At 41.1% G+C, this 56371-nt stretch carries 59 protein-coding genes and 1 tRNA gene (1 of these 60 cut by a window edge); 47 read left to right on the top strand and 13 right to left on the bottom strand.

Features of this window, described 5'->3' with window-relative positions; genetic code table 11:
- Positions 1–1308, bottom strand: partial view of a helix-turn-helix domain-containing protein gene (locus DWZ33_RS14035; RefSeq protein ID WP_118455356.1) — the 5' portion only. The gene continues 96 nt to the left of window position 1, outside the view; only the first 1308 of its 1404 coding nucleotides appear in the window; its start codon is at positions 1306–1308; its stop codon lies off the left edge, out of view.
- Between the two features lie 250 nt (positions 1309–1558).
- On the opposite strand from DWZ33_RS14035, the gene DWZ33_RS14030 reads away from it, so the two are divergent.
- The 4 genes from DWZ33_RS14030 to DWZ33_RS14015 are packed head-to-tail and all read left to right on the top strand — an operon-like array spanning position 1559 to position 5668.
- On the top strand, positions 1559–3001 hold the full coding sequence (locus tag DWZ33_RS14030) for a PTS ascorbate transporter subunit IIC (protein WP_244925882.1): 1443 nt from the start codon (positions 1559–1561) through the stop codon (positions 2999–3001).
- 4 nt (positions 3002–3005) lie between these two features.
- On the top strand, positions 3006–3287 hold the full coding sequence (locus DWZ33_RS14025) for a PTS sugar transporter subunit IIB (protein WP_022937807.1): 282 nt from the start codon (positions 3006–3008) through the stop codon (positions 3285–3287).
- An 8-nt stretch (positions 3288–3295) separates the two neighbouring features.
- A complete protein-coding gene (locus DWZ33_RS14020; protein ID WP_022937806.1) occupies positions 3296–4639 on the top strand; it encodes a sulfatase family protein in 1344 nt (447 codons plus the stop codon).
- 48 nt (positions 4640–4687) lie between these two features.
- Complete coding sequence (locus tag DWZ33_RS14015) at positions 4688–5668, top strand: sugar-binding transcriptional regulator (protein ID WP_022937805.1); 981 nt, start codon at positions 4688–4690, stop codon at positions 5666–5668.
- Between the two features lie 49 nt (positions 5669–5717).
- Here DWZ33_RS14015 and mnmL read toward each other — a convergent pair whose 3' ends face one another.
- Entirely contained in the window at positions 5718–6680 is a 963-nt protein-coding gene (mnmL, locus tag DWZ33_RS14010; protein ID WP_118455354.1) for a tRNA modification radical SAM protein MnmL/YtqA, read from the bottom strand.
- A 158-nt stretch (positions 6681–6838) separates the two neighbouring features.
- Here mnmL and DWZ33_RS14005 point away from each other — a divergent pair, with 158 nt between their 5' ends.
- From DWZ33_RS14005 to gltA, 3 genes are all read left to right on the top strand, one after another.
- Positions 6839–7480, top strand: coding sequence for a M48 family metallopeptidase (locus tag DWZ33_RS14005; protein ID WP_182425734.1), 642 nt, complete (start codon positions 6839–6841; stop codon positions 7478–7480).
- A gap of 129 nt (positions 7481–7609) precedes the next feature.
- Positions 7610–8458 (top strand): sulfide/dihydroorotate dehydrogenase-like FAD/NAD-binding protein, encoded by an 849-nt coding sequence (locus DWZ33_RS14000; RefSeq protein WP_118455350.1) that lies wholly within the window; start codon positions 7610–7612, stop codon positions 8456–8458.
- Complete coding sequence (gene gltA, locus DWZ33_RS13995; RefSeq protein WP_118455348.1) at positions 8451–9839, top strand: NADPH-dependent glutamate synthase; 1389 nt, start codon at positions 8451–8453, stop codon at positions 9837–9839. Before DWZ33_RS14000 ends, gltA begins: the two co-directional genes overlap by 8 nt.
- Before the next feature lie 89 nt (positions 9840–9928).
- Here gltA and DWZ33_RS13990 read toward each other — a convergent pair whose 3' ends face one another.
- Positions 9929–10261: a helix-turn-helix domain-containing protein gene (locus tag DWZ33_RS13990; RefSeq protein ID WP_118455346.1), complete on the bottom strand. Its 333-nt coding sequence runs from the start codon at positions 10259–10261 to the stop codon at positions 9929–9931.
- A 167-nt stretch (positions 10262–10428) separates the two neighbouring features.
- On the opposite strand from DWZ33_RS13990, the gene DWZ33_RS13985 reads away from it, so the two are divergent.
- Complete coding sequence (locus DWZ33_RS13985; RefSeq protein WP_022937799.1) at positions 10429–10638, top strand: hypothetical protein; 210 nt, start codon at positions 10429–10431, stop codon at positions 10636–10638.
- Positions 10639–10667: 29 nt separating this feature from the next.
- Here the strand turns inward: DWZ33_RS13985 and DWZ33_RS13980 are convergent, their stop codons facing one another.
- The gene (locus DWZ33_RS13980; protein ID WP_118455344.1) at positions 10668–11669 is read right to left on the bottom strand and encodes a transglutaminase-like domain-containing protein; all 1002 of its coding nucleotides are present in this window, start codon (positions 11667–11669) and stop codon (positions 10668–10670) included.
- A gap of 153 nt (positions 11670–11822) precedes the next feature.
- On the opposite strand from DWZ33_RS13980, the gene DWZ33_RS13975 reads away from it, so the two are divergent.
- The 9 genes from DWZ33_RS13975 to DWZ33_RS13935 all read left to right on the top strand — a co-directional run bounded on the left by DWZ33_RS13975 (position 11823) and on the right by DWZ33_RS13935 (position 18285).
- A tRNA-Leu gene (locus DWZ33_RS13975) sits at positions 11823–11905 on the top strand.
- A gap of 416 nt (positions 11906–12321) precedes the next feature.
- Positions 12322–12540: a hypothetical protein gene (locus DWZ33_RS13970; protein ID WP_022938580.1), complete on the top strand. Its 219-nt coding sequence runs from the start codon at positions 12322–12324 to the stop codon at positions 12538–12540.
- A 25-nt stretch (positions 12541–12565) separates the two neighbouring features.
- Complete coding sequence (locus tag DWZ33_RS13965; RefSeq protein WP_118455342.1) at positions 12566–12787, top strand: hypothetical protein; 222 nt, start codon at positions 12566–12568, stop codon at positions 12785–12787.
- A 159-nt stretch (positions 12788–12946) separates the two neighbouring features.
- Entirely contained in the window at positions 12947–13258 is a 312-nt protein-coding gene (locus DWZ33_RS13960; protein WP_118455340.1) for an ArsR/SmtB family transcription factor, read from the top strand.
- A gap of 70 nt (positions 13259–13328) precedes the next feature.
- The gene (locus tag DWZ33_RS13955) at positions 13329–14291 is read left to right on the top strand and encodes an alpha/beta hydrolase (RefSeq protein WP_220452443.1); all 963 of its coding nucleotides are present in this window, start codon (positions 13329–13331) and stop codon (positions 14289–14291) included.
- 12 nt (positions 14292–14303) lie between these two features.
- On the top strand, positions 14304–15116 hold the full coding sequence (locus DWZ33_RS13950; RefSeq protein ID WP_118455339.1) for an oxidoreductase: 813 nt from the start codon (positions 14304–14306) through the stop codon (positions 15114–15116).
- A gap of 168 nt (positions 15117–15284) precedes the next feature.
- Positions 15285–16091 (top strand): non-homologous end joining protein Ku, encoded by an 807-nt coding sequence (gene ku, locus DWZ33_RS13945; protein WP_118455337.1) that lies wholly within the window; start codon positions 15285–15287, stop codon positions 16089–16091.
- Positions 16091–17026: an ATP-dependent DNA ligase gene (locus DWZ33_RS13940; RefSeq protein ID WP_118455335.1), complete on the top strand. Its 936-nt coding sequence runs from the start codon at positions 16091–16093 to the stop codon at positions 17024–17026. The genes ku and DWZ33_RS13940 overlap by 1 nt, the downstream gene beginning before the upstream one ends.
- Positions 17027–17157: 131 nt before the next feature.
- The gene (locus DWZ33_RS13935) at positions 17158–18285 is read left to right on the top strand and encodes a D-alanyl-D-alanine carboxypeptidase family protein (RefSeq protein WP_182425732.1); all 1128 of its coding nucleotides are present in this window, start codon (positions 17158–17160) and stop codon (positions 18283–18285) included.
- On the opposite strand, the gene DWZ33_RS13930 is transcribed toward DWZ33_RS13935, so the two are convergent.
- The gene (locus tag DWZ33_RS13930; RefSeq protein WP_118455331.1) at positions 18279–19163 is read right to left on the bottom strand and encodes a LysR family transcriptional regulator; all 885 of its coding nucleotides are present in this window, start codon (positions 19161–19163) and stop codon (positions 18279–18281) included. The genes DWZ33_RS13935 and DWZ33_RS13930 overlap by 7 nt on opposite strands.
- Before the next feature lie 128 nt (positions 19164–19291).
- Between DWZ33_RS13930 and DWZ33_RS13925 the strand changes: the two genes are divergently transcribed.
- Together DWZ33_RS13925 and DWZ33_RS13920 are read left to right on the top strand one after the other, a co-directional pair.
- Positions 19292–21136 (top strand): FAD-dependent oxidoreductase, encoded by a 1845-nt coding sequence (locus DWZ33_RS13925; protein WP_244925881.1) that lies wholly within the window; start codon positions 19292–19294, stop codon positions 21134–21136.
- Positions 21137–21302: 166 nt separating this feature from the next.
- Entirely contained in the window at positions 21303–23063 is a 1761-nt protein-coding gene (locus DWZ33_RS13920) for an FAD-dependent oxidoreductase (protein ID WP_022938569.1), read from the top strand.
- 52 nt (positions 23064–23115) lie between these two features.
- Here DWZ33_RS13920 and DWZ33_RS13915 read toward each other — a convergent pair whose 3' ends face one another.
- Complete coding sequence (locus DWZ33_RS13915) at positions 23116–23994, bottom strand: helix-turn-helix transcriptional regulator (protein ID WP_022938568.1); 879 nt, start codon at positions 23992–23994, stop codon at positions 23116–23118.
- A 147-nt stretch (positions 23995–24141) separates the two neighbouring features.
- Here DWZ33_RS13915 and DWZ33_RS13910 point away from each other — a divergent pair, with 147 nt between their 5' ends.
- Together DWZ33_RS13910 and DWZ33_RS13905 are read left to right on the top strand one after the other, a co-directional pair.
- A complete protein-coding gene (locus DWZ33_RS13910) occupies positions 24142–25680 on the top strand; it encodes a YjjI family glycine radical enzyme (RefSeq protein WP_022938567.1) in 1539 nt (512 codons plus the stop codon).
- A gap of 118 nt (positions 25681–25798) precedes the next feature.
- On the top strand, positions 25799–26041 hold the full coding sequence (locus tag DWZ33_RS13905; protein ID WP_022938565.1) for a hypothetical protein: 243 nt from the start codon (positions 25799–25801) through the stop codon (positions 26039–26041).
- Positions 26042–26096: 55 nt separating this feature from the next.
- Here DWZ33_RS13905 and DWZ33_RS13900 read toward each other — a convergent pair whose 3' ends face one another.
- Positions 26097–26891, bottom strand: coding sequence for a MurR/RpiR family transcriptional regulator (locus DWZ33_RS13900; RefSeq protein WP_118455327.1), 795 nt, complete (start codon positions 26889–26891; stop codon positions 26097–26099).
- Positions 26892–27100: 209 nt separating this feature from the next.
- Between DWZ33_RS13900 and DWZ33_RS13895 the strand changes: the two genes are divergently transcribed.
- From DWZ33_RS13895 to DWZ33_RS13845, 11 genes are all read left to right on the top strand, one after another.
- Positions 27101–28402 carry a PTS sugar transporter subunit IIC gene (locus tag DWZ33_RS13895; protein ID WP_022938563.1) on the top strand — a complete coding sequence of 434 codons (1302 nt, stop codon included), beginning with the start codon at positions 27101–27103 and terminating at the stop codon, positions 28400–28402.
- A 67-nt stretch (positions 28403–28469) separates the two neighbouring features.
- Positions 28470–29960 carry a sulfatase family protein gene (locus DWZ33_RS13890; RefSeq protein ID WP_118455325.1) on the top strand — a complete coding sequence of 497 codons (1491 nt, stop codon included), beginning with the start codon at positions 28470–28472 and terminating at the stop codon, positions 29958–29960.
- Between the two features lie 10 nt (positions 29961–29970).
- Entirely contained in the window at positions 29971–31401 is a 1431-nt protein-coding gene (locus tag DWZ33_RS13885; protein ID WP_118455324.1) for a 6-phospho-beta-glucosidase, read from the top strand.
- A 15-nt stretch (positions 31402–31416) separates the two neighbouring features.
- Positions 31417–31719 (top strand): PTS sugar transporter subunit IIB, encoded by a 303-nt coding sequence (locus DWZ33_RS13880; RefSeq protein ID WP_118455322.1) that lies wholly within the window; start codon positions 31417–31419, stop codon positions 31717–31719.
- Between the two features lies 1 nt (position 31720).
- Entirely contained in the window at positions 31721–32029 is a 309-nt protein-coding gene (locus DWZ33_RS13875; RefSeq protein ID WP_022938559.1) for a PTS sugar transporter subunit IIA, read from the top strand.
- 157 nt (positions 32030–32186) lie between these two features.
- Positions 32187–34646, top strand: coding sequence for a diguanylate cyclase domain-containing protein (locus DWZ33_RS13870; RefSeq protein WP_182425730.1), 2460 nt, complete (start codon positions 32187–32189; stop codon positions 34644–34646).
- Between the two features lie 11 nt (positions 34647–34657).
- The gene (locus DWZ33_RS13865; RefSeq protein ID WP_118455318.1) at positions 34658–35122 is read left to right on the top strand and encodes a metallophosphoesterase family protein; all 465 of its coding nucleotides are present in this window, start codon (positions 34658–34660) and stop codon (positions 35120–35122) included.
- A 159-nt stretch (positions 35123–35281) separates the two neighbouring features.
- Positions 35282–36262, top strand: a complete 981-nt coding sequence (locus DWZ33_RS13860) for a glycosyltransferase family 2 protein (protein ID WP_022938556.1) — start codon at positions 35282–35284, stop codon at positions 36260–36262.
- Positions 36263–36274: 12 nt separating this feature from the next.
- Positions 36275–37033, top strand: coding sequence for a GNAT family N-acetyltransferase (locus tag DWZ33_RS13855; RefSeq protein WP_118455316.1), 759 nt, complete (start codon positions 36275–36277; stop codon positions 37031–37033).
- Positions 37034–37127: 94 nt separating this feature from the next.
- Positions 37128–37610 carry an MGMT family protein gene (locus DWZ33_RS13850; protein WP_022938554.1) on the top strand — a complete coding sequence of 161 codons (483 nt, stop codon included), beginning with the start codon at positions 37128–37130 and terminating at the stop codon, positions 37608–37610.
- The gene (locus DWZ33_RS13845; RefSeq protein WP_022938553.1) at positions 37607–37849 is read left to right on the top strand and encodes a hypothetical protein; all 243 of its coding nucleotides are present in this window, start codon (positions 37607–37609) and stop codon (positions 37847–37849) included. The genes DWZ33_RS13850 and DWZ33_RS13845 overlap by 4 nt, the downstream gene beginning before the upstream one ends.
- A gap of 45 nt (positions 37850–37894) precedes the next feature.
- Here the strand turns inward: DWZ33_RS13845 and DWZ33_RS13840 are convergent, their stop codons facing one another.
- Positions 37895–38272, bottom strand: coding sequence for a desulfoferrodoxin family protein (locus tag DWZ33_RS13840; protein ID WP_022938552.1), 378 nt, complete (start codon positions 38270–38272; stop codon positions 37895–37897).
- 213 nt (positions 38273–38485) lie between these two features.
- Here DWZ33_RS13840 and DWZ33_RS13835 point away from each other — a divergent pair, with 213 nt between their 5' ends.
- The 4 genes from DWZ33_RS13835 to DWZ33_RS13820 all read left to right on the top strand — a co-directional run bounded on the left by DWZ33_RS13835 (position 38486) and on the right by DWZ33_RS13820 (position 41640).
- Complete coding sequence (locus DWZ33_RS13835; RefSeq protein WP_022938551.1) at positions 38486–38899, top strand: DUF3887 domain-containing protein; 414 nt, start codon at positions 38486–38488, stop codon at positions 38897–38899.
- 93 nt (positions 38900–38992) lie between these two features.
- A complete protein-coding gene (locus DWZ33_RS13830) occupies positions 38993–39910 on the top strand; it encodes an ABC transporter substrate-binding protein (RefSeq protein WP_022938550.1) in 918 nt (305 codons plus the stop codon).
- Positions 39867–40886 carry a FecCD family ABC transporter permease gene (locus DWZ33_RS13825; protein ID WP_118455314.1) on the top strand — a complete coding sequence of 340 codons (1020 nt, stop codon included), beginning with the start codon at positions 39867–39869 and terminating at the stop codon, positions 40884–40886. The genes DWZ33_RS13830 and DWZ33_RS13825 overlap by 44 nt, the downstream gene beginning before the upstream one ends.
- Positions 40879–41640, top strand: a complete 762-nt coding sequence (locus tag DWZ33_RS13820) for an ABC transporter ATP-binding protein (protein WP_118455312.1) — start codon at positions 40879–40881, stop codon at positions 41638–41640. Before DWZ33_RS13825 ends, DWZ33_RS13820 begins: the two co-directional genes overlap by 8 nt.
- A 14-nt stretch (positions 41641–41654) precedes the next feature.
- Here the strand turns inward: DWZ33_RS13820 and DWZ33_RS13815 are convergent, their stop codons facing one another.
- Positions 41655–42245, bottom strand: coding sequence for a GNAT family N-acetyltransferase (locus DWZ33_RS13815; protein WP_118455310.1), 591 nt, complete (start codon positions 42243–42245; stop codon positions 41655–41657).
- Between the two features lie 62 nt (positions 42246–42307).
- Positions 42308–43093 (bottom strand): HAD-IIB family hydrolase, encoded by a 786-nt coding sequence (locus tag DWZ33_RS13810; RefSeq protein ID WP_022938546.1) that lies wholly within the window; start codon positions 43091–43093, stop codon positions 42308–42310.
- A 158-nt stretch (positions 43094–43251) separates the two neighbouring features.
- Here DWZ33_RS13810 and DWZ33_RS13805 point away from each other — a divergent pair, with 158 nt between their 5' ends.
- The 5 genes from DWZ33_RS13805 to DWZ33_RS13785 are packed head-to-tail and all read left to right on the top strand — an operon-like array spanning position 43252 to position 48383.
- A complete protein-coding gene (locus DWZ33_RS13805) occupies positions 43252–44991 on the top strand; it encodes an ABC transporter ATP-binding protein/permease (RefSeq protein ID WP_420841418.1) in 1740 nt (579 codons plus the stop codon).
- Positions 44984–46624 (top strand): amino acid ABC transporter ATP-binding/permease protein, encoded by a 1641-nt coding sequence (locus tag DWZ33_RS13800; protein ID WP_118455308.1) that lies wholly within the window; start codon positions 44984–44986, stop codon positions 46622–46624. The genes DWZ33_RS13805 and DWZ33_RS13800 overlap by 8 nt, the downstream gene beginning before the upstream one ends.
- Positions 46624–46941 (top strand): nitrous oxide-stimulated promoter family protein, encoded by a 318-nt coding sequence (locus DWZ33_RS13795; protein ID WP_118455306.1) that lies wholly within the window; start codon positions 46624–46626, stop codon positions 46939–46941. The genes DWZ33_RS13800 and DWZ33_RS13795 overlap by 1 nt, the downstream gene beginning before the upstream one ends.
- The gene (locus DWZ33_RS13790) at positions 46938–47312 is read left to right on the top strand and encodes a YbaN family protein (protein WP_022938542.1); all 375 of its coding nucleotides are present in this window, start codon (positions 46938–46940) and stop codon (positions 47310–47312) included. The genes DWZ33_RS13795 and DWZ33_RS13790 overlap by 4 nt, the downstream gene beginning before the upstream one ends.
- Before the next feature lie 51 nt (positions 47313–47363).
- The gene (locus DWZ33_RS13785; protein ID WP_118455304.1) at positions 47364–48383 is read left to right on the top strand and encodes an acyltransferase family protein; all 1020 of its coding nucleotides are present in this window, start codon (positions 47364–47366) and stop codon (positions 48381–48383) included.
- A 26-nt stretch (positions 48384–48409) separates the two neighbouring features.
- Here the strand turns inward: DWZ33_RS13785 and DWZ33_RS13780 are convergent, their stop codons facing one another.
- Entirely contained in the window at positions 48410–48835 is a 426-nt protein-coding gene (locus tag DWZ33_RS13780) for a hypothetical protein (protein ID WP_118455303.1), read from the bottom strand.
- A gap of 199 nt (positions 48836–49034) precedes the next feature.
- Here DWZ33_RS13780 and DWZ33_RS13775 point away from each other — a divergent pair, with 199 nt between their 5' ends.
- A complete protein-coding gene (locus tag DWZ33_RS13775) occupies positions 49035–49970 on the top strand; it encodes a 1-phosphofructokinase family hexose kinase (RefSeq protein ID WP_182425728.1) in 936 nt (311 codons plus the stop codon).
- An 86-nt stretch (positions 49971–50056) separates the two neighbouring features.
- On the opposite strand, the gene DWZ33_RS13770 is transcribed toward DWZ33_RS13775, so the two are convergent.
- The gene (locus tag DWZ33_RS13770; protein ID WP_022938538.1) at positions 50057–51232 is read right to left on the bottom strand and encodes a CAP domain-containing protein; all 1176 of its coding nucleotides are present in this window, start codon (positions 51230–51232) and stop codon (positions 50057–50059) included.
- A gap of 93 nt (positions 51233–51325) precedes the next feature.
- Positions 51326–51718: a (deoxy)nucleoside triphosphate pyrophosphohydrolase gene (locus tag DWZ33_RS13765; RefSeq protein WP_118455299.1), complete on the bottom strand. Its 393-nt coding sequence runs from the start codon at positions 51716–51718 to the stop codon at positions 51326–51328.
- A gap of 251 nt (positions 51719–51969) precedes the next feature.
- On the opposite strand from DWZ33_RS13765, the gene DWZ33_RS13760 reads away from it, so the two are divergent.
- The 5 genes from DWZ33_RS13760 to DWZ33_RS18335 all read left to right on the top strand — a co-directional run.
- Positions 51970–53601: an ABC transporter ATP-binding protein gene (locus DWZ33_RS13760; RefSeq protein ID WP_118455297.1), complete on the top strand. Its 1632-nt coding sequence runs from the start codon at positions 51970–51972 to the stop codon at positions 53599–53601.
- Positions 53598–54098 carry a cytochrome B gene (locus DWZ33_RS13755; RefSeq protein ID WP_118455295.1) on the top strand — a complete coding sequence of 167 codons (501 nt, stop codon included), beginning with the start codon at positions 53598–53600 and terminating at the stop codon, positions 54096–54098. Before DWZ33_RS13760 ends, DWZ33_RS13755 begins: the two co-directional genes overlap by 4 nt.
- Complete coding sequence (locus DWZ33_RS13750) at positions 54095–54514, top strand: DUF4430 domain-containing protein (protein WP_118455293.1); 420 nt, start codon at positions 54095–54097, stop codon at positions 54512–54514. Before DWZ33_RS13755 ends, DWZ33_RS13750 begins: the two co-directional genes overlap by 4 nt.
- A gap of 274 nt (positions 54515–54788) precedes the next feature.
- The gene (locus tag DWZ33_RS13745) at positions 54789–55619 is read left to right on the top strand and encodes an HAD family hydrolase (protein ID WP_182425726.1); all 831 of its coding nucleotides are present in this window, start codon (positions 54789–54791) and stop codon (positions 55617–55619) included.
- Between the two features lie 271 nt (positions 55620–55890).
- A partial coding sequence (locus DWZ33_RS18335) for an MBL fold metallo-hydrolase (RefSeq protein ID WP_476728657.1) occupies positions 55891–56371 on the top strand: 481 nt, incomplete at its 3' end.

Genomic DNA, 56371 nt, shown 5'->3' with positions numbered 1-56371 from the left:
ACGATCCTTTTCAAAGAAATAACCGCCCTGATATTCAATCAGCTGATCAAATGCCGCTTTTTCTTGCGCAAACAGATCAATAAGGGTTTTCAGCTGTGCTTCAATTTCCGGACAGAGCGTTAACGCGTTTTTCAGATAATCATCAAGGTAGAATAAGTTAGTACCAGTTTGTACCACACAGCTTTGATAAGTATCCAAAGGCCCTTCCAGCATCGTTTCATCCTGGAAATATTCATCGCATAATAATGAATCCGCCCAAGCGTCAAAGGCATCCTTGCCCATCCGCAGCTCATCAGTGGACGGTAAAGCCGCTAATGCCGGGATATTTAAAATAGACTGCTTGATATTTTCCGCGATTGATACCCGCGGTTTCTGTTTACCAAAGAAAATTAAAGCTTCAATATGTGTTAAATCATTCCCTACCTGGAAATAATTTTCCGCGCAGACCTGATCAATTAATTCATCTTCATTAGTTTCACCGGTAAATTGTGACCAGCCAATCAGCTGTTTGCCATCTTGCGCATAGCCGCAGATAATTGAACAATTCGGCGGTCCAACGATGCCAAAGGCAAGAACTGGCAGTCCCTTATCAATTGACGCGATAATTTTTTGAAGCATTTCCGCTTCATTTTCCTTTATCTGTGTATTATCAACATATGTATATTCATAACCACAGGCATCAAAGGCAGCTTTAATCGGTTTTTGACTCGCTTTGCAGACATTTGAATAGGAATCATTATAACGCCATTTAGGCACCAGCCACAGCTGTGTAAAGAAGTCGCCGCTGACCCCCGCAAAGAAGGAAAAATCATAAGCCTGATCTTCATTAAAGGCAGCCATCACTGAACGCATACAGCTGGGAAACATATAATTCTCTGATTTTACCTGATACAGCTTTTCCACATTAGGAATCAGCTTTCTCGACATGATAAAACCGCCGCTGACATCAATCTTAATATTTAACGGTAAAAAGTAATTCAGCTGACAGATCCCTTTGCGCAGTGATGAAGGGGTAAAGCCATGAAAACGCGTAAATGCTTTGGTAAAACTCTCCGGTGATTCATAACCATATTTAAGCGCGGCATCTATAATTTTAATCTTGTTGCCTGCCAATTCCTCACCAGCTAGTGAAAGCCGCCGGTTTTTAATGTAATCATTAATTGTAAAGCCGGTAATAATACTGAATATCTTTTGAAAATAAATGCTTGAAATAAAGAATTGACTGGCAATCTTATCAGCATTGATATCTTCAAGCAGATGATCCTCAATGTAATTTAAAGTATTCTGTACGATATTGATCCATTCCATGATATCTCTCCTTTTATCCTATTGTATCAGCCGCCAACTATTTTGTCCTGTTTTATTATAAGCACATTTGTCTGGTATTAATTGGCATTGCTGAATTTGCTGTATATGAACATATTTTCAATAATTTTAAAATTGGAAAACATTCATAGTGAAATTAATTTCATAGTATTAGCTATCTATTGCATAAATTTCATATTTTGCTATACTGAAAATGCGTAAAGCGTTTACATTAATTAAAGGAGTGAAAAATATGGATGCGTTTATGGGTATAGTTAATTCAGCTTGGGTCTTTTTATTTAATAACGTTCTTTCCAGACCAGCTATTTTTATTGGATTGATCGTTTTGGTGGGGTATATTTTATTAAAACGTAAATGGTATGAAGTGCTTGCTGGTTTTATCAAAGCAATGGTTGGTTATATGATTCTGCAGGTTGGGGCTAAACAGCTTGTCGCTTCAGTAACACCGATCTTAAATGGTATTCAGCAGCGTTTCGCGTTGAATGCCGTAGTTATCGATCCTAACTTTGGCTTTGTAGCCGCGAATTCAGCTTTGGAGTCAATTGGGGTAACGACTTCCTTTGCGATGATTACATTACTGATTGCCTTTATCTGGAATATTATTTTGATTTTATTTAGAAAATATACAAAGGTAAGAACATTGTTTACGACCGGTCATATCATGGTTAAACAAGCGGCCGTAGCTACATGGATCATTTACTTTTTGATTCCTGGTTTCCGCAATATGACAGGCATCATCGTTACCGGTTTACTGATTGGTACTTATTGGTCAGTCTTCTCAAATCTTACTGTTGAAGCTACACAGGATTTAACGGAAGGGGCAGGCTTTGCGATTGGTCATCAGCAGATGCTGGGCGTTTGGTTCGCAGATCGTTTCTCTGGTAAAATCGGTGATCCTGAAAAGGGTGTTGACAATATTAAATTAAATGGTGCTTTGCAGCTGTTTGATGATTATGTAGTATCAACAACAATCCTAATGCTTGTATTCTTTGGCATCGTGCTGATTGTAATCGGCCCGTCAATTCTGATGGAACTTGATGCCGGCAATTTCCCTGCCGGACTTGCATTCCCTGTCTATATCCTTGAAAAGTGCGCGTCTTTCGCGGTAAATCTGGTAATCTTAAAAACAGGTGTCAGAATGTTCGTTTCAGAGATGGTTGAATCATTCAACGGTATTTCTAATTCAATTCTTAAGGGCTGTCTGCCGGCGGTTGACTGTGCGGCTACCTATGCGTTTGGTTCAAGCAATGCGGTTACTTTAGGCTTCCTGTTTGGTGCTATCGGACAAATCATCGCTATCGCGGGCTTATTGATTACTAAGTCACCATTGATGATTATTCCCGGCTTTGTTCCTTTATTCTATGACAATGCGACAATTGGTTTATATGCGAATAAAAAGGGCGGTTTTAAGGCATTGATCGTTATGTGTATCGGCAGCGGTTTAATTCAAGTATTAGGCAGTGCGCTGGCAATCACCTTATTTGGAATGTCTGGCTTCGGCGGTTATGTCGGCAACTTTGACTGGGCGACTTTATGGCCGGCTATGGGCTTTATTATTAAATATTTATCAATTCCAGGCGTCTTGTTATGTATCGTTGGCATGCTGGTAATTCCACAGCTGCAATATCGTCATAACAAAGAAAGATATTTTGATCTGGCAGAAAGTGAGGACTAAGAAAATGTTGAAAGTAGTAGTAGCATGCGGATGTGGTATGGGCAGCAGTCAAATGATGAAAATGCGTGCTCAGGAAGTATTTAAAAAATTAAATGTGCAGGTTTCTTTGCATCATACAAGTATCGATGAAGCAAGCTCAAGTGCAAATGAGTATGACTTGATTATTGTTTCAGAAGCATTGGTGCGCAATTTTAAGAATACGAAGGCGAAGGTTATTGGTTTAAAAAATATTATGTCAAAGGCTGAAATGGAACAGAAAATCCTTGAATCAGGCATTATTGAATAAGGGCAGCTATGACAAATGTAGTTTATATTCACACCCATGACAGCGGCCGTTTCTTTTCGCCTTATGGCGCTGAGGTTTTTACCCCAAATCTTGAACAATTTGCGGCTGATGCCTGTGTGTTTACCAATGCCTATTGTACATCGCCGACATGTTCGCCAAGCCGCTCAGCATTAGTCAGCGGCCGGTATCCGCACAACAATGGCATGCTTGGCCTAGCCAACCGCGGTTTTAAATTAAATGATTATCGTGAGCATCTTGTGCATCTGTTTAACAGCAATGGCTATCAGACACTGCTTTGCGGTGTTCAGCATGAAGCCGGCCGTTATGTGGAGCATGAACAGGGAGCTGCGATTATCGGTTATCAGCGTGATTTGTCAGCCGATAATCAGGGGTTGTCAGAAAAGCAGCTGGTCGAATGGGATAGAGCCAATGTGCGTAACTGTACAAAATGGCTGAGCAGCGAGGAAGCTAAAAAGCCATTCTTTCTCTCAATGGGTTTCTTTGCGACACACCGCGAATATCCGGATACCGATGACAGCTTTACCGGTAAAATACCACCCTATCTTCAAGACTGTGAGGCAGTCCGCAGGGATCTTCAAGGCCATGCCGCTTCTCTGAAGCATTTTGATACATGCTTTGGCCAGCTAATACAGGCGCTGAAAGAAAACCACCTGTATGAGAATACGATTCTGTTGTTTACCACCGATCATGGCATTCCCTATCCAATGGCTAAATGCACGCTGTATGATGCCGGTATCGGGGTTGCCTTAATGATGCGGGTGCCAGGTAAAAAACAGGGTATTGTCTGTGATGAATTAGTATCCCAGGTTGATCTTTATCCGACATTATGTTCATTGCTTAAGCTTGATTTGGAACATGAAGTTGACGGTGTTGATTTTTCCGCTCTGTTTGATCATCCCAATCAGGCAGTCCGTGAAGCGGTTTTCGCAGAGGTTAACTTTCATACTTCTTATGAGCCAATCCGCTGCATCAGAACGAAGACGGCCAAGCTGATCCGTTATTATGATGAGGAATGGCGGCAGCTGAATCTGTCCAATATTGATAACTCCATCAGCAAAGAGGCATATCTGAAACAGCTTGAGGATTCAAAAAAGGATATGGTTCAGTTATACGATCTTCGCAAGGATCCTTATGAACAGCATAATCTTGCGGATGATGAAGCTTATCAATCGCTGCTTGAGGAAATGGATGCCAAGCTATTAAAATGGCAGCAGGATTTCCATGATCCGCTGTTGAAAGGGCCGATTGCGCTGCAGGCGGGCTGGATCGTTAATAAGGGTTCCTGTATCGATCCAAAAAGTAAAAACAGCTGTGACTTTATACAAAAATAAATTATAATAAGGGTAAGCGAAAGCTTGCCTTTCTTTGGAGATGGAAGCATGAAAGAAAAAGAGTCAGATGAACTGGCAGTTATTGCGGAAGTTGCCAGTATGTATTATGAACATGATATTCCGCAGAATGTTATTGCTGAGAAGATGTTTTTCTCGCGGGCAAAAGTCAGCCGCTTATTGAAAAAAGCAAGGGAACAGGGAATTGTGGAAATCATTATCCGTTTTCCATTAGAACGTGTGGTAACCTTAGAGCGGACATTGTGTGAAGTATTTGGTCTAAAGGATGCTGTCGTAATCAAAAATTATCCGGAAAATAATAATGCGAATACGCGGCTGAGCCGTTTAGGCAAGATTGCCGGTGAATATCTGGATGAAAAGCTGAAGGACGGCGATACGATTGGCCTTGCATGGGGCAGAACACTTTATCAGATGGTATCGCAGATCAAGCCGAAAAGCAGCCGGGATATTCATGTTGTTCAGCTGACCGGGGCGGCGGCCGACGGTTACAATGCCCAAATGGACTCACCGTTTTTAGTACGCAAGCTGGCGGAGAAATATCGGGGAACGTACTCACAGATCTATGCGCCGCTGTTTGTGGAAAACAACATTGTCAAGCAGTCATTAGTCCGTGAGGTCATCATTGCCAAGGCTTTGCAGGAGGCGCGCAGTGTCGATTATTTAGTGACAGGGATCGCTGACTTTCATTCCGGTGATAATGTCAACAGCTGGGCGGGTTATCTCGATCAGGCACGCAAGCAGCGTTTGATTCAAAAAGGAGCGGTAGGTTTTATCTGCGGGCATTTTTTGGATCAGAATGGGAATAAGATCTTTGATGACGTGGAAAATAATTTGATTGGTGTCAGCCTTGATGATCTAAAAAAAGCTAAAAATGTAATTGCTGTATCCGGCGGTGTCGATAAGGCGCATGCTACTTATGCAGCCTTAAAGGGTAATTATATTCATTGCTTGATTACCGATGAATTTATTGCTGAGAAGATTCTCAGACTTCATGAACAGGATAAAAAATAAAAGGCAGAACCCTGCAGGGGATCTGCCTTATTCTGTGTAATGAGAAAATTCAGCGGGTGATTTCGCTTTCTAACGCACAGCCCTGCCAGACATTGCGGCGGGCCATTTCCTTATCAATATCATTGAGAATGGTAACCTTGCGGACGGTCCACATCGGTGCTATTAAATCACTCAGTACGCCATCACCGGTTAAACGCTGAATAACGATTTCCTTTGGCAGCACCATCAATTGTTCAACGACCGTATGAATATATTCTTCACGGCTCATCATGGTAAAGGGCTGTTTTAGATAATCGTTACCCATACGGGTATTTTTCAGCAGATGCAGCATATGAATTTTTACCGCATGAATCGGCAGCTGGCCAATTGCTTTAGCACTTTCAATCATCATTTCACTTGTTTCATGAGGCAGGGAATTCATCAGATGCACACAGATTTTTAAATCAGTTCTGGCAAGCCGCTGAATCGTATCTAAAAAGCATTCATAAGTATGACCGCGGTTGACTGCCATAGCAGTTTCGTTGTGAATCGTCTGCAGGCCAAGCTCAATCCAGATTTCTTTATGCGCGGTACAGCTTTGCAGATAATCAATGACATCATTCTCAAGACAATCAGCCCTTGTCGCAATGGCAATAGCTTTAATATCCTCACGCTGTACAAATGGTTCAAAGGTTTGTTTCAGTACACTTAATGGGGCATAAGTATTTGTATATGCCTGAAAATATGCCATCGCTTCACCATTAGGCCATTTTCTGCGCATCACTTCAATGCCTTTTTCAAATTGCTGCATACAATCTTCCTTTGCATTGCCGGCCATATCACCGCTGCCCAGCGAGCTGCAGAAGGTACAGCCGCCGACACCGCATTTGCCATCGCGGTTAGGACAGGAAAAATCGGCATTTAAGGCTACCTTAAATACTTTTGTCTGAAAGCGGTGCTTTAAATAATAATTCCATGTATGATAGCGTTTATTGTCATCACTGTATGGAAATGGATTTGTTTTCTGTTTCATAATTTCACCGGTTCTATTTTATCATAGATTTGCATTTTGATCGTAAAAATGAAATAATGTTAGCGGTGATTCGTTTGACAAGTGAAATACGAAAAGTGGCGGTAGGCAGCCATATTATACAATACACATTAATTATTAAAAACGTGAAGAATATTAATATGCACGTAAGTGAAAAGGGAGAGATTTTAGTTTCTGCCAATGCTTATTGTCCTTTAAATAAAATTGACGCCTTTGTGGCAGATAAGGTAGATTGGATCTTAAAATGCCAGCAGGCAGCCCGTGAGAAGGCTGACGTATTCTATCATGCTGATGATCAGGTATTGAATTATCTGGGTGCGGCGTATCCGATTCGGCTTATTTTAGGTCAGCGCAAGGGGGTTAAGCTTGAGCATCATGAATGTATTGTTTATCTTCATGAGGCAAAAGAAGCACCTTTACTGATCCGCAGTTTTTTAATCCGCCAATGTGAAAAAATCTTTATGGCTGAGGTAGAAGCGGTTTATGAATTAATGAGCCGTGATTATGTATTGCCGGTGCCAAGATTAAAAATCAGAGAGATGAACAGCCGCTGGGGAAGCTGTATGCCCTCCAAACGGCAGATTACCTTAAATGTTCGCTGTATCTACTACCAAAGAGAATTTCTGCGGTATGTAGTAATCCATGAATTTGCTCATTTTATTCAGCCTAATCATTCTAAACAGTTTTATCATATTATTGAAAAATATATGCCGGATTATAAACGCTGCAGTAAATTATTTGAAGCGCCGATGGTCAAGGCATCACTTAGCGGTAATCAATAAAGATTACCTTTTTTTGTAAAATATTTCAAAAATGATATATTTTACATTTTTTTGTGATTTATTTTCAATGGAAGCTGTGCATTAAATCGAAAGAATGCTATAATGTTAACTTGTAAAGGAGCTGAAGGGATGTTTAAAATTTTAGAAAAAAAGGCGTTGAATCCAACCGTAGTGAAAATGGTGATTGAAGCGCCGTTGATTGCGAAAAAAGCGAAAGCGGGACAATTTATTATTCTTAGAAGTGATGATCATTCAGAACGGATTCCGCTGACCATTGCGGATATTGATCAAAGCAGGGGCAGTATAACAATCATTTTCCAGATTGTCGGTGCAGCAACCTATAAATTGAATATGCTTGAAGCGGGAGATGAGCTACATGATTTTGTAGGGCCTTTGGGACGGGCCAGTGAGATAGAAGGCTTAAAAAAGGTTTGTGTGATCGGCGGCGGTGTAGGCTGCGCGATTGCTTATCCGGTTGCTAAGGCACTGCATGAACAGGGGAGTGAGGTAATTGCTGTGGCTGGCTTCAGAAATCGTGATCTAGTCATTCTTGAAGATGAATTCAATGCTGTCAGTCAGTTTTATCTTGTCAGTGATGATGGCAGTACCGGTCAGCAGGGCTTAGTTACCGATGTCTTGCGGAAGCTGCTTGATCAGGGGGAACAGTTTGATGAAGTCATTGCGATTGGCCCATTGGTAATGATGAAATTTGTCTGCCAGCTGACTAAGGAATATAATGTTAAGACGGTTGTTTCGATGAATCCGATCATGATCGACGGTACAGGAATGTGCGGCGGCTGCCGTTTAACCGTTGGCAATGAAGTGAAATTTGCCTGTGTTGACGGACCGGATTTTGACGGTGCGCTGGTTGACTTTGATGAAGCGATTGCCCGCAGTAAAATGTATCAGCAGCAGGAGCGCCATATGTATGATGAAGCTTGTAATCTGTTGAATAAGGGGGTAAGTCAGGATGCCTAATATGAGTTTAAAGAAGGTGGCAATGCCGCTGCAGGATGGAGAGGTGCGCCGGAATAATTTTGATGAGGTCGCGCTTGGCTATACGAAGGAAATGGCGATGGAGGAAGCTGAGCGCTGTCTGAATTGCAAGCATTCGCCGTGTATCAGCGGCTGTCCGGTTGCCGTAAATATCCCGGCGTTCATTAATGAGGTCAAGCAGGGAAATTTTGAAGCCGCTTATAAAATCATTCGGGAAACCAGTTCGCTGCCGGCGGTGTGCGGCCGTGTCTGCCCGCAGGAGAGTCAGTGTGAAAAACACTGTGTGCGCGGTGTTAAAGGGGAAGCTGTGGGCATTGGCCGGCTGGAACGTTTTGTGGCTGACTGGGCCAGAGAGAATCTGAATGAATACAATCAGTGTACGGTTTCCAATCATCATAAGGTTGCTGTTATCGGCGGCGGTCCGGCAGGACTTACCTGTGCCGGTGATCTTGCGAAAAAGGGATATGAGGTTACCGTTTATGAAGCGCTGCATGTTGCCGGCGGTGTATTAGTTTATGGTATTCCTGAGTTCCGTCTGCCTAAGTCAATCGTGAATTATGAAATAGAAGGCTTAAAACAAGTAGGTGTTAAAATTGAAACAAATATGGTCATCGGTAAGATATTAACGATTGATGAATTATTTGAAGCTGGTTATGAGGCTATATTTATCGGTTCTGGTGCCGGTTTGCCTAACTTTATGAATATTCCCGGTGAAAATTTAAAGGGTGTTTATTCTGCCAATGAATTTTTAACCCGGGTCAATCTGATGAAGGCTTATCAGCCTGACAGTGAGACACCGATTCAGCACGCGCGAAGATGTGTGGTAGTCGGCGGCGGCAATGTGGCTATGGATGCGGCCCGCTGTGCAAAACGATTAGGGGTAGAAAACGTAACCATCGTTTATCGGCGTTCAATGGAAGAGCTCCCGGCACGCCGTGAAGAGGTTGAACATGCGCAGGAGGAAGGCATTGAGTTCCAACTGCTGTGTAATCCTGTCCGCGTGCAAAGCGATGAATACGGCAATGTGAGCGGCGTAGAATGTATCCGAATGGAATTAGGTGATGCGGACAGCTCAGGAAGACGGCGTCCGGTAGAAATCAAGGACAGCAATTTCATCATTGAAGCGGATTGTATGATTATGGCTATCGGCACAAGTCCGAATCCATTGCTGAGAAGCACGACTGAGCATCTTGAGGCAAATAAAAGGGGATGTTTGATCGTTGATGAAGACAGCATGACAACCCGTGAAAATGTTTATGCCGGCGGTGATGCGGTCACTGGCGCGGCAACGGTTATTCTGGCTATGGGGGCCGGTAAAAAGGCTGCGGAAGCCATTGATAATAAGATAAAGGGAAACGCTTAGCATTTCCCTTTTTACTTTATGTGAACTTGTATTATTTATATAAAATGTGTTATACTTATTGTGGAATTAATGTAATTATTCCCAATTTGTTATTTATATGACCCATTTTGTTCCTGCATAACAATTTTGTGAATCGAGGTTTCGATATCTTTTCTCGCGTTAGCGCTTACAGATTTGGGTAAAAGAACAATAGAGTTTTTATCATGAATATACATATCTTCAGTAAGACCCATCATATAATCGATACTGACATTAAAGAATTTAGCCAGCATGATTTTAATATCATCTGAGGGCATATTTTTACCTCTTTCATAGTTACAGACAGCGTAATAGGTAACATTCAATATTAGGGCTAACTCTGATTGAGTGATGCCTTTGCTTTTTCTAAGTTCCCTGAGTCTTTTTCCAAAAATTTCCTTCATGCAATCACCCGACCCTTTATGTATAATTATATTGATTAAGCAATTCAATCAGTTTTAACTACAAGTAATGCTCATATTAATATAGGCATATTAAATGTTCTGCTCATATATGCTTGCGTTAACCTGCCAAGAATTGTAAAATTATCAATAAAAGGAGTAAGGTAAACATGGGCAAGGGAATCAGTGAGCTGGAATATTGGGGTGTCCATTATTTCCATGAGCTTTACGTTGAGTTGTATAATGCCGAAATGAATAGTGATGCGATGAAACAGCATCTCATTGATCGCTGGGGTGCGCAGATCGTTGAGGAATACTGGCAGTTATATCAGCAACAAATTCATACAGCTGTCAACAGAATGAATGAAATAGGGGTTTAAGAGTAAAAACAAAGCAGAGGCTTTGTTTTTTAGTTTGTGAGACAAAATGTCTGTTGGTTTTTCATCAGCCATTGATCTAACAGCTGATTTTTATAGGTAAGCCGCAGCTGAATCCTCTGACCTTTAAGCATTATCGCTGCATCTGAGGCTTTGGGAACAGCTGAAAGATAACTGATATTTTCCGCGTTAACCAACATTGCGGACATGTCCATACAAAAAGGTTCACCGGCATAAAAAACATCAATGATATCAATATTACTTTGTCTTTCAAGCATGTCAATCAATTCTTCTTTATTGCGGATTACCGGCGTTTCTTTTTCAAGATCGGTATAGCTTTGCCATTCATGCAGCCGCAGGGAGTATGCAAAGTCATCCACTTGATAATCGTCAGGCAGAGTATTCATCATAAAATAAGTATTTGAGTCATTAAATGTATCGGCCATCGTAACATCAAAGAACAGCCACTGATTTAGATAAATTGCATTCCATGAGTGCGGCTGGCCGCGCCAAGTTCCGGTGATAATCATACTGTCATAGCCAAGTGAGCGGGTCAGCCAGTAAAAGCAGGCTGCATAATTGAAACAGATTCCATAATGATCAAGAAGAATTGGCGCAGCTTCCCAAAGCCGGCGCTGAATGCCGATCGTTTCATTGTCAGTTTCATAATCGCCCCAGCGTGTCTGATCAGTCATATGCGGTTTATAAAAAGCATGTTCCATGAGCCATGTCTGAATGGCCATTAACTGATCCCGCTCAGAGCGGGTTGAATCATAAATTGAATCAAGAATATCAGCTGCAAGATGATCCAATGTTTTATAGCCGCTCAGCAGTAATGGATACTGCAGGGTGCGCTGCCAGCGGCCTTGCTGATCAAACCATTCATAGTGGTCGTCCAATTTAACGATTCCTTTGCTTATACTGCCGTTATCATTCAGTAAATACCAATCATCATCTAAGGCTTTCCATTCCGCTGCCTTAATCGGCTGCATATTTATAAAAAGGATACTGAGACATAAAATTAGTTTTTTCATATTCCTCCTTCTGGTCTGCTCTCTTCATACAAGCATAATATCACTTAAACATACACTATTAATGGAAGGATATAATTTTGATAAAAGAATCTTAATCAAAATAATGCTTGCATTTTATCATAAATATGCTATAATCAGATAGCAATTAAATCTGCGCGTGTGGCGAAATTGGCAGACGCACTAGACTTAGGATCTAGCGGGCAACCATGGGGGTTCGAGTCCCTTCACGCGCACCAATAGTTAAAAAAAGCCCTGTTCATGGGCTTTTGTTTTTTATGGACAACATTTAGGCCTAGAGCTTCTAATCGGACTTTATCGGTTGGGAGCTCTTTTTACATTATCGATGATTAACGATATATAAATAATGATGATGTTTTTATTGTATGTAAATGGATTGATTTTGCTTAACAATATTGTAAGTGTAAAGCAGCTTGAAATTTAGTGAAAATAATAGAAGGCATGCATTTACTTTTGTACATAAACGCTATAATCTATATGTATGAAAGTAATGGTATGATTTTAAATTGAAAAATTTAGCCTAGCATAAGAATATTTCGTTTTAAAGGGTCTTGCATGGCCTATGATTATGCTGATTAATTACAGAATTATAACCATACAGTTATTGATAGTAAAAAAGATAAGGTGAAAATATATGCAAGATAAAATATTGTTAGATAAGCTCGAAGCAATGCTTAAAAAAGTTCCTGACATATATGATGAACATGAATTTATAACTGGTGTGCTAAGTTATGTAGAGGGTGATAAAGGAGTAAGTGAAATGATTTTATATTTAGAACAGCACCCAGATGCAGGTACGGATGAAGTGATATTAAAGTCTTTGGATATTAGTGATAAACGAAGCGTTAAATAGACATTAAAGATGAGGAGTGAGCGCGATGCCTTTAAGCGAAAAGCGAAAAAAAATGAAATTAATGTTAGAAGCAATTGAGGATGTTTATGATAGATATGAGTTTGTTCTTGCAGTTGGATCAATTGTGAAAACTGACGAAGGTGCAGAGGAAATGATTAAGTTTTTGGAAGATCATCCTGTGACTGATTCTGACGAGGTTTTATTGAAGGCTTTAGACATTGATGATAAATATAAAGAAAAACAGTGACAGTTTCCTAGGAGAACTACTGCGTGAGAGCGTATGTGTCTGTTGGAGCGAGGATGGAAAACGCAAAGAATAGTCTTTGAAAACCGTATTCCTTCTTGACTTTTGAAAAGTAAGGTTATACAATATGTTTAAACTTATGAACATATTATGGAGGTGCCAATGAGCAAACGAACAATGAGTATTTTGTCGGAATGTATTCCGATATTTACCATGCTTCAGGATGAAAGCAGACAACAAATCCTCATGCTTTTGTTTGATAAAAGGGAAATGACGGTTAGTGAATTGACTGAAAATTTAGAGCTTTCCCGCCCAGCTGTTTCACATCACATGAAATTGCTTTTGGATGCAGGGTTGGTTTCCGTTAAGAAGAACGGAAAAGAGCGAATTTATAGCTTAAATCTTCAAAAAACGATTAAACAATTGAAAGATTTGTTGTCATCAATTGAAATGGATAATCAAAATAACGTCTGATTAAAGGCGTTATTTTTTGACATAATATGTTTATGAGTTCAAACCTATAAACTAAAAGGAGACTACTATTATGAGCAATCAACAAGCTTTAAGCATCAGTTATCAAAATCAGAACAATTGGAAAGAAATTCAAAGTTTTCTTCCTTTACGCTATCAGTTAACGGATGGCAAGATGCCCAAAGAAGAGAGCTGGGAATGGAGAGATAACCTGATTCATTTAGATACTTACCGTAATCCTAGTGCAAAAGCGAAGGTTATTCTATTTCATGGTGTAGGAACCAATGGCAGACAGATGACGACGATTATCGGAAAACCGCTTGCCGATGATGGCTTTGAAGTGATTGCACTTGATATGCCTCTCTATGGGGAAACGGCAGTAAACAGAAATCAGACCATAACCTTTTCTGATTGGGTTGAGTGCGGTAACGATTATTTGAATTATGAATTTACAAGAGATGATCGGCCGATTTTTTTGTATGGTTTATCGGCGGGCGGCATGGAAACTTATTTTGTTGCCGCAAAGAATCGAAAGGTGAAAGGGATTATCGGAATGACATTTCTCGATCAAAGAGAAAAAACAGTGAGAATGACTACGACCAAGAATTGGTTTTGGGGTACTTTTGGAAGTGCACTCGCTGCCCTGTCTTGTCATATTGGATTTTCAAAATTTCAAATGAGAATGAGCATCTGTTCAAAAATGAACGCATTGTGCAATGATGAAAAAGCGTTACAGGCAATGCTGAAAGACAAAACCTCAGCAGGCAATAAAGTCAATATGAAATTCCTGGCAGATTATATGACTTATAAACCAGACGTTGAACCTGAGGATTTTGATTGCTGTCCATTGCTTTTGACACAACCGGAAAATGATCGTTGGACACCTGAATTTTTAAGTGATATCGTGCTTGATAAAATCAAAAAAGTATCCGTTAAAAAAGTAAAATTAAGAAACGGCAGCCATTATCCTGTTGAAGAGGAAGCACTCACAGATCTCCATCAATCTATTTTAGAATTTATAAATGAAAATATTTAATGGTTGAACGCTATGAACATTATTTTAATTACCGGAGCAGGATCCGGTATCGGTTATGAAACAGCAGTTTCTTTAAAAGCACAGGGACATAAAATATACGGCGGCATCCGCAGTCAGCAAGCAGCTGATAAATTGAGGCAAAACGGTATTATTCCAATAAAGCTTGATGTTACGAATGAAATAGAATGTAAGCAGGCGGTTGAATTCATAATTGAAAATGAAAAAAGATTGGATGTATTAATCAATAATGCGGGTTATGGTCTGTTTGGCGCTGTGGAGGATATAGAAATCAGTGAAGCAATGTATCAGCTTGATGTAAATTTATTTGGTATGGCACGATTAATTCAAATGGTACTGCCTTTTATGCGAGGCCAACAAGGTGGGAGAATTATAAATATATCTTCTGTCGGCGGCCGTGTAGTATCTTATATGGGGGCATGGTATCATGCGAGTAAATACGCTGTTGAAGCGTTAAGTGATGCATTGCGGATGGAGGTATCAGATTTCGGCATTGATGTTATCTTGATTGAACCGGGTGGAACAAAAACAAATTGGTGGGAAACGGCAGTCAAAAATATGAAACTCAGATCAACCGGCGGTGTTTATGAAAAAGCGGCTGAAAAAGCTGCTGATGGGATGATGAAATTATACAGCAGCACGCTAATGTCAAAACCAGCTGTAATTTCAAAAGCTATTGTGAAAGCTGTTCATGCAAAGAATCCCAAGGCACGATATATTGTTGGCTTTGGCAGCAGCTCACTTTTGTTCCTGCATTTCATATTGCCTGTAAGGTGGTATGATTGGCTGGCTAAACATGTAATATAGATAAAAATGGAACGGAATTCAGCGTATTCTTAAAAGAATAGAATAACGTAAACAGCCATAAAGATATTTCAAGTGATTGCCGCTAAGATAGGTACATACCTAACCACTTTAATCATGGCCATGGCATTGAACACCCATATCGGCACATACTATGGCTGAGGTGATTTAATGGCAGCAGCACATAAAGGGGCAATATCTTTCGGTTTGGTACATATTCCGATTCAGATGTATCGCACCACTCAGGATCATGACATTTCTTTTAATCAATTATGCAAGGATACGCATGAGCGGGTGCGTTATAAAAAATATTGCCCGAATTGTGAAAAAGAATTAAAATCAGCAGATATTGTAAAGGGATATCAGTATGAAAAGGATAAGTATGTTATCATGACTGATGATGAAATCGATGAATTGAAGGTAGAAAAGGACCGCACAATCAATATTCTTCACTTTACCAATCTGGAAAATGTCGATGATATTTATTATGAAAAAAACTATTACGCGATTCCTGAAAAGCATGCTGAAAAGGCATACGAGCTTTTATATGAAGCGATGCGCAAGCAGGGCGTGGTAGCAATTGCCAAAACAGTAATCGGTACCAAGGAAACATTGCTGGCGCTGTGTCCGCAAAATGACGGTTTGTTGGTTAAGACTTTGTTTTATCAGGAAGAAATTGCTCCGCTGCCTAAGGATATTCTGCATCCTAAAATCAGCAAGGCAGAGCTGAATATGGCAGAGAAGCTGATTCAATCGATGACCGCGCCCTATGAGCCGCAGCAGTATCATGATGAATTTCAGGAAAAGCTGAGAGCCGCGATAGAAGCGAAAATCAACGGCAGTCAGATCGTACAGGCAAGCAACGCTAAAACAGATAATGAAACACCGATTGATCTGATGGAAGCTCTCCAGCAGTCAATTGCCTCTATGGCGCCTAAGCGTAAGGTCGCTGCTAAAAGAAGGAGCGCGCATCATTAATGAATCCGTATACTGATCACGGCATCAAGCCGATGCTGATAGGTAAGGAACAGCCTATTTTTGATGATCCTGATTTTATCTATGAATTAAAGTTTGATGGTGTACGCTGTATTGCCTATATTGAAAAAAATGGCGTAGAGCTTCGCAATAAACGGAATCTGCGCTTAAATGATAAATTTCCTGAGCTTAAGGATATTTATAAACAAGTCAAGCGTCCCTGCATATTAGATGGTGAGCTTTATATATATAAAGATGAGCGGACAGATTTCTTTGCGATACAGAAAAGAACTCTAACTTCCGACCGTTTTAAGATTCAGCTGGCGGCTTCCCGTCTGCCGGCTGCCTTTACAGCCTTTGATGTGCTTTATGATCGGGAGCTCTGTTTAATGAAGAAACCATTGATGGAACGCAAAAAAATATTAGCTAGGCTGATTGATGAAACAGAACGCATCAATGTGTCACGCTATATTGAGGAACAAGGTACAGCCTTGTATGAGCTGACGGCTGACCGCCAGCTGGAAGGTGTTGTGGCAAAGCGCAAAAACAGTCTGTATTTTGAAGATAAGCGCACTCATGACTGGATCAAATGCAAGCATCTGCTGGATGATGATTATGTAATCTGCGGTTATATTCCAAAAGAAAAGGGCATCGTATCCTTAGTTCTGGCGCAGTATGATGCTGGTCAGTTAGTCTATTGCGGGCATGTGACGATGGGAGTCTCTTTAAATTATTTGATTGATCATACCAGTGCATCTAAACAGTGTCCCTTCAAAGAGATGCCTAAGGGAAATGAGGAGGCAATATGGATCAGCCCCTATCTGGTAGGGACTGTGAAGTTCATGGAATATACCGAAACCGGAGGCTTACGGCAGCCGGTATTCAAGGGATTTCGTGAAGATAAAAAGCCTGAACAATGTCAGGCTAAAGCTAAATAATAATATTTAATATCTAAGCCGCCAGCCAGCGGCTTTTCCTTATGTTTTTCTGGATGTAAGCTTACAAAACTTTTTCATAATTAAATCGGTTCCTAATGTGTTACTATATAGTTAAAACAGAGGTGAATGGAATGAAAAAATCATTTGTACTTATACCTGCGGCAGCCATAGTCCTGTTTGCGGGTTATCGATATTGGCAGTCTGCAAACCGCATCATTTTTAAAATTAATGGTGAAGCGGTAACCGCAGCGGCAGGTGAAATGGAGTATCAGCCTGTGATGGATATTTCTGCGCAGGCGATCGGACTCAAGGCAGAGCAGCATGGAAAAGACATCAGCGATCAGATTCAATCCACTGATTATGTGATTGATGAATTAAAAACCTATACATTGATTTATACTGCCGGGGATGCGCAGTTTCAGTATGAATTAAGTGTTTGTGACACTACCCCGCCGCTCATTGAGGGTTTGTCAGCCTATACATTAATGCAGGGGGAAGCGTTTGACATCAGTATGCTGCAGCTTCAGGCTACCGATAATTTTGATGGAGATATTACTGATCAAATCAGTGTTGAGGGTGATGTAGATCCAACCGTGCCTAATGATTATGAGCTGATTTTTAAAGTCAGCGACAGCTCCGGCAATACCGCAGAATATCGATCTATGGTAAGCGTCGAAGCCTTGCCAATGGATGAGGAACCCGCGGATCAGAATCAGTCCGCATTAAATATCGTGAATGACCCTGATTCCATCACGGTGATGATTAATAAACAATATGCCCTGCCGGATGGCTGGGAACCAAGTGATCTTGTTTCAATCGGCGGCAGTCATTATTTGCGTGCTGAGGCAGCTAATGCCTATCAGCAGCTGTATCAGGCAGCCCTTGACAGCGGCATCAGCTTTAATGTAGTCAGCTCATACCGCACTCAGGATTACCAGCGCAATCTTTATGACAGATATATGGCCAGTGATCCATATAATGCACCGTATTACAGTGCTTATCCGCGTACCAGTGAACATGAGCTGGGATTAGCTATCGACATCAGCTATGACTATGCCCTGCACAGTGATCTGGAATCGAGCGCACTGGGACAGTGGATGGCTGAGCATGCGCATGAGTATGGCTGGATCATGCGCTATCCTGCAGATAAAACAGCAAGCACCGGTTATTATTATGAGGCATGGCACTGGCGTTATGTAGGCATTGAGCTGGCTGATGCAATTCATAGCAGCGGACTAAGCATGGAGGAGTATCAATAATTATTGATATGTTTTGTTACATAGTGAATAAAGCGTTTGACGATCTCACTTTTCTCTTGATTTTTCATTACCGCCATACAAACCTTTCGTTCATAGGGGTGTTCAATCGGTATAAACACAATGTTTTTAAACTTGCGGATATTTAAGGAATCAGTCATGATTGCACAGCCGACACCTGCCTTAACTAAGCTTAAGATAGCCTGATCTTCATTGGCTTCACTGACAATGGATGGTACGATATTTAATTCCGTAAAGATCGTAAGCAGAATGTGATGAATGGCTGATTCAGGTGAATGGGCCACATAGCGTTCATGACCTGCCTCAGCCATGGTGATTGATGACTTATTAGCTAAAGGATGGTTTGGCAGACAGGCGAATACAAAACTCTGCTTGACGATCGGGGTAAAAGATATATCTTTTTCAAGGTCATCAGGCGTACAAAATACAACATCATATTCTTCATTTTTTAAGCCGCGGATCAGCTCCTGAGAGACATTTTCTTTCAGTGAGAAGAACACCGGCTTTTTTTCTTGGTGGATAAAGCCTTCAATTAATTCAGGGATAAAGTCCATAGACAAGGAAGTAATAAAACCAAGATCAAGCTGAGCGCCGTCTCCGGATAATTCCTTGCGCAGATATTCATTTCCTTTGCTGATCTCCTGCAGGGCAACCTTGACATATTCGTTATACTGTCTGCCCTGTTTGGTCAGTACAACATTGCGTCCCTGTTTCTTAAAAAGAAAAACATTCAGCTCACTCTCCAAGGCACTGATTGCTTTAGACAGGGTTGGCTGTGAAATATGCAGTTCCTCACTGGCGCGTGTATAATGCTGATGTTTCGCGAGTACAGTAAAATAATACAGCTGATTCAAATTCATAGTTAAATCCTCACTTATACCTTTATTGTAGTATAATCTATAACTTTTGGCTATGAATAATTGCGCATTAGTTTATTTATTATCATATTGAAACCGATAAAATATAGATTGACCAGGGAGGGTTCATGATGAAAAATAAGTTTATAACTAAAATGATGAAGCTGCTGAGTGCATGTGCCCTGGTATTTGCATTAGGTGCATGTTCCACTCAGCCGGCAAACAATGGCGATGCCTTGTATAAAGCAGGGACTTATACAGCTGTAGCCAACGGTAATAATGGCGAAGTCGAAGTCGCTGTTACGTTCAGTGATGATAAGATTGAAACCATTGAAGTAACAAAGCAAAAAGAAACGGAAGGCTTAGGTACAACCGCAATGGATACCTTATCCAAAGCAATTGTAGAGGCTCAATCATTAGGTGTTGATACGATTGCCGGTGCTACCAATTCAAGCAATGCGTTGCTGAATGCCGTAAAGGATTGTGTGCAGCAGGCAGGCGGTGATGTTGAAGCGTTAATGAATACGGTTATTAATAAGGGTGCCGGCGAAGAGGTAACCTTAAGCAGTGATTTAGTTGTTGTCGGCGGCGGTGCGGCTGGTATGAGTGCAGCGTTAAGAGCGAGAGAATTAGGTTTAAATGTTATTCTGCTTGAAAAGATGTCATTTATGGGCGGCGCGATTTCAATCAGCGGCGGCAATCAGGTTGTATTTGGTTCAAAGCTGCAGAATGAAGCCGGTGTCAGTGATGACAGCGTTGAGAGTATGGTTGCGGATTTCATGGCAAATGGTGCGAATCTGAATGTGCCGGAATTGCTTCAGCTTTATGCGGAAAATGTCGGTGCTACAACTGATTGGCTGCATGAAAATCAAAATGTGGAATTTGATATGGAAGGCGGTCTGCATGTGCTTGCGGAATATTCACATGACCGTGAATTAGCCTATGCCGGCGGCGGCTCAGGTTTTGCGAAAACATATCGTGAACAAGTAGAAAACAGCGGTGCTGAGGTTTATCTGAATACACGCGCCACTGAGCTTATCGTTGATGAGTCTGGCAATGTTATCGGTGTAAAAGCGGAAGGCAGTGACGGTACTCACTATACCATTAATGCCCAGTCAGTAATTTTGGCTACCGGCGGTTATGGCAATAACAAGGATTTATTATCTGAAGAAATGCAGAGCGCTTTATATTATGGCCCGCAGTCATCAACAGGTGATGGTATCATCATGGCTACGGCAGAGAATGTCGGCGCGGCAACCCGTTTAATGGAATATGGCAAGCGTTATCCAAATGGTATTGAAGTAAGCGAAGGTATTGCGAAATCAACAATTGCCGGCAATATTGCGGCATTCAGCGAAGGTGCAATCCTGATTAACAGTGAAGGCAAGCGTGTGGTGAATGAAAAAGCCAGCAACCGTGAAATCTTAACAGTTGAATTAGCTCAGCCTGAACAGATGCTTTATTTATTAATGGATGCTTCTACTTTTGAAACATTCAAGAGCAAGCTGGCAACTGGTGGTATTGCCGGTACTGACATTGAGACATGGCTGGCGGCTAATGGTTCATCAGCACCTGTTTTTGTGAAGGGTGACAGCTTGAGTGAACTGGCAAAAGTCATTGGTATGGACGCAGCAGTGCTTGAGAATACCGTATCCACATATAATGGTTATGTGGCTGCCGGCAATGATGAAGAATTTAATCGCCCAGCTCAGTACATGACACAGCCTTTGGCAGACGGCCCTTATTATCTTGTGGAACAGAAGCCTCGTTTCGCAACAACCATGGGCGGCTTAGTAGTCAATCCTTCACTTGAGGTATTAAATGCAGAAGGCAATGCTATCAGCGGTTTATATGCGGCTGGTGAGGTTGCCGGCGGTGTTATGGGTGATGACTCACCTTCTGGTGCTAATAATGGCTGGGCATTAACATCAGGCAAATTGGCAGCTGAAGCGGTTGCTGAGCAATTAGGTAAATAAAAGCAGATAGATAGACGCATTCAATGTGAGTGCGTCTTTTTTTTATCTTGAGTCATGGTTTAGACAAAATAGTATCGAAAATGTTAAATAATGAATTGAATAAGTGAAGAAAATCACGAGTACCTTTGTTAGATTATAACTATAAGATATTGTTAGGAGGTACAATATGAAGAAGTTAACGGGTTTATGTTTAGCATTCATGCTTGTGTTAAGTGCTTGTACTCCATCGAGTCAAGAGGCGCCTGCCAAGTTCAAAGCCGGCAGCTATTCTGGTTCCGCGAAAGGGATGAACGGCGATGTTGTATTGGAAGTAACTTTAAGTGAAGAAAAGATTGAAAGCATCACTGTAACTGAACAGCAGGAGACAGCGGGTCTTGGTGACGCGGCCATTGATCGGATGATTGAAAATATCATCAATTCACAATCAATTCAGGTTGAAACAGTCAGCGGTGCGACAGTATCAAGCAATGCGGTTTTGACAGCAGTTACCAATGCTTTAAGTGAAGCCGGTGTTGATGCCAGCACACTGGAGCCAAAAACAGAGGATAAGCAGACATCAGTTGAGGATGCCACAGCGGATATTGTCGTAATCGGCGGCGGCGGTGCCGGGCTAAGCGCGGCGATTGAAGCGGCGGATGCCGGTACGGAAAAGATCATCGTCTTAGAGAAAATGCTGAATACCGGCGGTACGACAGCCACTGCTCAGGGAATGATTGCCGGTTATGAAACAAAGGTTCAAAAAGCCAGTAAGGATGAGCCGATCACTTATGACGCGATGGTTGCGAATCTGATGAATAACGCTTTATGGAAACTTGATCCGGCTTTAACCAAAATCACGGTTGAATCAAGCGGACAAACAATTGACTGGCTGATCGATCGGGCGGAAGTTGAATTCCAGCCGGATGCATTAGTTGGTTACGGGCCTTTAAAAATGATGCATGTCGTTGATGGCTTCGGGCCAAGTCTGGTTGAACATCTGACATCCACCGCTGAAAAAGCCGGTGTAGAAATTCGCACTGAAAATAAAGCGGTTGAAATTTTAATGGATGAAAATCAAAACGTCAGCGGTGTAGTTGTTGAAACGGCTGACGGTACTTATACAATCCATACCAAAGCGGTAATCCTGGCTACCGGCGGTTATTCATATAATCCTGAACTGACAGCACTGCTTGATCCTGAAAAAGCGGGTACCTTCGGTATCGGACATCCTTCTAATACAGGTGACGGTCTGATTATGGCAAGCAATGTCGGAGCAGCTTTGACACATACGAATCATCTTATGGCTGTATTAAAAGATTATGAAATTATGAAAGATTACAATGGTACAAGCAATAGTGCCAACATTTCTAAATTCATCGCTCAAGAAAATCTTGTGTTAGTCGGACAGGATGCCAAACGCTTTGTTGATGAAAAGAGCGGTGGTTATATGACACAATTATTGAATGAACCGATTTTTGATCAAATGCATAAAGAAGGTGCTGAATTTGTCTGGGCAATCAGTGATCAGGCAACAATTGATGCCGCTGAAATTAAGCGCGGTGAAAACCTGGCATTTATCACTGCTGATACCGCAGAAGAGCTTGCAGCTAAAATGAATCTTGATCCAGCTGTATTAAAAGAAACGATTGATAATTATAATGCTTATGCGGCAGCCGGTGCTGATCCTGAATTCAAGCGTACCGTTATGAAACCATTAGCTTCACCTTATGTTGCAGTTGCTGTTGTGCCATGTGAAATCATCACTTACGGCGGTGTCGCAAGAAATGAAAACAGTGAAGTCATCAGAGCTGATAACACGGTTATTAAGGGCTTGTATGCGGCGGGTGAAGTCAGTGCTAATTCTGCCTACATGGGCTTCACACTGTCTAACGCGGTAACTTGGGGACGGATCGCCGGTGAAAACGCGTCGGCATTTGTTAAAGAATAATACCTATTATAATTAATAAAAAGGAGCTGGCTCAAATGAGTTCAGCTCTTATTTAATGAGTGTTTGCTTTTTTCTGATACTGGCTGGGAGACATTCCCTCATGCTGGCGGAATACCCGCGCGAAATGCTGCTGCGATGAGAACCCGGTATCATGAGTAATCTGCTGAATCGTCATCACACCGCTTGACAGATAGCTTTTTGCCATTTCTAAACGCATCTGGATGATAAATTGACTCGGTGATTGGTTAATGACTTTGATGAATGATTTATATAAGTAATTCTCACTGATGCTGAACATTTCCGCAAGCTTCTTGACGCTTAAATCTTCACTGATATGATTCAATATATACTTGATCGCTTCATTGACCAGAACACTTTGATCGGTTAAACGATGGGTTGGGTGGATGATTTCAAAAGGTGTGCAGTTTTGATTGCGGATGATTTCGATACAGATTGTTTTAACCAGCATATTAATCAGCGCCCGTGAACCGATTTGATGCTTCTTGACCTCAGTCAGCGTATGCTGAAACAAGGCCAGCAAGCGGCCGTCACGGCAATGCTTTACCGGACTGCCCTGAATCAGCATCTGAATCAATTCATTCTGTAAAGCGATAGGCTCAATGTCAAAATGGATATAGAGGTATTCATAGCCTTCCTGTCCCTCATTTTTTGACTGATAGACACCATATGGCTCTAAGATCATTAAATCATTTTCCCGGCATTGAAAAATATTGCCTTGAATCATCGTCTGCGAACCGCCCTTCGTATAATAGATTAATTCAATATCTTTTATGGTATAGGTCGCCCGCTTTTCAATCTCACTGCTCCAGATTCCTACACTGTTTACACAGATGTTAAAGGTATTGAAAAAACGGCTGAGCGGATCATCGTTCAGAGGTGTGGTCTTACTGTTGGAATTTATAAGTTTCATTCGATCACCAATTTCATTATAATGGCTAAATAACTGAATGAAAAGAGTCATAAATGTTTTTAATCGTTTCAGAAACATTTATTGGCGGGGCTATTCATTAAATACTGAATTGTGTTATGATAAATATATAAAGAAAGAAGGGATTCAATGAGTCAGGTAACCGGTGTACTGGATAAAGAAAGAGAAACCAGCGCCATGAATGTCATTAAAAATGAGCGCTTAACTTATTTCCAGCAAGTGTTAGAATTAGCAAAAATCGGGGAAGATACGCTGGGGGATTTTTTAAAAACGGATGAATTAAAGAAGGCCATGGATGAGGGTATTATTTGTGACTTGTACGAGGGCAGTGCGCCTTTCCGTCCGCGTTATGTTTTAGTGGATTTTAAGAAATTATTTACAGATGGCTGTAAGTTTTTAGAACTGGAACCGCCAACGGATTTACAGGAGGCATGCAACTCACTGCTGATTATGTATAAGAATACACCAGCAGCCGGCAGCTATCCAGTATATTTGGGTGATGTAGATACGATGCTTGAGCCTTTTGTATTAAAAGAAGACCGTGAGAAAGCAAAACGTACATTAAAGCTGTTTTTGCTGCATATTGATAAAACGATTTCAGATTCTTTTGTTCATATGGATATTGGACCGAAGGAAACAGTTACCGGTAATCTGATCCTTGAACTGAGTGAAGAGATGCAGCTGGCAGTGCCGAATATCACTTTGAAATATGATCCGGAAGTTACACCAGCGGCTTATGCGGCTAAGGTGGCAAAATGCATGCTTAAGGTTTCCAAGCCTTCCTTCTGCAATCATCAGATGTGTGTGCAGGAATGGGGCGAGGATTACGGTGTAGCCAGCTGTCTGAATGTCTTAAAAATTGGCGGCGGCGGTTATACACTGAATCGTGTCAAACTGCATGAAATGAGTGAAAAAGCATCGAGTATCGATGAATTTATGAATGAGGTACTGCCATATTATATGAAGCTGCTGCTTGAATTTACTGACCGCAGGATTCGCTTCATCGTTGAAGAAGCTGCTTTCTTTAAATCTAATTATTTGGTTAAGGAAGGCTTTATCGACCGCGAGAAGTTCACCGGCATGATCGGTGTTGTAGGTGTGGCAGAGTGTGTCAACAAGCTGTTGGGTATCACCGATCCGAAACAGGGCTACGGCAATAATGCTGAAGCTGACGCTTTGGGGGTGAAAATCTGTGAGAAGCTGGAAGAGATTGTCATGGCGCATCCAGGCCTTTATTGTTCAAAGGTTGGCGGTCATTATGGATTGCATGCACAGGTAGGCATCAGCGATGATATGATGAGCAATACACCGGGTGCCCGTATTCCAATCGGCGCGGAACCAGAACTTTTACAGCATGTGATGCATTCAACACATTATCATCAGTATTTCCCAACGGGTATCGGCGATATCTTTACTTTTGATGATACTTGGGAGCGTTCACCGGAAGCGATTGTGGATATCATTAAGGGTGCTTTTGCGAATGGCATGCGTTATTTCAGCGGCTATTCCAGTGACAGCGATGTTGTGCGCGTTACCGGCTATCTGGTTAAGAAGAGCGAGCTGGCGAAGCTTGATGCCGGTCAGCAAGTATTAAATGGTTCAACGGTACTTGGAAAAGGTCAGCGAGACGGCGCTAAGGCACTGAATCGGCGTGTTGAAACCGTCTGATGCCTGATAAAATATCAGAAATGTCATAATAATTGCATCTTTGTACGTTTCTGATATAGTTAAATTAAGGAAGGCATTCAGAATAGTATGAGTTTCATCTGAATGATGGGGTAAAACTATGGAAAATCAAAAACGTTTAATTGTCACAAAAAAATGGACTTATCTGCTCTTGGCAACGATTCCATTGGGAATCATTAAGTTTATTTATGATTATACACAGTATTTTATCACTTCAAAAATAGGCTTTGCACAATTTGGATATGAGACTTTTGTTTCGATCCTCATCATTTTAATCGGTATTATCCTGTTTGTTAAAATGAATACTCGTTCGGCTTGGATGAATCCGGATTATCCTGATTAAATAAACTAAAAGCGCGGCTTCTAATATTAGAAACCGTGCTTTTTTACGCAATAATTTAACTGTTTTTAGAAGCCATTTGATCAAGCTCCGCAATTTTCGCAAGCTCACTCAGCAGGATTTCCACAAAGACGAAGTAAATAGCCTGTTCATCAATGAACTTGGCATAGCCCTTGGATACCGGCGGCAGATTGATCACATCTCTGCATTGACTGGCAAAGGGCAGGGCAGCCATCGTTACTAAACCAACCGGACAGCCATTGTCATTTAAACATTCTATACGTTCTCGATACCCCTTGCCGTTATCCTTAATAGTGAAGATCAGACAATAATCTTTTTCATTCATCATATTGATTGCGTCATTCATCATTACGGTATCATTGATCGAATCTGAATCGATACCGATTTTAAGCATCCGCATCTGCAGCTGCTGAGCGGCAAGTGATGTGCGGTTAATTGCCAATATCTTAACCCTGCGTGCATGACAGATCTGCTTTGCCATAGTTCTGACCTGCTCAATAGTGACAGTCTCATTGATTTGATGAATTGCTTGACAATAATAATTGGTAATCGACTGAATTGTTTGATCAGGTTCGGTTTTATCTTCTGGATTCGTATAGCTTGAACGAATTAAAAATCTGGATAACTCGTATTTTAATTCGGCATAACCGTTATAGCCGAGTTTCTTTGCGAAACGAATCATTGCTGCCTTGGATGTACCGCAAGCTTCGACCGTTGTTTCAATCGGGGCGCGGGCAAAATCTTTGGGGTCATTTAGGACATAAGCGGCGATGATTTCTTCGGTTTTTGTAAAGCTGTCAAAATTATGCTGAATTAATTCTAAAGGATTCATAAGATCACCTCTGTACTGATTATACCATTATTTTCATGGTCAGGGAATGATTTTGAAATATATATCGGGATAAATTGAAATTTATTTTAAAATATATTTCAAAATAGTAAAATTATATTGAAATATATTTTAATGCGTGCTATACTACGCTTGTAAACGCTGCCATGGAACGTGATACATCAAATTAAAATTATAAGGAGAGGGAATTTATGGATAAATTCACTGCATTATTGGAAAAGGTTCTTGTACCTTTAGCCGATAAATTATCACAGAATAAATATCTGGGTGCTATTTCAACTGGCTTTTCTTATTTGCTGCCGATTACGATGATCGGTGCTATTTTTACCTTGCTTGCGAATCTTCAGATTGCTCCGTATCAGGCTTTTGTTACCGCGACGGGTTTAAAGACGATATTGGCATTTGCGCCAACGGTCACAACAGATATGCTGGCAGTTTATGCGGCTTATTTGATTGGTAAGGCATGTGCTGAGAAGCTTGGCTTGGAAAAAGACTCGACAATTATCGGGGCAATTACATTATTTGTTTTCTTATTGATGATTCCGCTTGGTGTTTCAGGCAAGGGAGCAGACAGCGGTGAGATCGTATCCATCGCGGCGGCTCTGCCTACCGGATATCTTGGCGCGGCTGGCTTATTCAGCGCGATGATTCTTGGCATGATCGTGCCGACAATTTATAATTTCTTTATTAAACATAATATTATTCTCAAGATGCCTGAACAGGTACCGCCGACGATTTCTAAATCATTCTCCGCATTGATTCCGGCTTTTGTGATTGCTTTTATTTTCTGCCTTGTTCGTTTTGGTTTCGCTCATACAAGCTTTGGCACGATGAATGATTTCATATATACGATGCTTAAGACACCGCTGTCACATTTATCCGCGAGTCCGCTGACTTTTATTATCTTCATTATCATGTGTTCACTCATGTGGTTCTTCGGTTTGCATGGCGGCATGATCGTTATGCCATTCTTATCCATGCTTTATACAACAGCAGGCTTAGAGAATCTGGAAGCTTATGCGGCAGGTACTGCTTTGCCTAACATCATCACAAAATCTTGCTGGTCGATGTATGCCTCTTTAGGCGGTGCCGGCGGTACATTAGGTCTTTGCTTCATCATGTTCTTCTTTGCGAAGTCAGCCCGCTATAAGACATTGGGCAAATTAGCACTGCCGTCAGGACTTTGCGGTATCAACGAACCAATCACCTTCGGTCTGCCGATGGTATTGAATACGATTATGATTATTCCATTGATCTTAACACCGATTATTACCTTTTTGATTGCTTACTTCAGTATGAATATCGGTTTAGTGCCATTCACAAACGGCGCTGAAATCCCATTGGGTACACCAGTGATTTTATCCGGTATCGTTGCATGCGGCTGGCAGGGCGCGGTTCTTCAGGTCGTGCTGATCCTTGTTCAGATCTGCATGTATCTGCCATTCTTCAAGATTCTTGATAAGCGTGCAGTGGCTGAAGAACAGGGAGAATAATCAATTGATTTAAAGTTATAAAGAGAGTCTTTATAACTTTTTGTCTTCATTTAGAAAGGATGAGATTATGACTAAAAAACCAAATATTATTTATTTTGTAGCGGATCAGATGCGCTGTGACGCACTGGCTCATATGGGCAATCCTGCTTCCATCACCCCTAATCTTGATGCTGTTTTAGAGGACGGTGTTTCATTTAGAAACGCGTATTGTCAAAATCCGGTTTGTGTTCCGAGCCGCTGCAGCTTTTTGACTGGACTGTATCCGCATACGACGGGACATCGCACGATTCATTATCTGCAGAATATGGGCGAGCCTAATTTTCTTAGGACAATGAAGAATAACGGCTATGAGGTTATCTGGATCGGCCGCAATGATGTCGTGCCAGGTAATTATTCAAAGGAAGATTATTGTGACGCATATTATGATGGTGTTCATAAAGAGGATCGAAAAGCGGTAACGAAAACTAAATCATTCAACCATGGCTTTAAGCTTGATGGTGACGCGGATACCAGCGTACCTGGGTATTATTCTCATTACATTGGCAAGCTGAGTGAGGAACAGGCGCATCAGGGCGGTATGAGCGGCAGCGACTGGGGCTGTGTGGATGCGGCGCTTGATTATATTGAGCGCAAAAGCAAAGAAGAGGATGCTAAGCCGTTCTTCCTTTATGTCACATTAGCTTTCCCGCATCCGCCTTATGGCTGCGAAGATCCATGGTACAGCAGCATTGACCGCACAAAATTACCGCCGAGAAGACCAAGTGTGTTAAGCTTAAAAGGAAAGCCGAGCATGCTTACCGGCATTGCTGAAAAACAAGATCTCGATGCTTGGGGTGAAGCGAACATGAATGAGCTGAGGGCTACCTATTTAGCTATGGTCTCACGCTTTGATTATCAGTTTGGCTTAGTGCGTGATAAATTAAAGGAATGTCAGCTCTATGATGATACAAGCATCTTTGTCTTCAGTGATCACGGTGATTATACTTGTGATTATTCCATAGCGGAAAAGGTTCAGAACAGCTTTGATGATCCGGTTGTGAATGTGCCGCTGATTGTTAAGCCGGCTGCTCAGTTCCCATGCAGACCAAGGGTTACTAACGCACTGGCAGAGCTTGTAGATCTTAGCGAAACAGTCTGTGATATGACCGGTGTGAAGACAGAATATGTTCAATTCGGCAAATCGCTGCTTGATGTATTAGCCGGCAGTGAAACGCATAAGGAGGCGGTATTCAGCGAAGGCGGCCGCATTCACGGTGAAACATGGGCGATGGAGAAGGGACATGGCAAAGCGTCATTGTATTGGCCTCGGCTCTCCACACAGGAATCAGAGGGGCCTGAACATACTAAAGCGGTTATGATCCGCATGGGAAATTTGAAATATATTTATCGTCTTTATGAGGAAGATGAGCTTTATGACCTTGAAAAAGATCCGCAGGAGTTAGATAATAGAATTAATGATCCGGCTTATGGTGAAGCGGTACTTAAAATGAAATCAAGAATGCTTGATTTTATGGTTGAAACCGGTGATCTTGTACCAGATCGGAAAGACATACGATAAGGAGGGTATTATGCCATTTAGAAAAGATTTTTTATGGGGCGGTGCGACGGCCGCCAATCAATGTGAGGGTGGATATAATTTAGACGGCAGAGGCTTGGCAAATGTAGATGTTGTACCGCATGGTCCAGACCGCATGAAGGTAAGTGCCGGCAAGCTGAAAATGCTGGAACATCAGGAAGGCTATTATTATCCTGCCTGTGAAGCGATTGATATGTACCATCATTATAAGGAAGACATTGCGCTTTTTGGTGAAATGGGTTTTAAAACCTATCGTCTTTCTATCGCTTGGACACGGATTTTCCCTAAGGGTGATGAAGCTGAACCAAATGAAGCTGGCTTAAAATTCTATGAGGATCTGTTTAAGGAATGTCATAAATATGGCATTGAACCTTTGGTTACAATAACTCATTTTGACTGCCCGATCCATCTGATCAAGGAATACGGCGGCTGGAAGAACCGCAGGCTGATCGAATTTTATAAAAATTTAGTAACCGTTTTATTTACCCGCTATAAAGGCTTAGTTAAATATTGGCTGACTTTTAATGAAATTAATATGATTCTGCATATGCCGTTTATGGGTGCCGGCTTAGTGTTTGAAGAAGGTGAAAATGAGGAACAGGCAAAATATCTGGCTGCTCATCATGAATTAGTTGCCAGCGCATGGGCTACCAAAATTGCGCATGAAATTGATCCGGAGAATAAAATAGGCTGTATGCTGGCAGCGGGTCTGACGTATCCTTACAGCTGCTCTCCGGAGGATGTATTTGAGGCTCAGCGCAAGAACCGTGATAATTATTTCTTTATTGATGTGCAAAGCCGCGGTAAATATCCTGCCTATGCGCTGAAAGAATTTGAACGCAAGGGAATTGATGTCGGCATGAGTGAGGAAGACCGTCAGATTTTGAAAGCTCATACGGTTGACTTTATTTCATTCTCTTATTATTCAAGCCGCTGCATCAGCACTGATCCTGAAATTCTTGCGAAGGAAATGAGCGGCAATGCGTTTAAGGGTGTAAAGAATCCATATCTGAAGGCTTCTGAATGGGGCTGGCAGATTGACGCGCTAGGTCTTAGAACGACCATGAATGAGTTATATGACCGTTATCAGAAACCATTATTTATTGTGGAAAATGGATTAGGCGCCAAGGATGCTGTCGATGAAAATGGTTATGTCGAAGATGATTACCGCATTGATTATCTCAGAGCGCACATTCAGGCTATGAAAGATGCCGTAGAGCTGGATGGTGTAGAGCTTTGGGGATATACAAGCTGGGGACCGATTGACTTAGTCAGTGCTTCTACCGGTGAGATGTCAAAGCGTTATGGCTTCATCTATGTCGATAAGGATGACGCGGGCAGCGGCAGCTTAAAGCGTTCCAAGAAGAAGAGCTTTGACTGGTATAAGAAGGTTATCGCCACTAATGGCGAAGATTTAAAATAAAGAGGGAGAAACAACATGAAAAAAATTGTTTTGTTATGCGCGGCTGGTATGAGTACAAGTATGTTAGTTACCAGGATGAAGAAAGCGGCTGATGAAATCGCTTATGAGTGCGATATTAATGCGTATTCAATAGCGGAGGCCAAGGAAGTAGGCGCTGATGCCGATATCATTTTATTGGGGCCGCAGGTGCGTTTTAATTTGGGTAAGGTTAAGGAGCAATGTCCAAACTGCCCGGTTGAGGCAATTGACATGACAGCTTATGGCATGATGGATGGCGCTAAGGTTATCAAACGTGTCAAAGAAGTATTAGGTGAATAGCATGGAAGGAATTGAACTGATCAGCTTTCAGATCATCAGTGCGGTGGGTACTGCCCGTTCAATGTATATCGAAGCGATTCAGCTGGCCAAGGACGGTAAAATCAGTGAAGCAGAAGCGATGATGGAAGAAGGCCAAAAAGTTTTTGTGGAAGGTCATCACGCGCATGCCTCTTTAATCCAGAAAGAAGCGGCTGGCGAGAAAACCGAATTTGCATTATTGCTGATGCATGCGGAGGATCAGCTGATGAGTGCTGAAGCTTTTGGTATCTTGGCTCAGGAATTTATTGATATTTATAAAAAATTGAATTAATAATCATTGGATCAGGGTTATGCTCTGATCCTTTTCTTTGGCTGATAAAATAACATGCAGCTCGCTTTTAATTATGGCTCTATCCCTTTCAATTGCCTCTCAAACATGGTAAAATTAATAATAATATTTATATCATTTCAGCATGTTTGGAGGGGATATGATGAAAGCTAAAAGGATAATATTAGCTATCTGTGTGCTTTTTAATACCTGTTTGGGTTTAGCTGCATCAGATATCCATGCTGAAGAAGATCAAGTCATAAAAGTGGGTTATCCAATTCAAGAGGGACTTACAGATATTGATGAGAATGGAAATTTAAGCGGTTATACTTATGAGTATATTCAGGAAATGGCTTTATATAATGGCTGGCAGGTTGAGTTTGTCCAAGCTGAGGGAAGTATTGATGAAAGCTTAATAACTTTGATGGATATGCTTGAAAAAGGGGAAATCGATCTTATGGGCGGAATGTCATACAGCGCCGCTATGGATGAAATCTATGATTATTCAAGCCGCAGCTATGGTATTGCTTATACAACCTTAGTCATATTAAATAATAAGACGTTTATTGTTGATTCGACCCAGATGCAGCATGTGCGGATAGCGGTGCATAAGAATGCGAACATGCGCCTGCGGGAGCTGAATGAGTTTTGTGAAATGAATCTGATTGAACCGGAGTATTTTTATTATGACAGCACTGAAGCAATGCTTAACGCTTTGACAAGCGGTGAAGCGGAGGCAATGCTGAGTACGAGCGCTGAGAAGGTAGACGGTGTGCGCACGGTAGCTAAATTTGCGCCGAAGCCTTTTTATTTCATTACCACATCCGGCAATTCATCGCTGATACAGGAAATAAATCTGGCGCTGCAGAATATCGAACAGACTAATCCATATTTCATGTCAGAAATGGAGAGCAAATATTTTTCACACGGCCATGATGAGCTGATTTTAAATGATGATGAATTAGCGTTTATTGAACAGGGAAACGTGTTTAAAGCCGGTGTGCTTACCAATCAACCGCCTTTTCAATATGAAGCTAACGGTGAATTAAAGGGGATTGCTGTAGATGTGCTGAAGGCTATCGCGGAAAAAACGGGATTGAATATTGAGCTAATAGCAGTTTCAACACCAGGTCAGCTAGATCAAATGATGGCGGATAAGGAAATTGATATCTCACTTGCCATGACTTATGATTATGATCTTGCTGAGGAGCTGCGCATTCAGATGACCAATCCTTATCTTGAGGCTCAATATATCATGATGATGAATGATACGACCAATACAGATGATTTGCGGGATAAAACACTGGCGCTGACTAAAACGGTGGAATACAGCCGGATTGAGACTTCCTCTACTAAGTGGTATGACACGATTGAGGAATGTGTCAAAGCCGTGAATAATGGTGAAGCTGATTATATGTTTGGGGATAATTACATGGTTCAGTATTTTATCAATCAGCCGCAGTTCAGTAATGTTTATCTGATTCCGCAGACTTATGATGTGCGCCGAATCTGCTTTGGGGTAGTAAGACAGCCCAATCATCATTTGCTTAATATTATGAATAAGGCGGTCATGGCTTTTCCTGATGAAGAAATGCAGACAATTATTTTTCTGAATACAACCTATGAGAATGATTATAATGTTAAGGATTTGATTAATAAATACCCGCTTACATTTATATTCTTGATTAGTTCTGTTTCGGCAGTGATTATTCTGGCGCTGGTATGGGGATTGCGGACTAAAATTAAAATGAGCAATAAGATTCAGCTTGATTTGAAGAAGCATCTTCAGGTCTATGAATTATCAAGTGATCATTTCTTTGAATATGATTATGCTTCAGATATTCTGATGATTTCCAGAAAAGGGGCTGGCGGCGAAAGTGTTGAAAGCTTTACGAAGCATGGGGAAATGAGTGAAACCGATGAACGAGGGCAATTTTATGAGCAGGTATTCTTCAAGCTTTTGAAAGAGGGAAAGGATACGAGCCATGATCTTCTGTGTCCGATGGAAAATGGTGATTTACATTGGTATCGGTTTATTTTCAAGACGGTATGCGATGATTTAGGCAATCCGGCATATTGCATCGGTAAGATTAGTGATATTGATGATGAGAAAAAAGAAAAAGAGCGTTTGGAGAAACAGGCGCAGCTTGACAGTTTGACTGGTGTTTATAACGCGGCAGCATCACGGATGCAGATTATTGAGGAGCTTAACCGGCTGGCGGCAGATCAGCATGATGGTTTAATGCTGATTGATATTGATGATTTTAAGCATATCAATGACAGCTATGGGCATCTTAATGGCGATAAGGTCTTATGCAATCTTGCCCAGTTATTGAAGAATAATTTTGATGCTCAGCGCTGTCTGATCGGCCGTCCGGGCGGTGATGAATTTGTGGTTTATGTGCGTGATACAAATCGGGAAGAGCTTGGGCAGTTGTGTGAGAAGCTGCTGGCGTGTGTAGCTGATATGGTCAATGATGATGAAATTCATGTTTCAGTGAGTATCGGAGCGGCGATTGCCAGTGCCGGCGATCGGTTTGAGACTATCTACCAGCGTTCTGATGAGGCGATGTATAACTCAAAGCGCAACGGCAGAAATTGTTATGAAATTATCGGATAAGGAGTGTTATCATGCGGATTGGTGTAGTGTCAGACACTCATAATGTATTGCGTCCAGAGGTGATTGCGAGCCTGCGCGGCTGTGATTATATCCTGCATGCCGGTGATCTATGCTGTGAAGAGCTTCTAATGCAGCTCAAAGCGCTTGGCAAGGTTTGTGTTGTGCGTGGCAATAATGATCTTGGCGCATGGGCCGCTGAACTCAAGGTGGTGGAAAGGCTGAAGCTAGACGGCCTGCAGATCGTGATGTGTCATGAGTATATTGATATGCCGGAAGCGTCAGAGGCAGATATCGTCATTAACGGACATTCCCATCGCTATCGGTGTGAAAAAAAAGGCAGGCAATGGTTTTTGAATCCAGGCAGCTGCGGCAGGCGGCGGTTTAATTATCCATTAACGTGGATGATTTTGATTACCGATAAGGGTGAGCTGACGATTGAACGTCATGAAATTAAGGATATAGAAAAGAAACAGTAGCGGTAGCTGCTGCTTTTTTTGTGATTGTTGCATGAAAAAGGCTGCTTTTATCAGTGTTTATCGTTAAAATTAAAAGATTTCAGCTTTTATGCGTTTCCTTTATGTTTCAATTGAAATGAATCATCACATCAGTTAAAATAAAAGCATAAGGGGTGGCGTATGAAATTAAGTATCATTGTAGCAGTCTATGATGCGGAAGCAACTTTAAGACGCTGTTTAGACAGCTGTCTCAATCAGACTTACCGTGATTTTGAAGTAATCATTGTTGATGACGGAAGTAAGGATGGCTCTTTGAAGATTATTGAAGAATATTGCAGGAGATATCCAAAATTATTTAAAAGCTTTCCACTAGAGGTAAACAGCGGTTCCGGCAAGGCCCGCAATATTGGCTTGAGTCATGTCAGCGGTGATTATTTTACTTTTTTAGATGATGACGACGTTGTTGTGCCTGATGGTTATGCGCAGATCATGGCGGCGGCCGAAGCGTCGAAGGCGGATATTTTGATGTTTGATGCCTATCAGGTGGCACCTGATGGCAGCCGCAGGCGTTATTATTCAGCGCTTGATTTCAGCAATGAAGGTGAAATCAGCCGGCAGCAGTATTTTATTGCTCTGCCTTTTCCTTGGAATAAAATCTATAAGCGAAAATTTATCGATCTTGGCATGCGTTTCCCAGAAGGTATCTGGTACGCTTATTTGGCCTGCATACCGGCTTTGGCAGGTGCTGCGGATAAGATTGTCTATCTAAAGAAGCCATTGATTGAATATTATCAGACAGAAAATTCAATGACCCGCAATGATAAATTCAGGGTTAAATCATTGGATATTCTAAAAGCTATCACCATCTTAAATCAAAATAGTAATCAATCACTGTTTAAGATGGAATGTGAGTTTTTAGCTTATCAATATATTTTAAAAATTGGTGCTCCTTTCTTAAACGAGTATCGTCAGGATCAATATCTTGATGAATTAGCGAATTATATGGCTAAATATTTCCCGCGCTGGCAGCAGAATATGTATGTCAAAAAAGAACGCTCTGAGGATGTGCGAAGGGCAAATTTATATTTTAAGAAGAAGTATAAGGTTATTCGCATGCGGGATAAAATCAGTGCCTTGCTGCATCGAAAACATCACGATTAAGGAGTTGATTTAATGATTGAAGCAACGAATGAGTTTGTGAATCTGACTGCTGAAAATATTGACAGTGAGCATTTATGCTGTATCATTCGTACAAAAAAGCAGCATCCAGGTGTTGAAGCTAAACGTCAATGGCTTAAAGAGCAGCTGCCTCAAGGTCATGTGTTTAGAAAATTAAATGCTAAGGCGACGGTATTTATCGAATATGCGCCGCTTGAAAAAGCATGGGTGTCGATTGTCGGTGATAATTATATTTATATTTATTGTCTATGGGTTTTAGGTGATGCGAAAGGCAAAGGCTATGGCAAAGCGCTCATGGAATACTGCATTGAAGATGCCAAGGCGAATGGTAAGTCCGGTGTCTGTATGCTTGGTTCAGCAAAACAGAAAAGCTGGCTGTCAGATCAGTCATTTGCGAAAAAGTTTGGCTTTACGCAGGTGGAGTGTACAGCGAATGGCTATGAGCTGCTTGCCCTCTCCTTTGACGGCACTCTTCCTCACTTTGCCGATCAGGCTAAGCAAATGCGGATTGATGATGATCAGCTATGTATTTATTATGACTGCCAGTGCCCCTATGTGTATCAAGTTTTACCTAATATCCAAGCATATTGTGAGGCAAACGCAGTTGAGTATAAGCTGATTCAGATTGAGTCGCTTTCACAGGCTAAAGCGCTGCCATGTGTGTTTAATAACTTTGCGGTATTTTATAAGAGAAGGTTTGAAACAGTAAACCTGCTTGATAATAAGGCGTTAGAAAGAATTTTAAAGAAATGATGGTTAAAGTCTTTTGAAAAGACTTTTTTAAATTAAACAGTCTCATTGCATGGTATGAATAAAATGGTTATGCTTAAGGCAGGAGGTGGCTGTTATGGCTAATGAAGATAAAAAAGATTTTAACGCGATGCTGAAGGATAATAAGGGAATGCCGAAGCTTCAGATCATCACTGACAGCAAAAGTATTGAAAAATACGGCGGCAGCAGGATGTACTTTGCCCCGCCAATTGCTTATGATGAGATTATGAAACAGATTCCTTATGGGAAGGTTATTACTGTGGGTAAAATCAGGGATTATTTTGCGGCTAAAAATGAGGCTGATTTCACTGATCCAATCACCGCCGGAATCTTCGTTTCAATCGCCGCATGGGCCAGTGAGCAGCGTTCTGATTCATTAACCCCTTACTGGCGGACATTAAAAGCTAATGGTGAATTGAATTCAAAATATCCGGGCGGTATTGAAAGGCAGAAGGCACAGCTGATGGCAGAAGGGCATACAATCATTCAAAAAGGGCGTAAAAATATCAAATACTATGTGGCAGATTATGAAAAAGCTCTTTTTGATTTAAGCTTATGATGTTTATAAAAAGTATTGCCCCTGTTTTAGCGGCGGGTGTGATTGCGGTTGCTATGGTATTCATCATCAAGAAACAGCACAAAACCGATGAAAAGGCAGCAACCTGCATGGCTGAGGGAGTTGCTTTAGGACTTTGCTTTGGTGCGGCAATCGGATCATCAATGCCGGCTTTTCTTCCTTATTTTATCAGCTTGGGATCATTGCTTGGTCTGCTGATTGGCATGCGGATTAAAAAATAATTTTAGATTAAAAAAAGCCAGCGGTTAGCTGGCTTACTGTATGTTTTATAGAGTCACTGACCAAAGACCATGCAGATTGCAGTATTCATAAACAGCAACTACCTGTTCACCTTCCGCAAGTTTAAAATCAGCGGCTGGTACTTCATGCGGTTTCAGGTACTTGATCATGCCGCCCTTATTGGTTTCTACATAGATCCATTGAATTGAGTGAGCATCTTCCATTGGATGAGCGACTGACGCAACTGCAACATGGCATGTATCATTCACAATACTAACCACCGGTACGTGTTTTTCATTAGCTCCGTCACTTGTATTAGGTACTAATTCCTGCATCTTCTCTCCGCAGCAGAAAACCGGAACATGTTTATCTTCAATCATTTCTACAATATTGCCGCAAATAGCACAGCGATAAAATTTTGTCATAAATAATACCCTCCTTTTATTAGGTATGCCCTTATTATATAGGATATATACGTGAGGTCAATTAATATGCTTTTTTATACCGTTGATGATTGAGTTAAGCATTTTATGCGGTTTTTCATGTTGTTTTATTGTTCATTGGGACAGCCATGGTAAAAGAAAGATTGAAAAAAATTCATAATGTGATATTATTAAAGAGCACGGGAGGCGACGTTTATGAAAAAAATAGGAATTCTGATGACTTTGGCTGTCATGCTGTTAAGCGGATGTGTCAAAGAAGGACCAGAAGGAAAAGCTTGTCCTGAAGATCAGGCCACAAATGCCGCAACAGCAAAAGACTATGCGCAGACTTTAATTGATCATGACTATGATACAGCTCTTACATATAATTATTCAGCTGAAATGTCAGATGTCTTAAATAATGGAAAAATGATTGATTTATTAAAATCAAAAGTAGATTCATTTGGTGAATTTAAGGAAATGCAGGCGGCTTTATGCTCAAGTGAAGAGAGTAAGAATATCATTACTCTGCCGATGAAATTCTCTAAACAGAATTTTAATCTGAATATCAGTTTTGATGGAGAAGGAAAGATTACCGGTATTACCTTCAGTGAGTTTACAGGTAAATAGTGCGGCAAGGCTGCACTTTTTTTTCGGCTTCCTGGTAGAGACAAATGATTGTGATTGTGATAGAATAGTAAAGTTTGTAATGGAGAGATGAAAATGAAAAAAATATTTTTATGTGTAATTTTGTTGCTGGCTGGCGCATGCAGCGCGCCAAGTCAGGATGTATCGGAAAAAGTATCCTTTATTGATGATCGCGGAGTTCAAGTTGAAGTGACTAAAAAGCCGCAGCGTACAGCGGTGCTGATGGGCTCGTATGCGGATATCTGGCTGAATGCCGGCGGTGAAATTATTGCCAGTGTACAGGACGCGCTGGATCGCGGTTTAATTGATGAAGAGATTGCAATTGTGGGCAGCGGCAAAGAGGTAAACAGTGAACAGCTGCTGGCAGTTAAGCCTGATTTTGTGATTCTGTCTTTAGATTATCCGAATCATTTAGAATTGGATCAGCTGCTGAGTGATGCCGGTATCGCGCATGCTTATTTTCAGATTGATTCATTTGATCAATATCTGAATTGTTTAAAGATATTTACCGATATTATGGATAATCCGCAGGCCTATGAAACATATGGCAGTGATGTGAAAGCACGGGTAGATGCTGTTTTTGATAAGCTTAAGGATGCTGAGGGGAATCCGAAGGTTTTATTGCTGAGAGCTTTTTCAACAGGGATGAAGGCTAAAGCGGGTGATCATTTTGTCGGTGAAATGCTGAATGAGCTGAAGGCGGATAATATTGCTGAACACGCGAAGCTGCTGCTTGATGAATTAAGTATGGAAGTGATTTTAAAAGAGAATCCGGAAATTATTTTTGTAACGATGATGGGCAGTGATACCCAGGCTGCCATTGATTATGTAAAGAATGAAATGCAGTCAGCGCCATGGCAGCAGGTTAAGGCTGTGCAGACGGGACAGGTGATCTTCCTTGATAAGGAATTATATCACTATAAACCGAATGCACGCTGGGATGAAGCATATGAAGGTCTTGCAAAGGTTCTTTATCCGCATCTGTTCCAATAAGTTATCATTGTTTATTCTGGGTATTAGTTTGTTGTTAATTGTTTCAATCCTGTGTCTGGTGTTTGGCAGTGTGCCGTTGTCCTTGAATGACTTGCTGAAAGGCTTAAGTGATGCCGGCAGCTTGGAACATACAATTCTCTTTTCGATCCGCCTGCCGCGGTTGGCGGGTGGGCTGTTAGCCGGGGCTGCTTTCTCGGCGGCGGGTGTATTATTGCAGGGCGTGCTTAATAATGCGCTGGCTTCGCCGAATGTGATTGGTGTGAATGCCGGGGCGGGTTTTGCGGTGATGCTGCTGCTGGCGCTGCTGCCTGATTATAGCTCTTATGCGGCACTGGCGGCTTTTCTGGGCGCTTTTTTGAGTGCGGTATTGATCGTGTCAATCGCTGCTAAGACAGGTGCTTCACGCATTACCTTGGTGTTGTCAGGGGTAGCGGTAAGCAGCTTTCTGAATGCGATGATGTCAGCATTAGAATTGATGCATATCGATCTGGCTGTTAATGTTAAAGTCTTTATGAATGGCTCATTAGCGAATATTCATTTTTCACAGCTGGCCCTGCCGGCTGTCTTGATTCTTGCCGCCTTGTGTGCGGTATGTTTCTTGGCTCGTTCATTGAATATCTTAATGCTGGGTGATGAGGTCGCGTTATCATTAGGGGTGAACAGTTCCCGGCTGCGTTTATTGCTGCTGCTGTTTGCGTCGCTCTTGGCGGGCTGTGCGGTATCCTATGCCGGTCTGATTGGATTTGTCGGTCTGATTGTTCCGCATTTCGCAAGAAAAATGGTAGGCAATGATCATCGGGTATTACTGCCTTTCGCAAGCTTATGCGGCGCTGTTTTTACCTTGCTTTGTGATCTGGCGGGCCGGGTGTTTTTTGCCCCCTATGAATTGCCGGTGGGTATTGTGCTGGCATTTATCGGCAGTCCCTTCTTTTTGTTTCTGTTAATTAATCAGAAAGGCAGGCGGCTTCATGATTAGATTTGAAAATGCGTCAATCGGTTATCATGAACCGATTCTTAAAGCGCTGAATCTGACAATCAAAAAAGGCGGCATACATGTGATCGTAGGGCCTAATGGCTGCGGTAAAACAACGATGATGAAGAGGATTTTAACACCCAGCATGGTCAGTGAGGGCAAGGTTTTGCTGGCTGAAAGAGAATTGAATACCTATACGTTAAATGAGCGTGCTAAATGCTTTGCCTATCTTCCGCAGACTCGGCCGATTCCTCATATTCACGGGAAAACATTAGTGGGACATGGCCGCTATCCATATCAGGGCTTTCTGCGCTCCTCCACCCAACAAGACCGCAGCATCGTGGATCAAGTTATGGCCCAGACCCAAACAACACACTTTGCGCATGAGTATGTGGATGAGCTTTCCGGCGGTCAGCGCCAGCGTGTGTTTCTTGCCATGGCCTTGGCACAAAACTGTGAGTGGCTGTTGCTTGATGAGCCGACAACCTATCTGGACTTTACTTCACAATTAGAAGTCATGCAGCTAATTAAAACGTTAAAGGAACAGGGAAAAACAATCCTGCTGACGCTGCATGATCTGAGTCAGGCGCTGCAGCTTGCTGATGAGTTAATTGTGATGAATGATGGAAGAATTGAAGCACAGGGCAGTGTTGATCAAATTCTTGCCGATCATTTGCTTGAACGCGTTTTTCACATCCGCATTAAAATCTTTAATGAAAATGGAAAAAGATATCCGTTTATTGAAGCAGAAGTATAGAAAAATGATTTCCTTTATGTATTTAGGAAATCATTTTTTTTATATTTTATTAATATCGCTGTCAGCGCTTGGCTGTTTAAGGCTGGAAAGGGTATTATTGGCTCGGGCGAAAGCCATGGCTGGATATTCTTCTCCATCCATAGGACATCGTGCCAGCAGCCGTTCTTATATCCGCTGTTATGAAAGATGCCGATGGGCTTATATCCCAATTTTTGATGCAGGCGGATACTGGCTTCATTGGGAATCGTAATGCAGCCATAAAGATTTACATAATGCATGCTTTTTAAAATGTCTTCCAGGGCTTGGTAGAGCAAGGTGCCGACGCCTTGATTGTGAACTTCAGCTTTCAGATAAACACTCAACTCAGCATCCCAGTCATAAGCGGCCCGCTCGCGCAAACGAGAAGCATAGGCATAACCAATAATTTCTCCATCAGCTTCACATACAAGCCATGGAAACTGTGACAGCTTGTGATGCACACGTTCGACAAATTCTTCATAAGCAGGCACCTCGGTTTCAAAAGTAATCGAGGTTTTCTCAATGTAGGGCTTATAGATCATAAATACTTCCTGAATATCTTGATCTTCAATACATCGGATTTTCATATTCTGTCTCCATTCTATTCATTTATATTGAACTTTTCGACAAATTCTGACATATAAAACAATCAATCGATCAATCCAAAATGTTTTAAGGCTTTGGCAATGCCGTCTTCATTCACAGCAGGGCAGACATAATCAGCCGCCTCTTTAGTTTTTTCATTTCCATTTGCCATACATACACCAATCGGCGCGTCCTGAATCATTTCAATATCATTATCCGAATCACCAAAAGCAATATAATCACCATCAAGTCCCCAATAAGCCATCATTTCACGGCTTGCGGTCGCTTTATTAAAATCAGCCAGCAAAAAGTCAGCGTTTGTTTTAAAAGCCGATACACATTGAATACCCGGCAATGAATCAAACACATGCCAATTAAAACCTTCAGGAGCATAGGCTACAACTGCATTCACTGGCTTGCCGTCCCACGGTTTAATGATTTTCGGCACCGGTACATTAAAATGAGCAAATGCACTCAGCATATTCTCGTCAGCCTCTTTTAAAATATAATCTCCCTCATCAGAAAGAAATCGCACATTCAGATTATATAGTTCTGTTAATCGCAGAATTTCTTCAATCTGTTTCAGCGTATAGGTATGCGTATTAATCAGTTCACCGTGCTGATTATAAAAATATCGGCCGCCGCCGCCAATGAAGCCATCCCAATCATAATATTCAAAAAGCTTAATATTATTGGCCGTAGACTTTAAACGTCCGGTATTGATACAAATTTTTATTCCTTTTGCGCGCAGTTTATTTAATGCCGGTAATAAAGAAGCAGGGAACTGTTTAACAGCATTGTCATACAATGTTCCATCGACATCAAAGAATACAGCTTGGATTGGTTTCATAGCATCAGACTCCTTTTTTATAAGCATACAGTAAGTAATAAAAAAAGGCAACTGATAAGGAAGGGAAAGCCGATAGGTTTAATAGATATTGACTCAATGTGTTAACTGTGGTAAACTTTACGATAGTTAACTTAAACTAACAAAAGTGAGGGATCTTGATGATGATTGATAAAAGGCTGCTTGCGGAATCCGGGCATGCGAAGAAATATATTATGAAACAGGTTTTAGTACAATGGCTTGGCTTGCTGCTGAATATAGGCATTGTTTATACGATGGCTGAGCTGATCAGCAGTGTCTGGCAGCAGACTTTGACTGTATCGAGACTGAATCAGGGTAGTCTTTTTATTCTTGTTTTACTTCTGCTGCGAATGCTGTCAGCATGGCTTAGTTCTCATTATTCCTATAAAGCCAGCGAGGATATTAAAGTAAACCTGCGGATACGTCTTTATCAAAAGCTATTGGCTTTGGGCAGCGGTTACCGGCGTATTTGTTCGACCAGTGAATTGGTGCAGCTAAGCAGTGAGGGCTGTGATCAGCTGGAAACATATTTTGGCCGTTATCTGCCGCAATTCTTTTACAGCATGCTGGCACCATGTACGTTATTTATCCTGCTTGTTTTTATTGATTGGAAAAGTGCGTTGGTGCTTTTGATCTGTGTGCCGTTAATTCCCATTTCGATTGTGGCTGTTCAGAAATTCGCTAAAAAACTGCTGGCTAAATACTGGACTTCCTATACGACGCTCGGTGACAGCTTTTTAGAAAATCTGCAGGGCTTGACAACATTAAAAATTTATCAGGCTGATGGATACAAGAACGATATAATGAATAAGGAAGCTGAACAATTCAGAAAGATTACCATGAAGGTGCTGACGATGCAGCTTAACTCGATCAGTGTGATGGATATCGTCGCCTATGGCGGAGCGGCAGTTGGCAGTATTACCGCTTTAATCGCTTATGCCAACGGTTCACTCAGCCTTTGGGGTGTGCTTGTCATTTTAATGCTGTCAGCAGAATTCTTTCTGCCGTTAAGACTGCTTGGTTCCTTCTTCCATATTGCGATGAATGGGATTGCGGCAAGTGAAAAATTATTTAAGATTCTGGACTATGAGATCACAGAACAGCCATCAGGCAAGCTTGATAATGCGCCGATTTCGATTCAGCTCAAGCATGTGAATTTTTCATATGATGAAAACCGCCAGATTTTAAAAGATATTAATATGGAGATCCAAGCCGGCCAGTTTGCGGCCATTGTAGGAGAAAGCGGCAGCGGCAAGAGTACATTGGCAAGCTTATTGATGGGACTTGAAAAAAGCTCATCCGGCGCGATTTTATTTAATAATCAAAAACGGGAAACGCTGAATGATACTGAATTTTGGAAACATGTAACCTATGTCGGTCATGAATGTGTCTTGTTTAAGGGCAGTGTTCGTGACAATCTGACAATGGGTAAAACTTTTGATGATGAAGCATTATCAGCTGTTTTAAAGCAGGTTCAGCTCTATGATTTTATCATGAGTCAGCAGGGCCTTGATACACAGCTTTTGGAACAGGCTTCTAACTTATCCGGCGGTCAGCGTCAGCGTTTAGGCTTGGCGAGAGCCTTGCTTAAGGATAGTGAAATCTATCTGTTTGATGAAGCTACAAGCAGTATTGATGTCGAGAGTGAGGATGCGATCCTGCAGGTAATTCGTACATTGGCTAAAACTAAAACCGTAATTATGATTACCCATCGGCTGGCCAATGTAAAAGAGTGTGATATCGTCTATGTGATGCAAGAGGGCCGCATCGCAGAAGCCGGCAGTCATGAAAAGCTGCTTGCGAATCAGTCAGTATATGCGCAATATTATCAGAAGCAGCAAGAACTAGAGGCATTTACAAAGGAGGCCGATCATGAGTAATTTTAAAGTCATGCGTAAAATGATTACGCTTGTAGCACCGCTGAGCGGCGTAATGTGCATCGCCGTATTAATGGGTGTCATCGGTTATCTATGCGCCATCTTCATACCGGTTTTGGCAGTCACGATTGCTGCCTATCTTGGCTCTCATTCACTTGATTTAACGATTCCTTTTCTGATTTTAATTCTATTAGCTGTATTGCGCGGTATCCTGCATTATCTGGAACAGGCATGCAATCATTATATTGCTTTCAAACTGCTTGCCTTGATTCGAGATAAAGTGTTTAAAGCACTGCGCCGGCTGGCACCGGCAAAGCTGGAGGGACGCGACAAAGGGGAATTGATCGCACTGATCACTAACGATATTGAACTGCTTGAAGTCTTTTATGCCCATACGATTTCCCCAATTCTGATTGCCCTGCTTTGCGGCATCGTTCTGCTTTATTTATTTTACCGTGTTCATCCGCTCTTTGCGCTGATTGCCTTGATTGCTTACTTGCTGGTCAGCGTTGCCATCCCTCTAGTTGTCACTAAGCTGGGAAAGGAAGCCGGTAATCGGGTTCGCGGCAGAATATCAGCACTAAGCGGATATTTGCTTGCATCTTTGCGCGGCATGCTTGAAATCCTGCAGTTTGGTAATGGCGAACAGCGCCTTGAGGGCATACGTTCACAAAGTGAAGCTGTAAATCAGCTGCAGAAAAAGCTCAAAGATATCGAAGGCCTATCCCAGTCATTAGGCAGCTTCGTGGTTGTAGGAGCAGCGTTATGTACACTTTATACAGCGCTGATTCTGGTGCTTAACCATGAGTTATCATTCACCGGCGCGCTCTTTGCTTTCATTTTAATGTTTTCAAGCTTTGGCCCCTTTTTGGCTTTGTCAAGTCTGTCCAATAATCTGTTAGTGACTCTGGCCAGCGGCAGACGTGTACTCTCACTGCTTGAGGAAAAACCACAGGTTTATGATATTGAAGGCAAAGCGCCGGCTGAATACGGAAGTATTCATGTAGATCATATTGCCTTTGCTTATGATCAGGAAATGATTCTTAATGATGTCAGCCTCGATTTTGATGAAAAGAAAATTATCGGCATCCATGGCAAAAGCGGCAGCGGCAAGTCAACCTTGCTGAAGCTATTAATGCGCTTTTGGGAAATTCAGAAGGGCGGTATCAGTATTAATTCACGGCCGCTGAATACCATCAATACAGAAGATCTGCGGCATATGGAAAGCTATGCGACACAAGAAACCGTCTTATTCCATGATTCGATTGAGAATAATCTGCGCATTGCCAAGCTTGACGCAAGCCATGAGGAAATCACTGCGGCTTGTAAGAAAGCGAGTATCCATGAATTTATAGAATCATTGCCGCAGGGGTATCAGACACCGGTTGCGGAGCTGGGCAGCTCACTGTCAGGCGGGGAACGTCAGCGTATTGGCATAGCCCGTACCTTCCTGCATAATTCAGACTGCATTTTGCTTGATGAACCAACCAGCAACTTAGATGCATTAAATGAAGCAATCATTTTAAAATCACTGGCTGCCTGCACAGATAAAACAATTATCCTGGTATCACACCGCAAATCAACACTAAAGGCAGCTTCGAAGATTATTGAGATGGAAAGCGGGCGGGTCAGCTGATGACGGATACAAAGAAAAGGGAAGCGGAGAAACTGGTTGTTGAACTGATGATCAAAAGTTATTGTAAGCATACCCATCATGAAAAACAGCTGTGTGTCTCATGTCAGGACCTGCTGCTTTATGCCTGTCAGCGCATTGATTGCTGTCCGTTTATGGCTGTTAAGACATTTTGCAGCAGCTGTAAGGTTCATTGTTATAGTTTAGAGAAACGATCACAGATCAGAGATGTTATGAAAAAAAGCGGCTGGCGGATGCTGTTTCATCATCCCATACTGCTGCTTAAACATGGCCTCTCATCAAGAAGGAGACACAAATGAAAATATTCTACATGGTTCTTGGCACAATTTCATTAGTTTTAGGCGCAATCGGTATCGTACTGCCCATCTTGCCGACCACACCATTTTTGCTGCTGGCTGCATTCTGTTTCACCAAATCTTCAAAGCGTATGCACCGTTGGTTATGCGGCACATCACTTTATCAAAAGCATTTGGACAGTTATGTACAAAATCGAGCGATGACCTTAAAAACAAAGCTCAGTATTTTGATTCCGGCAAGTATTATGCTCCTATTCCCAATGATTCTGGTCGATCATATCCTAATGCGTTTATTCATTACCGGCTTACTTGTTTTTAAATATTGGTACTTCTTTTTCTGTATTAAAACGATCCAAGCGGAAACTGCTGAATAGAGCTACAAGCACTGGCCTTATCTGTGATATAATAAATCCGAGGTGCAGTGAATGGAAAGAAGTAATTATAATTTAATTGATTTATTAAAATATATATGCGCAATATTAGTCGTAGCTGTCCACGTGAATCCATTAAAGGATCTGTCAGAATGGGCTAATTTTGTTGTAATTAATATCTTTGGCCGGGTAGCAGTACCGTTCTTTTTTGTCTGTGCCGGTTACTTTATTGCCAATAATCTAAAAAAACGCGGCGATGTTTATATTAAAGACTATATGATTTCTTTAATGAAAACATATATTATTTGGAGCATTATCTATTTGCCCTTTGGTATCTTATGGGTACAGAGCAACCTAGATATTCCGATTATTCTTTATCCGATAGCCTTAATCTACGCGTTTTTTAATGTGGGAACGTTCTATCATTTATGGTATGTACCGGCATTGGTCTTCTCAGTGCTGGTTACTTTCTTTTATACTAAAAAATTCAGCCTGCGTTCTTTGTTTATTTGGAGTTTGATTCTGTATACGATCGGAGCCGCTGAAACATATAACGCTTATCTTGATCCAGCGCTGCAGTCCATTGTCGCCTCTTATATGGGAATCTTTTTCACAACCCGCAACGGCTTGTTTTACGGCATGATTTTTGTTGTCATCGGTTTTATTGCCGCTCAGGATAACTGGCTGACAAGGTTTAAAAAGAATGGCTTAGCCTTTTTTATCTGCTTTTCAATGCTGATTTTTGAAGCTTTCCGAATGTATAATACCGATGGTTATGATTTTAATTTCTTATTTATGCTGGTACCCTTATCTTACTTCATGTTTCAATGGGCAAGATCGGTAAACTATCACCGCGACTGCCGCAAACTGAGAGATTTAGGCAGCTTATATTATTTTACGCATGTGATGTTTATTGAACTGATACCAATGGGTTTAGGCTTGATTCATCAGAAACAGCTGTTTGACAGCGGTTTGTTCCGTTTCGTTAGTGTCATGCTTTGTACCCATGGCTTATCCATGCTGATAACGATGATCAGAAAATTCATCAAACATCGACAGCTTTCGACACAATAAGACAAAATCTGCAGCTCAGCTGCTTTTTATTTGTTGATTATACGGCGGTATTTGGTTTTGTGAATCGAAAATAAGGAGAGGGAAATAATCAGTAATTCAATCATGGCAAATATCAGTGAGCTGCTTAAACCCAAGGTCAGTATCCAGCCAGCCAAAAGCAGCAGCGCGCAGCCCAAGCCATCAATCAAGAATATGTTCCATAAAGGAATGGTACGTGTGAAATCAGGATAATTGGTTTGCTTGCCGATCATTTTTAAGGCTGCCCACAGCAGGAGGACACATAATGCGAGATTGCAGACTTCACTGATCCAAGGTGAGAGCCCATATTCATTAAAAATCAGTTTATCAGCAGTGCCATAAATCCCAAAACGGCTTAAGAGAACATTGATAAAACTCATAATACAAGCAAATCTGAAGGCATCAACAGCATAAGCGGTAATTCTTAATTTCATATCCATATCCTCCTTTATCTAAATTATAGTGTGAAAATGATTATCATACAAATGCTTATTCGTATTTTTCTAATTCTTTTGTTTAATTTTTACCAAAGCCTGCCTAAAACTAATAAAAAAGCAAATAATGTTGATAAATAGGAACTTTTTGTATTATAATGATAACTACGTTAAGAGTTGTGAAAAAGGGGCGGTACATATGATCGTGACAGTAACATTAAATCCGGCGGTTGATAAGGTAGCCCGTCTGGATGCAATTAGGGAGTATGAAATAAATCGTCTTAGCAAGGTTGAAAGTGATGCGGGCGGCAAGGGAATCAATGTTTCACGGACGATTAAGGCTTTGCATTCAGTTTCAATCGCGACTGGTTTTTTAGGCGGCAGCGGCGGTAATTTTATTGATTGTCTGCTTCAGCGCGAAGAGATTGAAAGTCATATGATTCAGATTATCGGCAATACACGCAATAATTTGAAGATTGTAGACGCGGATAACCGAATGACGGAATTTAATGAAGAGGGGCCTTTTATTCTGCAGAGTGAGCAGGATGAATTATTTGATTATTTACGCGGCTGCTTAGATGGTGAATGTATATTGATTCTCTCAGGCAGCATGCCAAAGGGGATGTCGCGTTCCACTTACAGACGATTGATTGAAATGGCTAAGGAAAATGGCTCAGTGGTTATTTTAGATACGACATACCGCCATCTTGCAGACAGCATTGAAGCTAAACCGGCAATTGTCAAGGCTAGTCCTGATGAATTGCGCCAGCTGTATCATATTGACCATGAATTAAGTGAAGCTGAGCTGATACAATGCGGTAAACGGATGATTGAAGACTATGATTTGCAGATGGGAATTACGCTTGTTCATCAGCAATGTGCTTATGTATTTACTGCCAGCAATGTTTTTAAGACTGAATTTCCTGATGTCGATGTGAAAACCAGCGTCGGTGCCGGCGATGCCTTTGTGGCGGGATTTGCGGTTGGTATGGAACAAAACGCAGACATACATGAAGTCATTCAGTTAGCCAGCGGCTGTTATACTGCGGCAATGCTCAGCAAGAACGCGCATCCTACTGATATCCATACGATTAAGGAATGGGCAGGCAGGGCTGAAATTATAGAACTTAAATAGCGGATCAGTGATCCGTTTTTATATTTATATATGTAAAAAAAGCTGCGGTTGAAGGCATTTACGCCATTAGCCGCAGCTTAAATTTATTAACCAATCAATACACCGCACCACATACCGTTGTAATAACCGATACCGATTGATGTATAACGGCCGCTCATTAATGATGACCAATGAGCTGGTGATGACATCCACCAATTCAGCGCTGCTGAAGGGGTTGTGCCAGCATATGTAAGTACTTCACCGGCTGTATTATAGCCGACGCCATAAGCATCAAGAGCCGTAGAGAAATATGTACCATTCGGCCGATAATGTGATACATAACCACTGGCCTCCGCAGCTCTTAATTGAGCGGCAGCACCAAGATTGCCAGTATCCATTGTCAGCGACCCCAGTCCGTAGGATGCACGGTAGGAGTTAATCAGATTTGCAAGTTCGTAAATTGAACCACTAGTATTAGCACCGGCAGAATAAGATGCAAACGTTGTGTTATAAGTCGCAAGGCGGGAAACTGCTTCCTTTTCCTTAACAGCGATATATAAGTATTCGGTTGCCGTATTGCCGCTTGAATCAGTTGCCGTATAAATACCGGTATAATGACCGCCGTTATTGATATCCAAATCATTCGGATCAAATTCCCATTCGGTTATCAAGCCATCAGCATTATCCCAAATATAATCGACCCATTCCTCCGGAACGATTTCCTCTCCGTTATCGAGGAGAATTTCACTCGTAGTTAAATGGATTTCCGGTGCAACGGTATCCTTAACGTCGATTTCAACAGTGAAATTATGTTTGATATTCGTATCCATTTTTTCAATCGGTTCGGTTTCATTCGTAGCAAGAATCATTGCCGGATTAACATTGCTGGCACCCTGATCATAAACAGTCAGAGTTCCTGTTTGTTCACCTAGTTTATCAAAATCTAAATCGGTTTCAATAATTAGCGAGTCAATCGCATATGTAGATTTTGATAAATCAGCTGACTCGATTTTCTTTGCTTCCGCAACCTGCGAATAGCCGTCCTTGAACACTACATCAAGGATTTTGCCGACGGAAATAGCTTCTTTATCTACCTCAACTTCGGCTGGTTTGTTGTTCAGCGGCTTACTTTCAACAGGAGCCGCAGCTTTGATTTTCATCACATTAGAGCTTAAATGTGGAAATAGTGAGACGCTGTCAGCGGCAAACCCTATGGTAAAGGTAAAACCCGCTGTCAGAAAGATACATGTTTTTTTGATAAATGTCTTTCTAAAAGTATGCATAAATCAACCTCCAGACCTTCACTGCACTTCCAATTCTAACAAATTTCTTAAGAAATGTAAAACAATCACATGATTTCACAAATTCTTAACCGGTTATTCAGCTGTCATAAAATCAATTAAAGCACGGATTATTGGCTCATCCGATGTGTGAAAAGTCCTTAAATCAATGGCGCTGGGAAGAAGCCATGTGCCATGGCTATGAACGCTTAATTGAATTTCACCTTCCAGAATCTGACAGGCATAAGCGGTAACGATAAGGGGAATATCCTTCGTATTATCCTCTATCGTGCATAGCTTTTTTAAGACTTCAGCCTTTATCGAAAGCTCTTCTTCAAGCTCACGAATGACAGCTTCCTCTTGACTTTCACCATTTTCTACCTTACCGCCGGGAAATTCCCACAGGCCGGCATCCTTACCCAGCCGCTGGGCGATGAAAACCTGATCATTTTCAATCAGACAGCCACAGACAATTTGCAGTTGATTCATAATATCACCGAATCAATTGTATCAGGAACCGTGCGCATTGTGAAGAGAATTAAATTATGGTATTCTATAGTTAATGAGGTGAGCACGATGACGCGAACGAATTGTGCAATGATGGCATGTCTACAATATGTAGTATTTACCATGTTGCCGCAACTATTATATTTTGCTTTCCTCCTCTACTTGCTTAGCGTGATAAAGGGGATTTGTTTGATTTAATTCTGATAATTATACGTTAAGTATTTAGGAGGACTATGAAAAAATATATATTTAAAAATAAGCAATTTTTAATTGCTAGTGTTTTTTGCGCAATTACTACTTCATGTTTTGCCGTTGCGGTACAGTTTGTGAAAGGAAATTTGTTGGATATAGCTTTAACCAACAACATGGAACGAATCTTACAATTTATTATATTATTAATAATTTTAATCTTCATGGAGATCTTATTCGGTTATTTATTTGATAATGCTAAATCGAAATTTAATGTCTTATGTTATGAAGATTTAAGGAATGATTATTTTAAAAAGATTATTTGTTCAATGCAAATGCAGGAATATAATTCAAAAACGCAAGGGGAATTGATGGCTAAATATACAAATGATCTTGCTTTGATTTATACATCTTATTTTCAATCTATCACGCTGTTAATTGAATTGCTGACAAAAGTTTTGATTGTCACAATAGCACTCTTCTATTTCAATGCTATTCTGGCTTTAGTTACCTTATTTCTGTTAACAACACCGCTTTATATTCCTAAAATTATCGAGAAGCAGTTGAAAAAAGCAAAGTATAATTATGCTCTTGCTGTGGAAACACATTTATCTAAAATAAGTGAATGGTTAACAGGGTTAGAGGTAATTCGCAACTATGCAATGGAATCCAAGATATCAAAACTATTTGCTTCAAGTAATGAGAGAACAATGAATGCACTTCTTTCAGATGAACAAATGCGTAATAAGGCTACCTTATTAACAACCTTAATCAGCTATGTATCTCATTTTATTATTTTGGCAATTTCAATTATATTTGTAGGAGTGGGTTATTTTACGGCTGGCAGCTTTTTAATTGCGTTTGGAATGATTGATCAGCTTTCTTATCCATTAATTGCTTTATCAAGAACAATTCAAAATATGGTATCCGTAAAGGATATTATCAAAGCTGCTGATGATTTTATGCAGCAGGAAACAAAGCTAAATGGCTGTGAACTACAATCTTTTGAAACAGCGTTAGATATAAAAAATGTTTCATTCGGTTATGAAAATCATTTAATCTTTCACAAATTTAATTTTGTTTTTGAAAAAGGCAAGAAGTATTTAATTCAAGGTGAAAGCGGATCAGGCAAAACCACTTTGATCAATCTGATATTAAAATACTACCAAGTTCAAAGTGGAATCATTATGATTGATGGTTTACCATTGAATGATTTGGATACGGTTTATAATTTCATTACTGTAGTTCGTCAGGAAGCTTTTATATTTAATGATACAATTCGAAATAATCTGAGTTTATATAAAGATATATCTGATGATGAATTGATAGCGGTGCTGAAAAGTGTGAATTTGAAATATCTGGCAACGAAGGAGGGGCTTGAAAAATGCGCTGGTGAAAATGGGAATAATTTTTCCGGCGGTGAAATTAAACGTTTGTCTCTTGCCAGAGCCTTATTAAGAAAAACAGATATTTTGATACTTGATGAACCCTTAGCTAATCTTGATGATGAGAATGTAGGTATTGTTGAAGATTTGATTCTTTCTGTAAAGGGGCAGACATTATTAGTAATCTCACATCAATTTAATGAAACTAAGCTTCAGTATTTTGATGAGGTTTTAGATATAAATTTACAATCTTTAAAGAAGGAGAGTATTAAAGAAGGAGTGTATGCATGAAGGCTTCACAATTAACCAGAATCGCGATCATGGCCTGTCTTCAATATGTAGTATTTACCATGTTTTCGCAAATATTATATTTAGAGGCGGTGACCTTGATCACCCTTCTTTTTGCTGTTGTTTTTCCATTAAAAGAATCAATGCTCGCGTCGGCAGTTTTTGCTTTAATCAATATGCTGACCAGGGGCATCCTGCCGTGGACAATCATGTATCTTGTTTTGTTTCCGTGTTATTCATTTACTGCTTACCATTTACGCAATTTGCTGATTGGCCGCAATGAGTGGACTATCTGTATCTGCTTCTTATTCTCATTTCTGCTTGGTCAGCTGGTAGACTTGCCGTTTCTGTTGTTTTCAGGTAAAATTACAATGATCTATATGCTGATGGGATTAAAAACAAGTTTGATTCAAGGCTTTTTAAGTGCTTGTGAGGCAGCTTTTCTATTTGATCCCTTATATCGGCAATTAATTAAAATCAGAGGAGGATTTACAGAATGAAGAAAAAAGGATTGATTCTCGGCGGTCTTGCGGTTTTGGTACTGCTTGTGATGATCGCTGTTAATATGCTGATGCCTAAACCACAGGCAGGAATGAAAAATATTACGATTAAGATCGTTGATGAAATGAATGATGAGGTACTGTTTGATGGTGTGATTCAAACATCAGATGAAATACTGGCAACGCTGTTAACTTCAGAGAAAGCGTTAAAGGTTGTTGGTGAAGAAGGTCAGTATGGGCTGTTTATTACTTCAATGATGGGAGTAGATGCTCATGATGACGCTTACTGGGTGTTTGAGTCTGATAACAATAAGTCATGCGGTGAAGCAGAAGGCGGCTACTGTCCGGCGGCGAATTCTGTCAATTTGGCAGATGGTGATGTTTTTCTGTTTAAACTGACAAATCAATTTAACTAGCTTCGGCTAGTTTTTCTTTATCTTGCCAGTAAAATGAGGAATGGAATAGTAATTAAGCATACCAAGGTGCTACAGATGATTTCAATGGCTTGCGCTTTGCTGATGATAGCGGGCAGCGAAAAGCTCGGTACTCTTTAAATTAACTCAGCATAATATTATCAAAACTATTCTTATTAATTCAGGATCAAATCTCTTTTTATATGAACAGTTGCCCGCTGCCGATTGTAATTCATATTAAAATATGATATTAAAAAGGCAAGAGAAGAGGGATGTTATGAGTAAAATTAAATTGATTGTTACCGATCTTGACGGTACATTGCTGAATGATGAAAAGAAAGTCAGTGCTTATACAGTCGAAATGATTCAAAAGGCTAAAGCTGCCGGTATTAAAATCTGCATCGCCAGCGGCCGTTTTGATGGGATGCTGTCAATTTATCGAGATTCAATTCTGGGCTGTGACTATACGATATCATGCAATGGGGCTGTCGTGAAAAATGAAAACAGCAATCAGTTCTTGCTGGTGAATGCGTTAAGTCATGAGAATACGATCAAGATTCTGACTTATTTTAAAGAACAGCAGTTGACCTTTATGTTTTATTCACCAGATACGATTTATTATGAAGCAGGCAAAGCTAAGATGGCAAAGCGGGTTACTGATTATGAACAGCTGGCGCAAAGTCTTGGCTTCCCTAAAAAGCTGAAGGTAGAAACGGTGGATCTGACAAAACCTTTTGATTCCTATCATAATATTATTAAAATTGTTGCTTATGAACATGAAGCGGAAAAGCTGAGCGCCTTAAGAGCATATTGTGACACTCTTGAAAATTGCTGCATGGAAGCGACAGGCTATGGTATCTATGGCTTGTTCGAGAAAAATGTATCGAAGCGTGAGGGAATTGAGGTTATTAAAAAGGAGATGGGCATCGGCAATGACGCAGTAGCCGTATTTGGTGACTGGGAAAATGATTTGAGTATGTTTGATTGTGCGGATACCCGAGTGGCAATGGTGAATGGCATGGAAATTGTGAAAGAGCGGGCAACCATCATTGCGGAATCAAATAATGATGACGGTGTAGCTAAAGTGATTGCGTCATTTATTGATTAAACGGACAATGATAGATAATTAATGCGAGTAAAATGGCAGGCGGCAAGTACCTGTCATTTTTATTTCGCTTTTATGAATGTTTTGAATTATTATAACCGATAAAATGAATGCGATTTTGCATTTATGATTGTTAAATGATTGAGAATGCGGTTACATGTTCATAAAATGATAGAATTGTTCATATATATTGATTGTCAGCGTTTCGCTTTCAGTGTACAATAAAGATAGCAAAGATGCACGGCATCTGTACTGATAAAAGGAGGAAATAATGATGAGTCAGGTAGATGAAATCACAAGAGAAAAATGGATATTAGGCGCGTTCCCGGAATGGGGAACATGGCTGAATGAGGAGATCGACCAGGAGGTAGTAGAAAAAGGAACCTTCGCAATGTGGTGGATCGGCTGTACCGGTTTATGGGTAAAGACGGAAAATAATACAAACATTGCAGTCGATCTGTGGTTCGGCAATGGCAAGCGCAGTAAGAAAACAAAAGAGATGGCACCATTCCATCAGATGCGCAACATGACCGGCGGCCGGATGACCCAACCGAATTTAAGAGCGGCACCGATCGTATATGATCCGTTCGCAGTAACAAGTGTGGATGCGGTATTATCCACTCACTATCACAATGACCACATTGATCCATACTTTGCGGCCGCGGTATTAAAGAATGTAGAAGGCGACGTACCATTCATCGGACCGATGAAGAGCGTAGAGAAATGGCTGAGCTACGGCGTACCAAAAGAACGCT

The organism is Dielma fastidiosa (assembly GCF_003475485.1).
GTDB lineage: Bacteria > Bacillota_I > Bacilli_A > Erysipelotrichales > Erysipelotrichaceae > Dielma > Dielma fastidiosa.
Note: the sequence above shows the minus strand (reverse complement) of the source record. Positions and strands in the feature narration are given on the sequence as shown.

What these genes read in the sequence shown, in the direction of transcription:
- DWZ33_RS13775 (WP_182425728.1), top strand. Translation starts at nt 49,035, where the DNA reads ATGATCGTGACAGTAACATTAAATCCGGCGGTTGATAAGGTAGCCCGT.
- DWZ33_RS13910 (WP_022938567.1), top strand. Translation starts at nt 24,142, where the DNA reads ATGAGTCAGGTAACCGGTGTACTGGATAAAGAAAGAGAAACCAGCGCC.
- DWZ33_RS13985 (WP_022937799.1), top strand. Translation starts at nt 10,429, where the DNA reads ATGGGCAAGGGAATCAGTGAGCTGGAATATTGGGGTGTCCATTATTTC.
- DWZ33_RS13860 (WP_022938556.1), top strand. Translation starts at nt 35,282, where the DNA reads ATGAAATTAAGTATCATTGTAGCAGTCTATGATGCGGAAGCAACTTTA.
- DWZ33_RS13850 (WP_022938554.1), top strand. Translation starts at nt 37,128, where the DNA reads ATGGCTAATGAAGATAAAAAAGATTTTAACGCGATGCTGAAGGATAAT.
- DWZ33_RS13790 (WP_022938542.1), top strand. Translation starts at nt 46,938, where the DNA reads ATGAAAATATTCTACATGGTTCTTGGCACAATTTCATTAGTTTTAGGC.
- DWZ33_RS13785 (WP_118455304.1), top strand. Translation starts at nt 47,364, where the DNA reads ATGGAAAGAAGTAATTATAATTTAATTGATTTATTAAAATATATATGC.
- DWZ33_RS14015 (WP_022937805.1), top strand. Translation starts at nt 4,688, where the DNA reads ATGAAAGAAAAAGAGTCAGATGAACTGGCAGTTATTGCGGAAGTTGCC.
- DWZ33_RS13760 (WP_118455297.1), top strand. Translation starts at nt 51,970, where the DNA reads ATGAAAAAATATATATTTAAAAATAAGCAATTTTTAATTGCTAGTGTT.
- DWZ33_RS13810 (WP_022938546.1), bottom strand. Translation starts at nt 43,093, where the DNA reads ATGAAACCAATCCAAGCTGTATTCTTTGATGTCGATGGAACATTGTAT.
- DWZ33_RS13930 (WP_118455331.1), bottom strand. Translation starts at nt 19,163, where the DNA reads ATGAATTTGAATCAGCTGTATTATTTTACTGTACTCGCGAAACATCAG.
- mnmL (WP_118455354.1), bottom strand. Translation starts at nt 6,680, where the DNA reads ATGAAACAGAAAACAAATCCATTTCCATACAGTGATGACAATAAACGC.
- DWZ33_RS13905 (WP_022938565.1), top strand. Translation starts at nt 25,799, where the DNA reads ATGGAAAATCAAAAACGTTTAATTGTCACAAAAAAATGGACTTATCTG.
- DWZ33_RS13950 (WP_118455339.1), top strand. Translation starts at nt 14,304, where the DNA reads ATGAACATTATTTTAATTACCGGAGCAGGATCCGGTATCGGTTATGAA.
- DWZ33_RS13855 (WP_118455316.1), top strand. Translation starts at nt 36,275, where the DNA reads ATGATTGAAGCAACGAATGAGTTTGTGAATCTGACTGCTGAAAATATT.
- DWZ33_RS13800 (WP_118455308.1), top strand. Translation starts at nt 44,984, where the DNA reads ATGAGTAATTTTAAAGTCATGCGTAAAATGATTACGCTTGTAGCACCG.
- DWZ33_RS13890 (WP_118455325.1), top strand. Translation starts at nt 28,470, where the DNA reads ATGACTAAAAAACCAAATATTATTTATTTTGTAGCGGATCAGATGCGC.
- DWZ33_RS14005 (WP_182425734.1), top strand. Translation starts at nt 6,839, where the DNA reads ATGCACGTAAGTGAAAAGGGAGAGATTTTAGTTTCTGCCAATGCTTAT.
- DWZ33_RS13795 (WP_118455306.1), top strand. Translation starts at nt 46,624, where the DNA reads ATGACGGATACAAAGAAAAGGGAAGCGGAGAAACTGGTTGTTGAACTG.
- DWZ33_RS13980 (WP_118455344.1), bottom strand. Translation starts at nt 11,669, where the DNA reads ATGAAAAAACTAATTTTATGTCTCAGTATCCTTTTTATAAATATGCAG.
- DWZ33_RS14025 (WP_022937807.1), top strand. Translation starts at nt 3,006, where the DNA reads ATGTTGAAAGTAGTAGTAGCATGCGGATGTGGTATGGGCAGCAGTCAA.
- DWZ33_RS13780 (WP_118455303.1), bottom strand. Translation starts at nt 48,835, where the DNA reads ATGAAATTAAGAATTACCGCTTATGCTGTTGATGCCTTCAGATTTGCT.
- DWZ33_RS13825 (WP_118455314.1), top strand. Translation starts at nt 39,867, where the DNA reads ATGAAGGTCTTGCAAAGGTTCTTTATCCGCATCTGTTCCAATAAGTTA.
- DWZ33_RS14000 (WP_118455350.1), top strand. Translation starts at nt 7,610, where the DNA reads ATGTTTAAAATTTTAGAAAAAAAGGCGTTGAATCCAACCGTAGTGAAA.
- DWZ33_RS13885 (WP_118455324.1), top strand. Translation starts at nt 29,971, where the DNA reads ATGCCATTTAGAAAAGATTTTTTATGGGGCGGTGCGACGGCCGCCAAT.
- ku (WP_118455337.1), top strand. Translation starts at nt 15,285, where the DNA reads ATGGCAGCAGCACATAAAGGGGCAATATCTTTCGGTTTGGTACATATT.
- DWZ33_RS13840 (WP_022938552.1), bottom strand. Translation starts at nt 38,272, where the DNA reads ATGACAAAATTTTATCGCTGTGCTATTTGCGGCAATATTGTAGAAATG.
- DWZ33_RS13835 (WP_022938551.1), top strand. Translation starts at nt 38,486, where the DNA reads ATGAAAAAAATAGGAATTCTGATGACTTTGGCTGTCATGCTGTTAAGC.
- DWZ33_RS13920 (WP_022938569.1), top strand. Translation starts at nt 21,303, where the DNA reads ATGAAGAAGTTAACGGGTTTATGTTTAGCATTCATGCTTGTGTTAAGT.
- DWZ33_RS13875 (WP_022938559.1), top strand. Translation starts at nt 31,721, where the DNA reads ATGGAAGGAATTGAACTGATCAGCTTTCAGATCATCAGTGCGGTGGGT.
- DWZ33_RS13965 (WP_118455342.1), top strand. Translation starts at nt 12,566, where the DNA reads ATGCCTTTAAGCGAAAAGCGAAAAAAAATGAAATTAATGTTAGAAGCA.
- DWZ33_RS13765 (WP_118455299.1), bottom strand. Translation starts at nt 51,718, where the DNA reads ATGAATCAACTGCAAATTGTCTGTGGCTGTCTGATTGAAAATGATCAG.
- DWZ33_RS13935 (WP_182425732.1), top strand. Translation starts at nt 17,158, where the DNA reads ATGAAAAAATCATTTGTACTTATACCTGCGGCAGCCATAGTCCTGTTT.
- DWZ33_RS14020 (WP_022937806.1), top strand. Translation starts at nt 3,296, where the DNA reads ATGACAAATGTAGTTTATATTCACACCCATGACAGCGGCCGTTTCTTT.
- DWZ33_RS13940 (WP_118455335.1), top strand. Translation starts at nt 16,091, where the DNA reads ATGAATCCGTATACTGATCACGGCATCAAGCCGATGCTGATAGGTAAG.
- DWZ33_RS13925 (WP_244925881.1), top strand. Translation starts at nt 19,292, where the DNA reads ATGAAAAATAAGTTTATAACTAAAATGATGAAGCTGCTGAGTGCATGT.
- DWZ33_RS13755 (WP_118455295.1), top strand. Translation starts at nt 53,598, where the DNA reads ATGAAGGCTTCACAATTAACCAGAATCGCGATCATGGCCTGTCTTCAA.
- DWZ33_RS13845 (WP_022938553.1), top strand. Translation starts at nt 37,607, where the DNA reads ATGATGTTTATAAAAAGTATTGCCCCTGTTTTAGCGGCGGGTGTGATT.
- DWZ33_RS13820 (WP_118455312.1), top strand. Translation starts at nt 40,879, where the DNA reads ATGATTAGATTTGAAAATGCGTCAATCGGTTATCATGAACCGATTCTT.
- DWZ33_RS13830 (WP_022938550.1), top strand. Translation starts at nt 38,993, where the DNA reads ATGAAAAAAATATTTTTATGTGTAATTTTGTTGCTGGCTGGCGCATGC.
- DWZ33_RS13970 (WP_022938580.1), top strand. Translation starts at nt 12,322, where the DNA reads ATGCAAGATAAAATATTGTTAGATAAGCTCGAAGCAATGCTTAAAAAA.
- DWZ33_RS13745 (WP_182425726.1), top strand. Translation starts at nt 54,789, where the DNA reads ATGAGTAAAATTAAATTGATTGTTACCGATCTTGACGGTACATTGCTG.
- DWZ33_RS13900 (WP_118455327.1), bottom strand. Translation starts at nt 26,891, where the DNA reads ATGAATCCTTTAGAATTAATTCAGCATAATTTTGACAGCTTTACAAAA.
- DWZ33_RS13805 (WP_420841418.1), top strand. Translation starts at nt 43,252, where the DNA reads ATGATGATTGATAAAAGGCTGCTTGCGGAATCCGGGCATGCGAAGAAA.
- DWZ33_RS13955 (WP_220452443.1), top strand. Translation starts at nt 13,329, where the DNA reads ATGAGCAATCAACAAGCTTTAAGCATCAGTTATCAAAATCAGAACAAT.
- DWZ33_RS13880 (WP_118455322.1), top strand. Translation starts at nt 31,417, where the DNA reads ATGAAAAAAATTGTTTTGTTATGCGCGGCTGGTATGAGTACAAGTATG.
- DWZ33_RS13960 (WP_118455340.1), top strand. Translation starts at nt 12,947, where the DNA reads ATGAGCAAACGAACAATGAGTATTTTGTCGGAATGTATTCCGATATTT.
- DWZ33_RS13770 (WP_022938538.1), bottom strand. Translation starts at nt 51,232, where the DNA reads ATGCATACTTTTAGAAAGACATTTATCAAAAAAACATGTATCTTTCTG.
- DWZ33_RS13870 (WP_182425730.1), top strand. Translation starts at nt 32,187, where the DNA reads ATGATGAAAGCTAAAAGGATAATATTAGCTATCTGTGTGCTTTTTAAT.
- DWZ33_RS13990 (WP_118455346.1), bottom strand. Translation starts at nt 10,261, where the DNA reads ATGAAGGAAATTTTTGGAAAAAGACTCAGGGAACTTAGAAAAAGCAAA.
- DWZ33_RS13915 (WP_022938568.1), bottom strand. Translation starts at nt 23,994, where the DNA reads ATGAAACTTATAAATTCCAACAGTAAGACCACACCTCTGAACGATGAT.
- gltA (WP_118455348.1), top strand. Translation starts at nt 8,451, where the DNA reads ATGCCTAATATGAGTTTAAAGAAGGTGGCAATGCCGCTGCAGGATGGA.
- DWZ33_RS14030 (WP_244925882.1), top strand. Translation starts at nt 1,559, where the DNA reads ATGGATGCGTTTATGGGTATAGTTAATTCAGCTTGGGTCTTTTTATTT.
- DWZ33_RS13815 (WP_118455310.1), bottom strand. Translation starts at nt 42,245, where the DNA reads ATGAAAATCCGATGTATTGAAGATCAAGATATTCAGGAAGTATTTATG.
- DWZ33_RS13895 (WP_022938563.1), top strand. Translation starts at nt 27,101, where the DNA reads ATGGATAAATTCACTGCATTATTGGAAAAGGTTCTTGTACCTTTAGCC.
- DWZ33_RS13750 (WP_118455293.1), top strand. Translation starts at nt 54,095, where the DNA reads ATGAAGAAAAAAGGATTGATTCTCGGCGGTCTTGCGGTTTTGGTACTG.
- DWZ33_RS13865 (WP_118455318.1), top strand. Translation starts at nt 34,658, where the DNA reads ATGCGGATTGGTGTAGTGTCAGACACTCATAATGTATTGCGTCCAGAG.